Origin of the sequence: Salinilacihabitans rarus (genome assembly GCF_024296665.1) — an archaeon.
Lineage (GTDB): Archaea > Halobacteriota > Halobacteria > Halobacteriales > Natrialbaceae > Salinilacihabitans > Salinilacihabitans rarus.
Genome location: NZ_CP100762.1, coordinates 3,035,972 through 3,088,479 on the forward strand (window position 1 = coordinate 3,035,972; position 52,508 = coordinate 3,088,479).

Here is a 52,508-nt window from a genome sequence, read left to right on the forward strand (position 1 = left end):
GTCTCGTAATGACCGCGAGCCGCGCCGTAGTACTCGTCGCGCTGATCGTCGTCGGGCTCGCACTGGCGCCCGCCGGCGCGGCGCTCGACGGGGCGACCGACGACGGAGGGGACGAAGGGACGAACGAGACGTCGATGGGCGCCGAGGTGAACACGTTCATGCACTCGAACACCGCCGGCGTCGACGACGCCGTCGAAGCGGGGATGTTCGACGCCTCCTACGAGCGCGCCGCTCCCGACGAGCGTGCGGCCGTCGTCTCCGACCGCACGCGCACCCTCGAGGCGAAACTCGACGCCCTCGAAGCCGAGCGCGCCGCCCTCGAGGAACGCGAGGGCGACCTGCCACAGCCAGCCTACGACGCCCGGATGACGCGGCTGGCCGTCGAGATATCGGCGCTCGAACGGGCGCTGAACGACACCGAGACCCGGGCGGTCGAGTCGGGGGCCGATCCCACCGAGATCCGGACGCTCCGGGGGAACGTCGCCGAACTCTCCGGCCCGGAGGTCGCCGCGGTCGCGAAGGGCATCGCCGGGGTCGAGCCCCCGCGGGGCCCGCCCGATGACACGCCCGGAGCCGGCGCGGGCACTCCCGACGGCCCGCAGAAAGACGACGCGAACGGTGACGGCGACGCGCCGAACGACGACGACTGACGGCTCGGCGCGAGCAGACACGCTTTTCAGCGCCCGTCGCTAATCTCCGGTCGATGGACTCCGCCGCGTTGCTGGACCTGCTCGGGAACGAGAACCGGAGACGGATCCTCCGGCTGCTGGCCCGGAAACCCTGTTACGTGACGGAGATCTCGGAGTACCTCGGCGTGAGTCCCAAGGCGGTGATCGAGCACCTGCGGAAACTGGAGGAGGCGGGACTCGTCGAGAGCCACGTCGACGACCAGCGCCGGAAGTACTTCCACATCGCACGGAACGTCCGCCTCGAGGTGAACGTCTCGCCGTACGGCTTCGCGAGCAAGAGCGCCTACCCCGCGAGCAACGGCTTCGACATCACCACCTGCCGGCACGTCTCGCTCGACGTCTCCTGGGACGATGCCGACGACCTCGACGATCTGCTGGCGGCCCTCGAGGACCTGGAACAGGTCGAGAACGAACTCTCGCTGGCCCAGCGGTGGGTCCAGGGACAGCTGTACGACGTCCTCAATACGATCTCCTCGGAGATCGGTGCCGGCCCCGAGAGCCGGATCTACGCCGACCTGCTCGCGAGCATCCGCACGGAGCCAAAGAGCGTCGCCGACCTCAGCCACGACATCGGCGTCCCCCGCGAGGTCACCGCCGACCTGCTCGAGGTGATGGCCGACGAGGGGATCGTCCGGCGCACCGAGCGCGGCTGGGAACTCGCGACCGAGGCCTAGACGTCCCGGGTGAGCCCGTCGCGCAGGTCCCGCCCGAAGTAGTAGCCGAGCAGGCAGGCGAGCGCGCCGGCGCCCGCGCCCGCCGCCACCAGCGTCCGGGTCGACCCGCCGAGCAGCGCGACCGTCACGAAATCGAGGGTCGCGGCGACGCCGCCGACCGAGGCGCCCGCGACCGCGGTCTCGAGGTAGCGCCGCCGGGAGCCGACGAGGCCGACGAGGAACGCGGCGACGCCGAGGCCGAGGAAGCGCCCGACGCCGGCGAACGGGAACGCCGTCCCGCCGACGAGCAGGCCCGCCCCGAGGACGAGCACGACCGCGAGGAACCCCTTCGGCGAGAAGAGCCCCGAGAGCGCGAGTCGCGAGTCCCGCTCCGTCGCGTCGGCCTCGCCCTCTGGCGCCCGCGAGGCGGTCGCGCCCGCGACGTCCCCGCCGCGTGCGTCCGTCTCGTCGGCCGGCGCGCGAGCGGTCCCGGCGTCAGAGAGCAGCCGGTCGGTCTCGTCGAGGAGGTCGTCCGTCGAGCGCGGGCCGTCCGGCTCCCGGTTCCGCGTCGCCTCGTCCGAGCGCTCGCTCATGCCCCAGTGGACGGTCGCCGTCGCCAAGGCCTTTCCCCTCGGTTCGTCCCTCGCGCTGCCCTCCGGCCGGTCGCTTTTGCCGTCGCCGGTCGTATCCCCGCGTCATGAACGCCGTCCTCGTCGTCGCCGGGCTGGCGGCCGTCGCCGCGGGGGTCGGGGCGCTCTACGCCGCGAAGCGGCTCCTGCCGGGGCTGACGATCTCCGAGGAGGTCCGGGCGTCGCTGCGACTGCTGGTGGCGCTGTTCGCCGGCGGGCTGATCACGGCCGGGGCGTTCGTCGTCCTGCTTGGCCTGCTCGGCTGACCCCGGCAAAAGGGTGGCTTCAAGTCCGCGGACGCGCAAGCGCCACCCATGAATCCCGGAGACCGCGTCCGCGTCGAGCGCGGCGCGCGGACCTACGAGGGCGTGTTGCTCCCCTCGAGCACCGACGACAACCTCGTCGTCAAACTCGAAGGCGGCTACAACGTCGGCGTCGACCGCGCCGCGGCCGACGTCGAGGTGCTCGAACCGGACGTCTACGACGTCGGGAACGGCGACGAGGACGAGGCGAGTTCCGAAGTCGAGTTCGACGACGACCTGCCGACGATCGCCCTGATCTCGACCGGCGGGACCATCGCCTCGACGGTCGACTACCGCACCGGCGCCGTCACCGCCCAGTTCGACGCCGAGGACGTCCTGCGTGCCGTCCCGGACCTCGCGGGCCGGGCGAACTACCGCGGCCGGGTCGTCGCGAACATCCTGTCGGAGAACATGGAGCCGTCCATCTGGCGGGACCTCGCCGAGGCCGTCCACGAGGAGATCGCGGCCGGCGCCGACGGCGTCGTCGTCATGCACGGCACCGACACGATGCAGTACTCCGCGGCGGCGCTGGCGTTCGCGCTGGAGACGCCCGTTCCGATCGTCTTCACGGGCAGCCAGCGGTCGGCCGACCGCCCGTCCTCGGACAACGTGATGAACGCGGTCTGTGCGGTCGAGGCGGCCAAGAGCGACTGCGCGGAGGTGCTCGTCTGCATGCACGCAAGCGAGAGCGACGACGTCTGCGCGCTCCACCGCGGCACCCGCGTCCGGAAGAACCACACCTCCCGCCGGGACGCGTTCGAGACGGTCGGCGCGAAGCCGCTGGGCGAGGTCGACTACGAGACCGGCGAGGTGACGTTCCGGCGCGACCACCGCGAGCGCGGCGAGAGCGACCTCGCGATCGCCCCCGACCTCGAAGACGAGGTCGAACTCCTCAAGTTCACGCCCGGGATGGACCCCGCACTCCTCGACGTCGTCGAGGGCAAGGCGGGACTGGTCCTCGAAGGGACGGGGCTGGGCCACGTCCACACCGACCTGATCCCGCGGATCGAGGCGTTGGTCGACGACGGGACGACGGTCGTCATGACCAGCCAGTGTCTCGAAGGGCGGGTCTGTGACCGCGTCTACGACACCGGTCGCGACCTGCTCGACGCGGGCGTGATCGAGGCTGGCGACACCCTCCCCGGGACGGCGACGGTGAAGCTGATGTGGGCGCTCGCCAACGCCGACGACGGCGCTGAACGGAGCGCTGCTGGCGGTCGAAACGCCGGGCGTTTCGACGACGTCGAGGAGGCGATGGGCACGTCGCTCGCGGGCGAACTGCAGGAGCGGTCGGTCCCCTGGGAGTGATCGCCGTGCCGGTCGGCATCGAAATTCGGCGCGCGAGACACGACGACTACGAGGGCGTGAAGGCGTTCACCGAGACCCTCTGGGAGGACCGCGGCGGCGACTACATCCCCCGGATCTACCACGACTGGCTCGAAGACGAGGACGAGACCCACAAGAAGACGTTCCTCGCCGACGCGGGCGACGACGTCGCCGGCATCGTCCAGGCCGTGATGCTCTCCGAGGACGAGGCCTGGTTCCAGGGCATGCGCGTGAACCCGGCCTACCAGCGTCAGGGGCTGAGCGGTCGGCTCAACGAGGCCTGCTTCGAGTGGGCCCGCGGGAAGGGCGCCACCGTCGGCCGGATCATGATCTTCTCGTGGAACGCCGCCTCCCTCGGCGCGGCCCGGTCGGCCGGCTTCGAGCCGACGACGGAGTTTCGTTTCGCCCACCCCGAACCCGACCCCGACGCGACGGGGCCGGACCCGGTCGCGACCGATCCCGCGGCGGCGTGGCGCTACTGGACCCACAGCGACGCCCGCCGCCACCTGCGCGGGCTGGCGTTCGCCCCCGAGGAGACGTGGGCGATGCGCGAACTCACCCGCGGGGACTTCGAGCTGTTCGACGAGGGGACGGAGACGGCCGTTTTCGCGGTCGAACGCGACGGAACCGTCGGGGCGGCCTACCGCGTCCGCAGTTACGACCGCGAGGGCGACGACGGCGGGACCGAGACCTGGGCCGAGTACGGCGTCGCCGCCTGGGACGACGTCGACGCGGCGCGCTCGCTGTTCGCCGCGGTCGCCCGCGACGCGGCCGAACTCGGCGCCGACCGCACGCGGGTGCTGATCCCCGAGACGCCGACGGCCGTCAGCGACGCCTCCTACGCCGGCGCCGACATCTCCGAGGAACCGGACTTCGTGCTCGGGGCCGACCTCGCCGGGCGGTACTAACCGCCGCTGACCGGCGGGAACAGCGCCAGTTCGTCGCCGTCCTCGAGTTCCGTTTCGAGGCCGCCGTCGGCGCGGACGTCGCCGCCGTTCCGGAGGACGTTGATCTCCGAGCGCAGGTCGCCGTCCTCGTCGAGCACCCGCTCGCGCAGCGCGGGCCGGTCGGCCAGCAGCGCCTCGAGGGCGTCGCCGACGGTCTCGCCCGGGCCGGCGTCGACCGACACCCGGCGGTCGCCCGCGCGCTCGGCGAGGTCGGCGAACAGCTTCCACTCCATAGGCGGCGGTATCCGCGCCGGACTCAAGTAGCTACCGCCCCGCCGCCCGCTCGCCCGCTTCCTCCTCGCGCGCCGGCGGGCGGTCGGCCGACGTCTCGCCCGCCCGCCGCAGTGCCTCCGGCCGCCCGAGGACGTAGCAGACGTCGCCGGCCGCGAGGCGCTCGTCGGCGTCGGGCAGCGAGACCACGGTCCCGTCGCGCTCGACGGCGAGAACGAACACGGGGAGCGAGCCGACGGGCGCTCCGGCGAGCGGGTCGTCCGCGCCGACGCGGAGCGTCGCGATCGTCTCGTCGGCCGCCCGGAGCAGGGAGACGAACTCCCGGCCGGCGTCGGGCGATCCCGGCAGGGTGACCAGCCGGTACTCGCGTTCGGGGTCGAGCGCCGGCGCGGTGCCGGCGTCGACCGCGAGGGTGACGACGTCGCCCGCGGTCGCGCGCAGTTCGGCGCTCGCGACCCGCCTCGCGGCGCCCTCGACGGCCCACACGTCGACGGCGTCGCCCGGACTGGCGTCCGGCGCCGGGTCGCCCCGGACGGCGACCGCGACGGTGCCGGGCGCGAGCGTCGGCCCGAGCCCCGACTGGCGGCTCCCGACCGCGAGGTACTCGACGGTCCCGTCGGCCGCGAGGTCGACGTCGACGTGGCCGACCCCGTAGTCGCGTTCGAGGCGGGCGACCAGCCGCTCGCGAAGCGCCTCGGTCGAGAGCCGTCGCGGGAACAGCAGCGTCTCGCCGGCGAGTTCGGCTTTCGTCGCCGGGTCGACGGGATCGTAGCCGTCGGCGTCCCTGACGGTCTTCGGGAGGTCGACGGCGACGACCCGGCCGGCCGAGCGCAGTAGCTGGCTGACGTCGTCGATCCGGGTCGGCGTCGCGACGGTGACGTCCCGGCCCATCCGGTCGCCGAGGCGGCGGCCGGCGTCGGCGGCGATCGCGCTGACGGCGAACGCGAGGACGGTGTAGACGGCGACGGCGGGGTCGAGCAGGTCCGACTCGCCGAGGATCGCCTCCTGGAGCGTCGTCTGCGTGTTCAGCCAGATCGCGACGGCCGAGACGCCCACCAGGACGGCGACGCCGTCGGGGAGTTCCTCGTCGCCGTACCACCGGTAGAGCAGCGCCACGCCGGCGGCGACGCCGCCCGAGAGCAGGCTGAACCCGAGGATGCGGACCGCGGCCGCGAGGACCGTCTCGGCGGCCGGGACCCCCTCGGCGGCCGTCGCGACCGCGACGGGGGCGCTCATCGCGCGGCCTCCGTGAACGCTTCGAGGGCGTCCTCGCTCCCCGCGACGAACGCCTCGTCGCCGGGTTCGAGCGGACGCTCGATCCCCGGGACGAACACCCAGCCGCGCCGGCGGCCGCCAGTTTCGCTCCCCCCGCGCCGGACCGCCAGGACCTGCACGCCGTCCGTCGGCGCCGCCGTCGACCCGACGGCGACCCGCCGGATCGCGTCGCCGGCCCGCCGCAGCAGCGAGAGCGCCTCGAACTCCCGGCTGGTCCCCCGCGAGCGGACGATCACGGCCGGACGGTCGGCCCCGAGCACCGTGCGCGCCTCCCGGCGGGCGACGGCGACGGTCACCCGGCCGGGGCCGCCCGCGGTGGCCGTCCCGGGCGCGCGGTCCGGCCGGACCGGCCCCTCACCCGCTTCGCCCGTCTCGTCGGGGGCGACGGGCGCGGTCGCGGCGTCGGGGCCGGCCGCGGCCCGCTCGTCGGCCTCGCCGCGGGCGCTCAGCACGGTCCCCCGGACCGTCGCGCCGTCGACGCGGAGGTCGACCTCGTCGCCGCGGGCGAGCCCCGTCGGGACGGGCGTCGCCAGCGAGACGGCCCGCTGGCCCTCGGGGACGCGCTTCGAGAGCGCGCTGGTCGGCGGCGCGGCGGCGATCGTCGCCCGACCGCGCTCGTCGAGCGAGACCGCGACGTCCGCGAGGTCGTGGTCGGTCCGCAGGCGCTCTTCGAGGCGGGTTTCGAGTTCCGCCAGCGGGAGGTCCGCGGGCAGCCGCCAGGTGCCGGCCGCGAGCGTCGCCCGGAGGTCGGGCGACAGCGGCGGGTACCCCTCCACGTCCGCGATTCCGCCGTGGGGACGTACCGTCACGTGGCCGATCCCGCCGACCATCTCGACGACGTCCGCCGAGAGGGTCCGCTTGCGAAGCTGGGTGAGCGAGACGTGCCGCGGGAGTTCGGCGCCGAGTCTGTCCCCCTGATTGTGGGCGTACAGCGCGAGCATGAGGACGACGAGGACGGCGACGAACAGCCGCGGGGACCGGGCGATCGTCGGCTCGACCAGTCCGAGCAGCCCGCCCTGAACGCTCGCGATCGAGAGCGCGAGGACGACGACGCCGAACGAGGGGAGGGTGACGCCGGTGACGTACCGGACGAGGAACCCGAGCGTGCCGGAGACGAACGCGGGGACGATTCCCGTCAGGAGTCCGAGGTAGATCCCGAGCAAGACCTCTACGGGGAGTGCCATGGCCGGGCCGTCGCGGGCGACGCGTAAAGGCGTGCCGACCCCGGCAGCCGAACCGGCGGCCGAGACGGGGACGTTTATGCCACCCCGTCCCGGACGCGTGAGTATGAGCGACGGGGCGGGGAGACGGCCGGACGACTGGCACCGGATTCTGTCGACGCGGGCTGCCGTCTGGCTCGCGTTGCTCGTCGCCGGGCTGTCGGTCGTCACCGGCATCGTCAACATCGAACAGCAGGCCGCCGACTTCGGCCCGCTGGCCCCGCACGTGCCGCCGATGATCCAGCAAGCGGTCGGCTTCACCGGCGCGCTGACCGGGTTCCTGATGGTCGCGGCGGCGCTCGCGTTGCGCCGCGGGCTGCGCGCAGGCTGGTACGCGACGGTGATCCTCCTGCCGGTGACGGCGATTCAGGGCGCCCTCCAGGCCAGCCGCTACTCGCTGCCGCTGATCGGTTTCTCGCTCGTCGCGCTGCCCGTCCTCCTGGTCACGCGCTCGCGGTTCGACCGGCAGGTCTCGCTGTCGACCACCCAGATCGCCGCCGGCGGCGCGCTCGTGGGCGTACTCGCCTACGGGACCGCCGGCTCGTACGCCCTCCGCGAACAGTTCGACGGGATGGAGACCGCCCTCGACGCGTTCTACTACACCCTCGTCACCGCGAGCACCGTCGGCTACGGCGACATCACCCCCACCAGCCCGGCCGCCAAACTGTTCTCGCTGTCCGTCCTCGTCCTCGGGGTCGCCAGTTTCGGTATCGCCATCGGGGTGCTCGTCGGCCCGGCCATTCAGGCGAGACTCTCGAAAGCACTCGGAAAGATGACAGACTCAGAGCTCGAACTCCTCGAAAACCACGTCCTCGTGCTCGGCTACGGGGAACTGACCGAACCGATCGTCGACGAACTCGCCGACGGCGACGCGGCGTTCGTCGTCGTCACCGCGAACCGGGACGTCGTCCCCGACCTCGCCGATCGGGGGATTCCGGTCGTCACGGGCAACCCCAGCGACGAGGACCCGCTCCGGCGGGCCAACGTCGACCGGGCGCGGGCGGTCGTCGTCGCGACGAACCACGACGCCGAGGACGCGCTCGCGATCCTCACCGCCCGCCAGTTGCGCCCGGACGTCCGCATCGTCTCCGCGGCCACCGACCGCGAGAACATCCGCAAACTCGAACGCGCCGGCGCCGACGCCGTCATCAGCCCCGCCGTCCTCGGCGGCCACCTGCTCGTGCGCTCGGCGCTCGGCGCCGACGAGTCGGCCACCGTCGACCGCATCCTCGACGAGTAGTCAGTGTCGCCCCCGGTGGACGATGGCGACGTCGGCCTCTACGTCCCGCAGACGCTCGAACGTCGGCGGCGAGACGAACCGCGAGGCGCCGGAGCGATCCGTGCTCGACCCGACGAACAGCACGTCGTACCGCGGCGAGATGCGTTCGAGGTGGTCCTCGACCGGCGCGTTCGCGACCTGCGTCTCGAAGCGGCCGTCGAACGCCTCGACGAGGTCCGACAGCGTCGACTCCGCGTCGCGCCGGCGCGACTCCCGGTCGATGCAGGTGCAGACGCCCACGAGGCCGGCCGGGGCGGTCGCCCGCAGCGCGAAGTCGATCATCCCGTGGGCGGCGTCGGTCGCCCCTCGGACCGCGACGAGGGCCCGCCGCCAGCGCTCCGTCCCGTCCGACGGGCGGAACGCCACGGCGTCGATCTCGCCGTCGAACACTCCCTTGACGAACGAGGAGAGGCCGCCGCGGGGGTGCTCCTCGTAGGGGGTGACGATCAGGTCGCAGTTGTTCCGTCGCGCGGCATGGAGGGCGGCCCCCGAGGTGACGTGGCCGTCGACCGCGACGACCACCTCGCAGGGGACGTCGTACTCGTCGGTCAGCCGGGAGGCGACCGCGTCGAGGCGACGCCCGGCCGCCTCGGCGCGCGCTTCGGGGTCGTCCTCGTCGTCCCCCTCGTCGACGACGTCGAACAGCACCACCTTCCCCGCGTCGTGGGCGCTCGCGAGCGTCGCCGCGAACCGGGCGGCGGTCTCCCCGCCGTCGCGCATCGGGACGAGGACGTGGTCGTCGCCTTTCGTCGTCCGGTAGAGGTACCGCGCCCGCTTCTGGTAGAACCGGTCGCGCCAGAGGACGAACGCCGCCGCGACGAACGCGCTGGAGACGGCGATCCCGAGGACGTACGCGAGTTGGGCGTTGCCGGTGACGAACACGAGCAGCGCGGTCGAGAACGCGGTCGGTTCCTCGAGGTCGAGCGCCCACGTGACCGCGCCGGTCAGAAAGATGCCGAGCGCCGCGCCGGCGGGGCTGACGGCGCCGCCGCCGAGCGACAGGGCGTCGGCGACCGCGAGCGCCAGCCAGCCACAGAGCGCGCCGGCGGTCATCCCGCCGACGAACGTCCCCGGCGTCGAGTACGGCCCCTCGGGGTCGGCAAAGAGGGTGTACGTCCCGGAGGCAAGCGGCGGGAACACGAGGAACGAGACGACCGCGGTCGCGTTCGACAGCCACGTCACCACCGCGATCGACAGCGGGACGAACACGAGCACCGAGAGGTGCAACAGGTTGCCCGTGTGCTCGATCCAGCGCAGGAACGCGTCGAGTCCGCGCCGCTCGACGCGCCGCAGTCGCCGACCGACCGCCCGACACCGCGCCGCGACTCCCCGGAGCATCGTCGATGGCGTCCGTTTAACGGGGAGCGGGGAAAGCCTTCGGCTCCGCGGTCGGCCCACCCGTGTCCGGATCGTCCGGCGGGACGGCCGAACCGTCAGCGCTCCGGCGCGCCGTCGAGGATCGCGACGCCGCTGGAGGCGCCGATCCGCTCCGCGCCCGCCTCGACCATCGCCACCGCCTCCTCGTAGCTGCCGATCCCGCCGCTGGCCTTGACGGGGAGGTACTCGCTCATCAGTTCGACGTCGGCGACGGTCGCACCGCCCTCGGCGAAGCCGGTCGACGTCTTGACCATCGCGGCGTCGGCGTCGACGGCCGCCTCGCAGGCGCGGTGTTTCTCCGCCTCGGAGAGCAACGCGGTCTCGACGATCACCTTCACGGGGATCGGGACGGCCGCGACGAGTTCTTCGAGTTCGGCGGCGACGGCGTCGTCCTCGCCCGCTTTCAGCCGGCCGACGTTGATCACGACGTCGAGTTCGTCGGCGCCGGCCTTCCACGCGTTGACGCCCTCGCGGCGCTTGACCTCGCGGGCGTTCTGGCCGTGGGGGAAGCCGATCACGGTCGCGAGCGTGACGTCGGGGTACTCCGCGGCGGCCTCGCCGACGTAACACGGCGGGACGCAGGCGTTCATTCCGTACTCGTCGGCGTCCGCGAGGACGGCGCGGACGTCCGCGGGCGTCGTCTCCGGGCCGAGGACGGTGTGGTCGATCAGCGCCGCGAGGTCGCGTCGGTTCATGCGGAGGTCGACTCGCCGGACGGGTAAAAATCCGCCCGGTCGCTTTTTGCCCGCGGCGACCAACGGACGCGCATGAGCGACCAGCAGCCCGCAGTCGATCCGGCCGTGACGGCCGTCGCCGACGACATCGCCGAGATGGATATCCGGGGCGCCGCGACCATCGCGGACGCCGCGGCCGGGGCGCTCGCGACGCAGGCCGAGCGCTCGGAGGCGGCCGACCCGGCGGCGTTTCGCGCCCAGCTCCGGGCCGCGGCGCGGGAGCTGTACGAGACGCGCCCGACGGCGGTCAGCCTGCCGAACGCCCTCCGGTTCGTCCTCCGGGGGATGGAGGGCGAGACGGTCGCCGACCTGCGTGCGTCGACGATCGACCGCGCCGAGCGGTTCCGCGCGGACCTCTCGCAGGCCCAGGAGAAACTCGGGCGCATCGGCGCCAACCGCCTGCGCGACGGCGACGTCGTGATGACCCACTGCCACTCGACGGACGCCCTCTCCTGTGTCGAGGCGGCCGTCGAGGACGGCAAGCACGTCGAGGCCATCGTCAAGGAGACCCGGCCGCGAAAGCAGGGCCACATCACGGCCCGGCAACTGCGCGAGTGGGACGTGCCGGTGACGCTCGTCGTCGACAACGCCACGCGGCGTTACCTCGACGACGCGGACCACGTGCTGGTCGGCGCCGACAGCATCGCCGCCGACGGCAGCGTCATCAACAAGATCGGCACCAGCGGGCTGGCGGTCAACGCCCGCGAGCGGGGCGTCCCGGTGATGGTCGCCGCCCAGACGATCAAGCTCCACCCGGACACGATGACCGGCCACACCGTCGAGATCGAGATGCGCGACGAGCGGGAGGTGCTCCCCGAACCGGAGCGCGCCGAGATCACCGGCGGCGACCCCGACGACGAGGGATTCGTCGTCGAGAACCCGGCGTTCGACGTCACCCCGCCGCGACACGTCGACGCCATCGTCACCGAGCACGGCCAGTACCCACCCGAGAGCATCGTCACGCTCATGCGCGAACTGTTCGGCGCGACGACCGACGACCCGTGGAGCGTCTGAGCCGGGCGGCTCGCGGCCCGGAACTTCGATCCACCCGCTCGGCGTTCAACTAACGCCGATGCTAACCGGAAACTGTTAGTTACTGCCCTCTCCCTGTGTCCGTATGGTGTTTCCGGAGGGGTTCGTGATGCCGCCGTGGTACGTGCTCGTACCGTTGCTCCTGCTGCTCGCAGGGGTCGTCGCGCTGCTGTGGGTGATCGACCCGCCGGTGACCGACAGGACCGTCGTCGCGTTCGCGCCGTGGATGATGCTCGGCTCGACGCTGTACGTCCTCTACCAGATCGAGGCGTACCCGCCGGCGGCCAAGGTGCTGTTCAGCGCACCGACGGTCTATCTGACGACGGCGACCGTCGCGGGGTCCGTCTGGATCCTCGGCAGCGTCCTCTACGCGGCGGGCCTCCAGCGGTCGATCGAGCGCTTCGTGGGCGTCGTCGGCGCCTTCTCCTTCGCGGCCTTCGCCGGCTTCACGTTGCTGATCCGCTGGGAACTCGAGACGTTCGACCCGTTCTGGCCCGTGATCGCCGTCGTCGTCACGGGCGTCGTCGCGGCGCTCGCCTGGATCGCGCTCAGCCTGTGGTTCACCGAGGTCGCGGCGGTCACCGGCGTCACCGGCGCGCTCGTCGTCTTCTCGCACGCTCTGGACGGCGTCTCGACGGCCGTCGGCTACGACGTCCTCGGCGCGGTCGAGGACGTGCCGGCCTCGCAGGTCATCCTCGAAGCGGGCGAGGCGCTGCCCACCTACGAGTACATCGGCGCCGGCTGGCTGTTCGTCCTCGTCAAGGTCGCGCTCGCGCTGGTCATCGTCGGCCTGTTCACCGACTTCGTCCGCGAGGAGCCCCGCCGCGCCCGGGTCCTCCTCGGGCTGATCGCGGCGGTCGGCCTCGGCCCCGGCGTCCACAACGTGCTCCTGTTCGCCGTCGCCTAGACGGCAACGTTTTCCCGCAGGAGGTAGTTCTCTCGACTCTCTCGGTATGGTCACCGTGCTCACCGCGGGTCACGTCAACTGGGACGTGACCCTCCGCGTCGATCAGTTGCCCGAACCGGACGGGGAAGCGGCGATCCGCTCACAGCGCCAGTCCGGCGGCGGGAGCGCCGCCAACGTCGCCGCCGCGCTGGCCGGCCTCGACTGCGAGAGCGAACTGATCGGCAGCGTCGGCGACGACGACAACGGCCTGCTCGCGCGGCGCGAACTGGAGGCGACGGGCGTCTCGCTCGACGGCCTCCGGATCGTCGAGGACGCCGAGACGGCCGTGAAGTACCTGCTCGTCGACGACGAGGGCGAGGTCGCGGTCCTCGGCAACGACGGCGTCAACGAGGCGGTCGAACCCGGCGACGTCGACCCGGCGCGGGTCCGCGCGGCCTCGCACGTTCACCTCACGAGCCAGCGGCCCGACACCGCCGCCCGCATCGCCCGGATCGCCGACGAGGCGGGGATTCCCGTCAGCTTCGACCCCGGCCGGCGCCTCGCCGAGCGCGACTACTCGGCGGCGCTCGAACGCGCGGACGTGATCTTCGCCACCGACCGCGAGGTCGAGGCGATGCTCGCCGACGAGTTCCCCGACTCCGACCTCGCCGACCGCACGGTGGTCGTCAAACGCGGCGAGGACGGCGCCGAGGTCCACGCGCCCGGCGGGACGTACGTCCACCCCGGCTTCGAGGTCGCGGTCGTCGACACGACCGGCGCGGGCGACGCCTTCGCCGCCGGCTACATCGCGACGAGCATCGAGACCGACGACGTCGAGCGCGCCCTGGAGTTCGCCAACGCCTGCGGCGCGCTCGCCGCGAGCGAGGAGGGCGCGCGCAGCGCCCCGACGGCGGCGGCGGTCGACGACTTTCTCGCGACGCGATACGGACCCGAAGGTGTTTACGGACAAACGGAGTAGCTGGGGGTCCCAGCGCCCGCTGAAGTTCTCAGGGGCTGGCGTCTGACGGTAGCTATATGTCAGTCGACGTTGCCTTTCGGAGTAGAGCGTCACGGCGACGTGAGAGAGACATGAGTGAACGCACGACTGGTGGGCTTGTACCCGGAAGTGGGGGGTACGGCCGACGCGTCCGATACGACCGGAGCGAGGACGAACCACCGAGCATTGCCGTCGTGGCGGCGCTCGCGGAATTCTACGGCGAAGACGTCACCGAGATGACGACGCGGCTGTACGACTACGTCGACCCGGAGGCCCTCGACGCGCTCTTCGCGGACCGCTACACTGCCGGCCCGCGGCCGAACGGCCGGGTGCGATTCGACGTCGACGACGCGACCGTCGTCGTCCGTCCCGGGAGCGTCCGCGTCTACGCGGACGGCTGACCGGAGACGGACCCTTTTTGCCGTCCCCGCCGGAACCGGAGCGTATGGCAACCCAGCCCCACCTGTTGGTCGACGACGGCGACGTGACCGACCTCGCGTTGATCCCCGGCGACCCCGGTCGCGTCGACCGCATCGCCGACCACTGCGACGAGGCCGAGACGGTCGCGCGAAACCGCGAGTACAAGGTCGTCGACGCGACCTACGGCGACCGCGACCTGACGATCTGTTCGACGGGGATCGGCTGTCCGTCGGCCGCCATCGCCGTCGAGGAACTGTCGAACGTCGGCGTCGAGACGTTCGTCCGCGTCGGCACCACCGGGGCGTTGCAGTCGGACATCGAGATCGGCGACATGGTCGTCGCGACCGGCGCGGCGAAGAACGAGGGCACCTCGAAGCGCTACGAGGCCGTCGAGTACCCCGCGGTGCCGGACTACGAGGTGCTGTCGGCGCTGGTCGACGCCGCGAGCGAGGACGAGATCGTTCACGTCGGCCCGATCGTCAGCGACGACGCCTACTACGCCGAGTCCGACGACGCCGTCGAGGACTGGGAGGCCGCCGGCCTGCTCGCTGTCGAGATGGAGGCCGCCGCGGTCTTCTCGCTCGCGCGTCGCAAGGGGCTGGGCGCCGGCGCGATCTGTACCGTCGACGGCAACCTCGTCGAGGGCACCCAGAAGGGGACCGACACCGAGGACGACGAACTCCCCGAGAAGGCGAAGAACAACGTCGGCCGCGCCATCGACATCGCGCTCGAGGCCGCGACCCGGCTCTAGTCCCCGACGAGCGCCTCCGCCAGCGCGGTCGTCCGTGCGGTGAGGTCCTCGGTCGTCTCCGTGCTCTCCCGGAGCGCGTCGTTTACCGCCGCGAACAGCCGATCGAACGCTATCGTCCCGTCTTCGGCCAGCCACGCGTCCGCGTCGGGACGGGCGGCGTCGCAGGCGGGACACCGGGTGGCGCCGCCGTCGAGGGGCTCGAAGCAGGCGTGACACCGGCCGAGGCCGTCGGCGGCCGTCTCGGCCAGCGCGACGAGGTCGCGCAGTTGCGCCTGCAGTCGCTCGGCGGTCGACGAGAACGCCTCGAACGCCGCCGCCACGTCCGGGCCGAGCGCCGCGGCGTCGACCGCCTCCAACCGACGGAGGTCCGCGTCGACGACGGCGATCGCTACGAGGAGTTCGCGCCGGGCGCCGGGGTAGTCCGGTTCCGGTTCGTCGTCCGCCGCGAGCGCCCCGGGCAGCGACGTCGCGAGCGAGGCGAACGCGGCCGCGTCCGAAACCGCCTCCCCTTGCGTCCGCGTCGCCGCCCGGAGCGCCTCGAAGAGGTCGCCCCCGGTCTCGATCCCGTCCGCCCGCCCGCGGAGGCGGTCGGCGCAGTCCGCACAGACCGTGGCGAGGGCACTCTCGTGGCAGCCGTCGGCCGGCCCGTCGCCGACCGGGTACGTCCGGAGGGCGTCGCCGTCGGCCCCGCAGTGCAGACAGGCGGAGCCGTCTCGGTCGCGAACTGCGCCACGGTCGTCGCGGGACTCGGGGGAGGTCACGGGACGGCGAAGGGAGCGAGCCGACAAAAACGCTCCGGCTCCCGGGGTCGCGGGCACCACCGCTTAACCCGCTCCTCGACTTACGGTGGCGCATGGCAGAGACGCCGTTCGAACTCGAACGAACCGCCGACCGCGACGAACTCGCGGCCGTCTTCGCGGAGGTCGCGGCGGCGCTCGAAGAGGGCCGCCCCGCGCGGATCGCCGCCGACGACGAAACCGTCTCGCTCGCGTTCCCGTCGCGACTCTCGCTCGAACTGGCGGTCGAGCGCGAGGGGGACCCGCCGACCGCGGGGATCGACCTCGGACTGGAGTGGGAGGAGGACTCTGCGGCGCCGACCGTCCGCGCGGGGGCGGGGGCCGAGGGGCACCCGCCGGCGGACGCGGACACGGACGCCGACGAGCCGTCCGCGACGGGTCCCGACGACGCGGATCCGGCCGCCGCGGTGATCCCGGCCGAGGGGGTGGTCTCCGACTCCGGGGACGAGGCCGGCGGCGCGGGCGGACGCCGGAGCCGGTTCGAAATCTACCGCGACCGCGCGGGCGAGTGGCGCTGGCGGCTCGTCCACTGGAACGGGAACATCGTCGCCGACAGCGGCGAGGGCTACACCTCGCGCTCGAACGCCGAGCGGGCGGCCCGCGGCGTGATGCGGATCGCGCCGGCGGCGCGGATCGACCGCCTCGAAGACTAGACGACCCCCACGGTGGGTCCGGAACGGGACCGCGGCTTGCCATCGCGGGCGGGTACCATACGTCGCTGCGGGCCGAATCGTATCCGTGCCAGTCGAGTCCCTCGACGGCCGAACGAGCGAGTGTCCGCTCTGTCGCGACGCCTTCGAGCGCGAGCGCGACCTGCGGTCGCACCTCCGCGCGGACCACGACGGGGCCGAATTCGGGGCGTTGCTGCTCGCGTACGTCGACGAACTCGACGACGTCGACCCGCCGCCGCGGCCCTAGCCCCGGAAGTCGCCGACGTCGACCGACCAGTCGTACTCGTCGTACTCGAGGGAGGGGGTCGCCCCCTCGGGGACCGCGTCGTACTCCCGGAGGAACTCGACGACGCCCCGCCTGCCGCCGAAGTCCCCGCGGTACCACAGGAACAGCCGGGGGACGGTCGCCACCTCGTCCGCCGGGTCGTAGGTCACGTTCTCCTCCAGGTACCACTCGGTGGCGATGTCGAGTTCCTCGTCGACGTCGACGGGCGAGTAGACCGCGATCGGCGGACAGCTTTCGGCGCCGCGGCTCAGCGCGAAGTGGATCCGGGGGTCGACCTCCTCGAGGCGGAACGTCTGCTCGAACGACGACGGGAACGGCCGCGGCAGGTAGCCCATCCCCCACGGGTGCTTCGAACTCCGGAGCATCCCGTGTTCGATGTCGTTGAGGCTCAGCCAGACGCCGCCGACGGGCACCCGGTCTCTGACGACGAACTTCCAGCGGCCGAGGACGCTCCCCGAAAGCGGCGACGGATCGGCCTCCAGAAGCACCTGTGCGTAGGCGTTGTAGCAGTTGAGCCAGAACGCGAGGCGCTGCTCGCGGCCCGAGAGCGCCCGCGACAGCCGCCCTCGATCGAGCCTCGCGAGTTCGTCGCGCAACTCGTCCGGATCCCCGTCGGTTTTCACCGCGTAGAGGAGATCCGCCGAGATGGAAAGCGGGTCGAGTTGCGTCGACATTCGTGGCCCTCCTACGGCCACCAGCGACTTGAAGGCGTGTGGGAGGGTGATCCGACTGTCAGCAGGTCGGACAGGTCCGTCACCGTTCCCACCCCGCCGTCGCCCGCCACGACCCGGCGGCGAACGGTGACGGATTTATACAACCGTACATCTAATTGACACACGTGAACCTCAGCAAAGGGTACCTCCTCGCCCTCGTCGCCGTGCTCGCCGTCCTCTCGGTACTGCTGGTGTTGCCGTTCCTCCAGTACGTCCTCGCGGCGGTGCTCGTCGCGTACGTGCTCTACCCCCTCCAGCGACGCCTCGAATCGGAGGTGTCGCCGACGGTGGCGGCGTTTCTCCTCCTCCTGCTCGCGATCGCCGGCATCCTCGCGCCCACCTTCCTGCTCTCGGCGGTCGTCGTCCAGGAGGCGCTGCGGGTCCTCCGGGGGTTCGACCCCGAGGCGTTTCAGCTCACGGAGATCGAAGTGCGGATCGAGGAGCGGACCGGGCTGGAAGTCGACGTCGTCGGGCAGCTCTCGGACGCCAGCCGCGAGATCGGGATGGTGGCGTTCGAGCGGACGACCGAACTGTTCTCGACGCTCACGCACGTCCTGATCGGGACCGGGGTGGCGCTCTTTCTCGTCTACTACCTGCTGAAAGACGGCGACTCGCTGCTCGCGTGGATCCACGAGCGGACGCCGCTGCCCGCGGACGTCCAGAACGACCTCTACGCCGAACTCGACGAGGTCATGCGGGCGGTGTTGCTCGGGCACGTCCTCATCGCGATCGTTCAGGGGGTCATCGCCGGCCTCGGGCTGTTCGCGACGGGGATCCCCAACGCCGCCTTCTGGACGACCGCGATGATCGTCCTCGCGCTGATCCCGCTGGTCGGGGCGTTCCTCGTCTGGGGGCCCGCCGTCGTCTACCTCGCGCTGACCGGCGAGCCCCTCCTCGCCGTCGCGCTGTTCGTCTACAGCGCGATCGTCGTCAGCATCTCCGACGACTACCTCCGGCCGATCATCGTCGACCGCTACGCCGAACTCAGCCCCGCGGTGATCATTCTCGGCGTCCTCGGGGGGATCTACGCCTTCGGCATCATGGGCCTGTTCTACGGTCCGGTCGTCCTCGGAGCGCTCAAGGCGGTCCTCGCCGTCGTCGACGACCACTACGACCGCCTCGGCGACGGCCGGGCCGGCACCTGAGCCTCGTCGCCGCCTCGACGGGGGACGATCCGTCGCCCTTTTGCCCGGCCGGGCCCGACGAGGACACGAATGGCCCGGTACCACATCGAGACGTACGGCTGTACCTCCAACCGGGGTGAGAGCCGGCAGATCGAGTCTGCGCTCCGCGACGCCGGCCACTACCGCGTCGACGGGCCGGAGGGGGCCGACGTCGCCATCATGAACACCTGTACCGTCGTCGAGAAGACGGAGCGCAACATGCTCCGCCGGGCCAAAGAACTCGAACGCGAGACCGCCGACCTCATCGTCACCGGCTGTATGGCGCTCGCACAGGGCGAGGAGTTCCGGAAGGAGGACGTCGACGCCCGGATCCTCCACTGGGACGACGTCCCCGCCGCCGTCACGAACGGCGAGTGCCCGACCCCCGGCCCGGACGTCGAACCCGTACTCGACGGCGTCGTCGGCATCCTCCCGATCGCCCGGGGCTGTATGTCGGACTGTTCCTACTGCATCACCAAGCACGCGACGGGCAAGATCGACTCCCCGCCCGTCGAGGAGAACGTCGAGAAGGCCCGCGCGCTCGTCCACGCCGGCGCGAAGGAGATCCGGATCACCGGTCAGGACACGGGCGTCTACGGCTGGGATACGGGCGAGCGAAAGCTCCACGAACTGCTCGAGCGCATCTGTGAGATCGACGGCGAGTTCCGCGTGCGCGTCGGGATGGCCAACCCGAAGGGCGTCCACGGCATCCGCGAGGAACTCGCCGCGGTCTTCGCCGACAACGAGAAACTCTACGACTTCCTGCACGCGCCCGTCCAGTCGGGCAGCGACGACGTGCTCGGGGACATGCGCCGCCAGCACCAGGTCCGGGAGTTCCGCGAGGTCGTCGCGGCGTTCGACGCCCGCCTCGACTACTGGACGCTCTCGACGGACTTCATCGTCGGCTTCCCCACCGAGACCGGGGCCGACCACGAGCGGTCGCTGGCGCTCCTCCGGGAGGTCCGCCCCGAGAAGATCAACGTCACCCGCTTCTCGAAGCGGCCGGGGACCGACGCCGCCGAGATGAAGGGCCTCGGCGGGACGGTCAAGAAGGAGCGGTCGAGCGAGATGACCGACCTGAAGATGGACGTCGTCGGCGAGGCCTACGAGGCGATGGTCGGCGACGTCCGCGAGGACGTCCTCGTCGTCGAGGAGGGCACCGGCGACTCCGTGAAGTGTCGCGACTCGGCGTACCGCCAACTCGTCGTGCAGAACGCGAGCGAGCACGGCCTCGAACCCGGCGACTTCGTCGACCTCGAAGTGACGGGGCACAACACGGTGTACGCGTTCGCGGAGCCGGTCTGACCGCTTCTCGCGCTGCCTCCGAGAACGAGAGCCGTGGTATTCGAGTCCGCCGGCGTCGCGGAACGTGGGACGGCTACTCGAAGACGACGGCGCTTCGCTCGCCGGGTACCGTCGCCCCCTCCTGGGCGGCGAACGCCTCGTGGAGGCGCTCGTAGGTGTCCGCCAGCGCCTCGACGATCACCTTCGTCTCCGAGAGCACCGGCATGAAGTTCGTGTCGCCGCGCCAGCGCGGGACGACGTGGGTGTGGAGGTGGTCGGCGACGGAGCCGCCGGCCCCTTCGCCGAGGTTCAAGCCGGCGTTGAAGCCGTCCGGCTCCATCGCGACCTCCAGCGCGTCGACGGTCCGGCGTTTCAAGCGGGCGTGGTCGAGCAGTTGATCGTCGTCGAGGTCGCGGTAGTCGCCAGTGTGTACGCGGGGGATCACCATCACGTGTCCCGGGTTGTACGGGTAGTTGTTGAGGAGGACGAACGAGCGCTCGCTCCGGGCGACGAGCAGGTTCTCCCGGTCGTCGCCGCGTTTCGGGAGTTCGCAGAAGACACACTCCTCGACGTCGGGATTTTTCTCCTCGCGTTCGATCCACTCGATGCGCCACGGCGCGAACACCTGTTCCATACCCGCGTAGAGTCGAGCCCGCCACTAAACACTTCACTCCGCGATCCGGGGCCGGCCGTACCGTCTTCTGGCCGTGGTTTCCACCGGACAAGATCATGTTGAGTGGCTTCAAACACGTATTGTATTCGACGTGATATTCGAGGAGAGAGACCGATAAACGATATCGCTCACTGAGAGTTGTTCGATCCACAACTGGTATTTAATACTGCCGCTTTCGCGGCCGAATCGCTCGAATTGAATTAGGGGTTTAAGACCCCTCTACCGCGAAGATGAATCAATGGCAACGACAGATAACTCGTTCAACGGGATGACTGAACACTGCGAGGCGTGCGGGCTCGAGACCCTACACGAGGTAACCGTCCAGATCCGGACGGAGAGTCTCAAAGAGGAGAACGCGCAGTTCTCGCGCGAGCCATACCGCGTCACCGAGTGCCAGCGCTGTGGGTACCGCGAGAGCCAGCGGATGAACAACGCCTGACCCGCTTCTGTTCTTCCGGCGGTCCGGTTCTCGCCGTCTCTACGCCGTCGTCACTTCACAGCCGTCCTCGGTGATGATGACGGTGTGTTCTTTCTGGCTGACGAGGTAGCCGTCGTCCTCCTTGAGCACCGGGTAGCCGTGGACGATGTCGTTTCGCTTCAACCGGCGCAGCGCCATCTCGGGGCGGTCGGTCTCCAGCCACCGCGTCGCGAACGGCAGGGTGCGAAACTCCTCGGTGATCTGCTCTAGGGCCTCGCGGGCCTGCCGGTTTCGCACCGCGCGCTCGGTCTGGAGCGAGAAGATCTCCTCCGCGTTCCCCTCGGTGACCTTCCCGCCGCCGTCGGTCGCGAACGGTTCGATGGCGACCACGTCGCCGACTTCGAGGGTCGTCCCCTGCGAGACCGCGCGGTTCGGGATGTTCGGGCTGGTGTGTTGTTCCCAGTGGCCGAGGCCGTGGCCGGTGAGGTTGACGACGGGGTTGAAGCCGTAGCCGTCGATCACCGACTCGATCTCGGCGCCGATGTCGCCGGTGTCGACGCCGGGTTCGACGACCTCGATGGCCGCCTCGAGCGCCTCGGCGGAGGCCTCGGCGAGTTCGTCGTGGCCCGAGAGATCGACCGTGATCGCGGTGTCGGCGAGCCAGCCGTCGACGTGGACGCCGATGTCGAGGTTGATCATCTCCTCGCCGAACGTCGCGTCGTCGTCGATCGACGGCGTCGCGTGGGCGGCCTCCTCGTCGATGGAGATGTTGACGGGAAACGCCGGCTTCCCGCCGAGTTCGCGGATGCGCTCCTCGGCGAACTCGGCGAGTTCGAGGTGGCTGGCGCCGACCTCGACGCGGTCGGCGGTCTCCTCGCGGACCTGCGAGAGGATGCGTCCGGCCTCGCGGTGTTTCTCGTACTTCGCTGCGTCGAGGTCGACCTCGGTTTCGGCCATGTAACCGGGTTGTATCGGTCCGCCAAAAGAGGTTGCGTCTCGCGAGGCCGGCGCGGCGCCGGTTCTCGTCGTTCGACCGGAGACGCCCGCGCTCACCGCTCGGCGCGGGCGGTCTGCATCGCGGCGCTGTTGTACGCCGAGCCGACGGTCCCCCGGGCGTCGACCGCGATCACGCCGGCGGTCGACCCGGTCAGTTCCGCGAACTCCTCCATCGCGAGGTCGGCCGCCGCCTGGGCGTCGAGGCCTCGCTCGACGTGGCGGGCGACCCGCCGCGAGAGGGTGACCCGCGCGATGTCCTCGCCGGCGCCCGTCGCGCTCACGCCGGCCGACGGACAGCAGTAAAAGCCCGACCCGACCTGCGGGACGTCGCCGACCCGGCCGGCGAGCGCGAGCCAGCGCCCGCCCGTCGAGGTCGCCGCCGCGAGCGAGTCGCCGTCGACGGCGACCGCGCCGACGGTGTCGTGGTCGTCCGGGTCGCGCTCCCGACCGCCGGGGTCGGTGCGGCCGTACTCCCCGCGGAGCCACTCGAGTTCCGCGCGGACGTCGCGCTCCCCGCCGGCGGTCGGCGCGTCGTGCTCGGCCCACTTCTCGCGGGTGCGCTCGGTCCGGAGGTCGACGCCCGTCGGGACGCCGTAGGCGTCGGCCAGCGCGACGGCGTGCTCGCCGGAGACGAAGCCGTGGGGGGTCTCCTCCATGACGACGCGGGCGACGCTCACGGCGCGCTCGACGCCGGGCATCGAGCAGGCCGCGCCGACCGAGCGGTCGTCGGTCATGACCCCCGCGTCCGTCCGGACCCGGCCGTCGCTCTGGACGGCGCCGCCGACGCCCGCGTTGAACCGGGGCGAGGCTTCGAGGACGTTCACCGCCGCCTCGACGGCGTCGACCGGCGTCTCCGCCGCCGCGCCGGTCGTTGCGGCCTCGTCCAGCACGTCGCGTCGCCGCTCGGGGTCGTCGGGCGCGCCGCCCGCGCCGCCGTGGACGATCACCTGCATACGACACGCGTTCGGCCGTCCCCCGATAACGTTCCCGGTTCGCGTCGAGGCCGGCGTCGTCGGTCGAAATCCACTACACTTACCACGGGCGGTCGTGTACCGATTCCGACGATGACCCCGGTCGTTTTCCTCGCCGTCTTCTGTGCGACGATGGCGGCGATCGCCGCGATCCGACTCGCCCTCGCCGAGGAACGTGACCCCGCCGACGCGGGGACCGCGCTGCTGACGGTCGCCATCGCGGCGTTTGCCACCCTCTGGCCGGCAGTCGAGGAGTCGTGGCTCTCCACGGGCGGCCTGCTCGTGCTCTCGGTCGCCGGAGCCCTCTCGGCCGCCGGCGGAATCGCCCTCCTCGCCTACGAGTAACCCGCCGCGCCGTCGCAATCCGTGCCGCCGTCGAGTCAAATGGTAGGTCTTTTACCCCCATCGGGGCACCGTCTAGACGAGATGAGTTACGACTACGACAAGGTGGAGGTGCCCGAGGGCGGCTCGAAGATCGAGCCCGCCGAGGGATCCGAGACGGAACTCGAGGTCCCGGACGACCCGATCATCCCGATCATCTACGGCGACGGCGTCGGGAGCGACGTCGGTCCCGCCGCCCAGAAGGTCCTCGACGCCGCCGCCGAGGCGACCGGCCGAGAGATCAACTGGATGCGCGTCTACGCCGGCGAGTCCGCCCGCGAGAAGTACGACGAGAACCTCCCCGAGGAGACCGTCGAGGCGATCAAGGAACACCGCGTCGCGATCAAGGGCCCGCTGACGACGCCGGTCGGCGCCGGCTTCCGCTCGCTGAACGTCGCGCTCCGGAAGATGCTCGACCTCTACGCGAACGTCCGGCCGACCTACCACCTCGACGGCGTCCCGTCGCCGGTCTCCGAGCCCGGGAAGATGGACATGGTCACCTTCCGTGAGAACACGGAGGACGTCTACGCCGGCATCGAGTGGGAGGCCGGCACCGACGAGGTCCAGCAGGTCAAGGAGTTCGTCGAGGACGAGATGGGCTTCGACAGCACCATCCACGACGGCCCCGTCGGCATCGGCGTCAAGCCGATCACGGAGTTCGGCACCAAGCGACTCGTCCGCCGCGCCATCGACTACGCCCTCGAACACGACCGCGACTCCGTCACGCTGGTCCACAAGGGCAACATCATGAAGTTCACCGAGGGCGCCTTCCGCGACTGGGGCTACGAGGTCGCCGAGGAGGAGTACGGCGACGAGGTCATCACCGAGGACACCCTCTGGGAGGAGCGCGACGGCGAGGCCCCCGAGGACGCCGTGGTCGTCAACGACCGCATCGCCGACAACATGCTCCAGCAGCTTTTGACCCGCACCGAGAACTACGACATCATCGCGACGATGAACCTGAACGGGGACTACCTCTCGGACGCCGCGGGCGCCCAGATCGGCGGTCTCGGCATCGCGCCCGGCGCCAACTTCGGCGACGGCCGCTGTCTCGCCGAACCCGTCCACGGCTCCGCGCCCAAGTACGAGGGCCAGGACAAGGTCAACCCCACCGCGATGATCCTCTCGGGTCGCATCATGCTCGAGTACCTCGGCTGGGACGACGCCGCCGACCTCGTCCGCGACGCCGTCGAGGAGACGATTTCGTCGGGCAAGGTCACCTACGACCTCGAACGCCAGCTCGACGACGCCGAGAAGCTCGCCACAAGCGAGTTCGCCGAGGAAGTCGTCGGCAACATCGAGAAGCTCGCGTAAGCTCGCGTTCGGACGGTCGGGCCGCCTCGCGGTCCGACGCTTTCGACCCGCTCGATCGGCTCTTCTTTCGCTCCGGACGACCGGCGACGCCCCGCATCTCCGCCGCGAGAAACTCGTAACGCTCTCGTCGCCGGCGTTCGTACCCCCTCGCGATGGACCAGGAACCGGACGATGCCGCGACCGGGGTAGAGGTGTGCGTCGTCGCCGACGACCGCGAACTCGAGGACGCGTTCGCGGTTCGCCACGAGGTGTTCGTCGAGGAGCAAGACGTCGACGAGGAACTCGAGTACGACGAGTACGACGACGACGCGGTTCACTTCGTCGCCTACGACGGCGACGAACCGATCGGGGTCGCCAGACTTCGCACCCTCGAGGACGACCGCGTCGCCAAGGTCGAACGGGTCGCGGTTCTGAAGCCGCGACGCGGCGAGGGGCTCGGGCGCGAACTGATGGCCGCCGTCGAGCGCGAGACCGACCGGCTGGGAATCGCCGAACTCACGATGCACGCACAGACCCACGCCGAGGGCTTCTACGCCGACCTCGGCTACGAGCGCCGGGGGTCGACGTTCGAGGAGGCCGGCATCCCCCACGTCGAGATGTGGAAGCGCCTCGACTGAGGGTCAGTCGAGGCGGGGCAACTCCCCCGTCCGCTCCTTGCGCATCAGGTCCCGGACGAACAGCCGGACCTGCCGTTCGAGGTCGTCGACGTCCTCGTAGGCGTAGATTCGGGCCTCCCAGCGGTCGCGGACGGCCGCGATCATCGCGCTCCGGACGCCCGACTCGTGGACGAACAGGACGCGCTCGCGCCGGTGGTCGGGTTCGTCCTCGGCGTACAGCGCCTCCAGCACCGAGCCGACCTCGATGCCGACGCCGAGGTTGTCGCCCATCGCGGGGACGACGTAGACGACGGCGTTGCTCGCGCGGGCGAACGCGATGCTCTGGGTCGCCGCGTCCATCTCTTCGAGGGGGACGTCGACGTCGATCGCGAGGAAGGCGTTGACGCCCGCGGCCGTCCGCAGGCGGTCGCGGACCTCGAGCATGAGGTCGAGCGCGGCCTCCTCGCGTTCGAGGTCGCCCTCGGTGCCGACCAGCGCCCCGAAGTCGACCGACTCGGGGATCGCGTCGGGCGCGGCGGTCTCGATGGCGCGCTCGACGTCGAACGCCTTGTACGGACCCATCAGGTAGACGAGAAAGCGGGTGTGGGTGAGCTCGCCCAGTTCGTCGATCAGACGGTCGCGCATGGGGAGGTGTGCTCGTCGATACTATATAAACTGGGGTGCTTTCAGCGATCACTGACTCAGCGAACGCTTATGCGGCTGGGGCCACGACCTAGCGACATGGCCGAGTCCGAACGGGCGGCACGGCGGTTCGGGGAGGACCTGTTGCCAGAGCACAGCGTCCTCTCGCTGGAGGAGTACCTCGACATGCAGCGGGCGATCGGCAACGAGACGCGCTTTCGCGTCCTGAACGCGCTCGTCGAGGACGGGCCACAGAGCGCGAGCGAACTCCGGGACGCGCTGGACGTCCGCTCGAACGCCTTGCACTACCACCTCGACGAACTCGTCGACGTCGGCCTCGTCGAGAACCGGAAACGCAAGGAACCGGACGCCGACGGCCTCTACTCGTACTACCGGGCGACGTCGCTCGGCGAGGGGCTGCTCACCGAGGGCGTCCGCGAACTGATGCGCCGCGAGTGGGACGCCCTGGAGGAGTACGGCGACTCCTGAACCGGCCGTCGACCCTCGCGGGCGCGTCGCCCGCGCCGATCACCCGAAGAAGTCCCGGAGCACCGTCCCGAAGCCGACGGCGCCGACGACGAACGAGACGAGTCCCCCGATACCGGTCAGCGCGAGTCCCCCGTTTATCGCCGCGGCGACGAGGAGCGGTTTCGTCCACCCGTCCTCGCGGCCCACCAGCCGATACCCGATGGCCAGAAAGGCGACGGTCGCCCCGACGGCCCACCCCAGATAGGCGATCAGGGCGAGGGGGACGGCCACCAGGAGTCCGACGACGGTGACGGCGAGCAGGACGACCACCAGCCCCAGCAGCGCCAGCCCGAGGAATCCGTAGAGGAAGGACGGAACCGGGTCCTCGAAGACCGCGTCCGTCGTCCGCGCGGTGTACTCGGGGACCACCGCGAGCAAGATCGCGCCGACGACCGCGGTCGTCAGGAACGCGCCGACCGCGCCGCCGGCCAGTCGGGACGGCCCGTCGACGTCGACCCCGGCGCCGTTTTGCAACAGGACGTCCACACCGGACAGAACGCCGTCTATCATACCGTACTTCGGCCGGACGAGAGCATAGCTCTACCGTCGCCGTGAGCGGGTCCGGGCGTGGACGGCCGGCGGTCGCGCGACTCGAAGGCCTAGTCGCTCTCGCCGTCGTCCTGCCAGCCGGGGTTCTCCCGCGGCGGGCTGAAGACGTCCACGCCCCGGACGGCCTCCTCGCCGCGGTTCTCGGCGGCGTGGGGCTGGCCGCCCGGAATCGCGTACGAGTCGCCGGGGCCGCAGACGACCTCCTCCCCGGCGACGAGGAACGTGAGTTCGCCCTCGTAGACGAACCCCGTCTGCTCGTGGGGGTGGCTGTGCTCCTCGACGACCGCGCCGGGTTCGATCTCGAAGTGCTGGACGTTCGTCGACTCGGCGCCCGCCAGCAACGCGAGGTGGACGCCCTCGACGGCCTCGGTGGGGTCCCGGTCCGCGAGCGAGATCCGTTCCATACGCGGGACTCGCCGCGAGGGGACCTAACGGTTCGCCCGTCGATTGGCCGACGACCGCGCGAACGCGGCGAGGCCGCCTACGCTCCCGGCGTCCCCAGCCGCCGGTCGAGGAAGTCGTCGAGGATCCGGAACAGCCTGATCTTCTGGTCGACGTCCGAGGAGGCGTGGCCCTCCTCGCCGAGTTCGACGTACTCGAAGTCGCCGTCCTCGCCGCGCTCGTAGCCGAGGTCCGCGAGGCGGTCGCGGAACAGCCGGGCCTGCGAGACCGGCACGCGGCGGTCGTTGACGCCGTGGACCACGAGCAGCGGGGCGTCGAGGTTCTCGGCGTGGGTGATCGGACTGCGTTGCTCGTAGCGGTCGGGGTTCTCCTCGGGGGAGCCGAGGTACTTCTCCATCAGTTCGGTCCGGAAGTGAGGCATCGTCGTCTCGTACATCTCCACGAGGTCGGTGAGGCCGATCCACGCGATGCCCGCGTCGTAGCGGTCGGGGTACTGGACCAGTTGCCAGTACGCCGAGTAGCCGCCGTAGGAACCGCCGAAGACGACGACGCGGTCCTCGTCGATCCAGTCGCGGGTCGCGAGGACGTGCTCGACGCCCCGGGCGACGTCGGCCTGCTCGGCCCCGCCCCAGTCGCCGTACAGTTCCTCGAGGAACGCGCGGCCGCGGCCGGTCGAACCGCGGTAGTTCACCTCCAGGACGCTGTAGCCGCGGGTGAGCAGGAACTGCGTGTAGAGGTCGAACGACCGCTGGTCGGCCCCCCGCGGCCCGCCGTGGGGCTTGACGAGCAGCGGCGAGGGCCGCTCCCCGGAGTCGTACAGCAGCGCCTCGATTTCGAGGTCGGTCGCGGGATCGAGGTCGACCGCCGCCGCCTCGGTCGCCGCGACGCCGTCGGACTCGAAGCGGAAGTACTCGGCGTCGACGAACCGGTCGGGGTCGAGGTCGCCGTACTCGGCCTCGATCAGGACGTCGTACTCGCTCTCGCTCTCGCTCTCGCTCTCGCTCTCGCGGGTCGCCGTGTCCCCCGCTCGACGTTCCGGGGCCGTCTCGGCCTCGCTCCCGAGGTCGGCGGCGAGCAGTTCGGGCCGACGGTCGGGGGTGGTGTGGCTGACGAGCACCCGGTCGTCAGCGAGGGCGGCCTCCCCGACGCGGGGGAACGAGGCGACTCCCTCGGGCAGGTCGAGTTCGCGCGAGGCGCCCGTCTCGACGTCGTAGACGACCGGCATCACCGCGGCGCGACGAGTCCGCAACGCGAGGAACCGGTCGCCGCCGGGGAGGAACTGGACGGGTTCCTCCTCGGCGTCGAGGTCGCCGAACCACGTCACCTCGTCGCGGTCGAGGTCGTAGACGCCGGCGCGGCCGAGGTCCTCGGTGTTGTCCGCGACGAGCAGGCGGTCGCCGTCGGGGCCCCAGTCGGCGACGTTCGCCTCGGCGCCGGTCTCGCCGAGTTCGAGGTTGCGCGGGTTCGAGCCGTCGGCGTCCGCGACGTAGACGTCGACGTTCTCGTAGTCGTCCGTCTCGTTCGTCGCGTAGGCGATCCGCTCGCCGTCCGGTGAGACGGTCCCGCTCATGACGGCGCGCTCGTAGTCGGTGGCCTTCGTGGTCTCGCCGGTCGCGAGGTCGTGCCGGTAGAGGTTCATCTGGCCCCCGGCGCTCGACCCGACCAGCAGGAACTCCTCGTGGACGTCGAAGAGGATCGTCTGGCCGTCCATCTCGACGACCGGTTCGACGGCGCCGTCGCGGTCGATGGCGTAGACGTCGTTTTGCTCGTCGCCGCCGTCGTCGAGGTGGAAGTACACCCGGTCGCCGCCGGCGTCCCACCGCAGGAACCACCGGGCGTTTCGCGGCACCTCGCCGTCGCTCACCTGCCGCATCTCGCCGGTCTCGGCGTCGACGAGGCACAACTCGTTGCGTCCGGAGCCGTCGTAGTAGACGGCCACCTCCGAGCCGTCGGGGGAGGCGGTCGGGTGGTGAAACGTCGGAAGGCTCGCCAGTTCGGAGAGGACGTCGTCCGAATCCGTCATGGTGGCAGGGTTTCGAGTCGGCACCCATAGTCTTCTAGGTGGGCGAACACGTCGCCGCGAACGCCGGGCCTTTGGTCCCCGGTCGCGACGCTCCGCGGGATGCCGTCGAACGCGCGCGACGAGCGGACGGGACTCCTCCACCACGTCGAACTGTACGCCTCGGACCTCGAAGCCTCGGTCGAGTTCTGGGGGTGGCTGCTCGGCGAACTCGGCTACGAGGAGCACCAGCGCTGGGCGGACGGGCGATCGTGGAAGCGCGGGCCGACGTACCTCGTGCTCGCGCGGGCCGACGAGCGGTTCCGGGCGGAAGGCTACCACCGGCGACACCCGGGGCTGAACCACCTCGCGTTCCACGCGGCCTCGCGCGAGCACGTCGACGACCTGACGGCCGGCCTCCGGGAGCGGGGCGCGACCGTCCGCTACGAGGACGAGCACCCGTACGCGGGCGGCCCGGACCACTACGCCGTCTACGCCGAGGACCCCGAGCGGATCAAAGTCGAGGTCGTCGCGCCGCCGGAGTCGTGATCACTTCCGGCCCGCTCCCCGAAGGTTGAACTACGGGAGCGACCGACTCGGTACCATGTACGCGGTCGTCGGCTGTAGCGAGTGCTCGCACCTCTGGCTCATCGAGGGGCGCTCGGAGACGACGCAGTGTCCCCGCTGTGGCTCCCGCAAGAAGTACGAGAAGCGAAAGAAGTTCGTCGAGACCGACGACGCCGACCACGCACGCGAGGTGCGCGCCTCGATGCTCGCGAACCGGCAGGGCGCGGGCGAGGCGTTCGCCGAACTCGACTCCTTTGCCGACCTCGAATCGCAGGTCGAGGGCGGCGTCGTCGACGAGACGGAGTACCTCGAGGCGTCGGGCCTCGACGCCGGGGAGATCCGCGACGCGGGCGAGCGGGACCCGCGCGGGCCGGCCCGCGCCGGGAGCAAGAAGGACGTCGTCGAGCGCGCGCTGGAGGACCTCGACCGGCCGACCGAGGAGGAGGTGGTCGCCTACGCCGGCGACCACGGCGTCCCCGCGGACTACGTCGAGACGGCCCTCGAGAAACTCGTCCGCCGCGGCGAGGTCAGCGAGAGTCGCGGCCGGTACCGGAAGCTCTGACCGCCCTCAGAGGGCGCCGGCGGCTTCCGCCAGCGAGACCGCGAGCGTGGCGATCCGCAGGAACAGTTCGACCAGCAACAGGAGCCGGTACGAGCGACGCGTCTCGGGGGCGTCGGGGCAGTCACAGCGCATGGTGGAGCGCCCGCCGGTGCTCGCCGGTCGGACGCGTCTTCGACTACCGGACGGACGGAAAAATACCATCGCCAACACCGCACGGTGAAAGTGAAAGTCGTCGCCGGAGAGAGAATCGCGGGACGCCGGGGTGCGTGCGCGAACAGAGCCCGAAAAGTCGTCTCGACGCCCGCGGCGAAACTGGTTATCGGCCGAGTTCGTCGTGGGCGCTCGCGAGGTGGTTCGAGGCGAGCGCGGCCAGCAGCGAGAGTTCGCCGGCCAGCGCGCCGACGGCGATCACTTCGGCCAGCGCGTCGGCGTTCGCGCCGGCGGGGTCGCCCCCGCCGCGGAGGCCGAGCACGTCGAGCGCCTCCGACTGGGTCGGGAGCTTCGTTCCGCCGCCGACGGTGCCGACTTCGAGGGAGGCCAGCGAGACGGCGGCGTAGAGGTCGGTTTCCCCGTCCTCGCGTTCGCGGGCGTCCATCGTCGTGATGGCGTTCGCGCCCTCGACGACCTGCGCCTCGTCCTGGCCGGTCGCGAGGAACGCCGCGGCGACGACGTTCGCGGCGTGGGCGTTGAACCCGAGGCTGCCGGCCTTCGCGCTGCCGACGAGGTTCTTGCGCGTGTTCGCCTCGACGACGGCGTCCGCGGTGGTGTGCAGGCGCTCCTCGACGACCTCGCCGGGGATCACGACGTCCGCCGTCACGGAGCGGCCCCGGCCCTCGACGGCGTTGATCGCCGCCGGCTTCTTGTCCGAACAGAGGTTGCCGGAGAGCGCGACGAGCGACGCCGGCGTCTCGGCCTCGACGACCTCGCAGGCGGCCTCGGTGGCGATGGTGGCCATGTTCATCCCCATCGCGTCCTTGGCGTCGTAGGCGAACCGGAGGTAGACGGAGTCGCCGACGACGTACGGTTCGACGCCCAGCAACTCGCCGTGGTTCGTCGTCGACTCGGCGGCCTCGCGCAGCGCGTCGAGGTTCCCCTCGACCCACTCGACGGTCTCGGCGGCCTCGGCGACGCCCGCGACGCGGAACACCGGCGCGCGGGTCATCCCGTTCTTCGTGACCCGGGCGGTCGCCCCGCCGGCGCTCCGGATCACCGAGAGCCCGCGGTTGACCGACGCGAGCAGCGCGCCCTCGGTGGTCGCGAGCGGCAGGTAGAACTCGCCGTCGGCCGCGCTGCCGTCGACCTCGGCCGGCCCGACGACGCCCATCGGCACCTGCGCCGCGCCGATCATGTTCTCGATGGCCGTCTCCGCGGTCTCGGCGGGGAACGAGTAGTCGCCGACGGTCCCGAGGTCGGCGCCGGTCTCGGCCTCGATCAGGAGACGGCGGGCCTCGGCGGCCGCGTCGGGGTCCGTGTGCTCCTCGAGTTCGTGCAGTCGGAGGTCGCCCTCGCGGACTCGCTCGGCGAGTGTCTCGGGGTCGCTCATGTGCTGGGGGTGGCGGCCGGGGGTGCTAAGGGTTGCCGATTCGCCGCGCCCGCTTCCCGAACGACTTTGCCGCTCGCGCGCGCGCACTCGGCCATGACCGACGCCGCCGACCGCCTGCTGGTAAACGCCGAGGTGCACACGCTCGCCGACCCGGACGAGGTCCACGAGGCCGTCGCGATCCGCGACGGCGAGGTCGTCCGCGTCGGGACGCGCTACGAGGCCGAGTTCCTCGAAGGCGTCGAGACCGACGTGATCGACTGCGGGGGCCGGGTCGTCGTCCCCGGCTTCGTCGACGCCCACACCCACGTGGAGAACCTCGGCCAGTACCTCGTCCACGCCGACCTCTCCGCCGTCGCGGGACCGGCCGACGCCGTCGACGCCCTCCGCGAGGGGGCCGACCCCGACCGCGAGTGGGTCCTCGGGTTCGGCTACGACGAGAGCGAGTGGGCCGAGGACCGCTACCTCACCCGCGAGGACCTGGACCGGGTGAGCGAGGAGCGGCCCGTCGTCGCGATGCGCGTCGACATGCACACCGCGTCGCTGAACTCGGTCGCGCTCGACCGACTGGTCGAGGCGATGCCCGAGGCGGACGTCGAGACCGAGGGCGGCGAGCCCACGGGGGTCGTCGTCGAGGCGGCGACCGAGGCCGTCTGGGAGGCGATCGAACCCGACTACGCCGAGACGCGCGAACTGGTGACCGCGGCGATCGAACGCGCGGTCTCGCTGGGGGTCACCTGCGTCCACGACAAGGTCCGGGACTCACACGCCCCGCGGGTCTACCGCGACCTCGACCTCGCGGGCGACCTCGACTGCCGGGTGCGGATCGACTACTGGAGCGACCACCTCGAAAGCCTGCTCGACGCCGGGCTGGCGACGAACGCGGGCAGCGAGTTCGTCCGGGTCGGCGGGGTCAAGTCGTACACCGACGGGAGCTTCGGCGGCCGGACGGCGAAGCTGTTCGAGCCCTACGCGGACGCCCCCGCGGGCGACGACGAAGGCGACGACGCCCGCGGCCAGTGGGTCGTCGACCCGGACGAACTCGCCGAACTCGTCGAGCGCGCCGACGGCAACGGCTACCAGATGACCGTCCACGCCATCGGCGACGAGGCGGTCGCGGAGACGGTGGCGGCGCTCGCGGCGACCGACCGCCCCGAGGCGCGCCACCGCGTCGAGCACGCCGAACTCGCGACCGACGAGGCCATCGAGCGGATGGCCGACGCGGGACTCGTCGCCTCCGTCCAGCCGAACTTCCTCCGGTGGGCCGGCGAGGGCGGCCTCTACGACCGCCGCCTCGGCGAGGAGCGCCGGAAGCGGTCGAACCGCTTCCGGACGATGCTCGACGCGGGCGTCCCGCTCGCGTTCGGGTCGGACTGTATGCCCCTCGACCCCCTCCTCGGCGTCCACCACGCGGTAAACGCCCCCGCCGAGGCCCAGCGGCTCTCGGTGACCGAGGCCCTGCGGGCGTACACGCTCGGCGGCGCCTACGCCGGCTTCGACGAGGATCGGCTGGGAACGATCGAGGTCGGCAAGAAGGCGGACCTCGTGGTGCTCGCGGACTCCCCGTGGGAGCGCCCCGACCGGATCGACGGCATCGACGTCGCGGCGACGCTCGTCGACGGCGAGGTCGTCTACGACGCGATGGCGTGAGCCGACCCGCGGGGGACCGTGGCCCTCGGGACCGCGCGCCGGTGACGTGGCCGTCACGTGGTGTCCCGACCGTCGCTGCCGAGTATTTGTGCGTCGAGTCGTAACTGTCGTCCGCACATGACCGAAACGGACTCTGCCGACGTGATCGTGGTCGGCGGCGGCCCCGCCGGCCTGAGCGCGGCGCTTTTCACCGCGAAGAACGGCCTCGAAACGACCGTCTTCGACACGGACGAGACGTGGCTGCACAAGGCCCACCTGTTCAACTACCCCGGCATCGGCTCCGTCGGCGGCAGCGAGTTCGTCGCGACGACCCGCCAGCAGGTCGACGCCTTCGGCGTCGAGCGCCGCCAGGGCGAGGCGGTCACCGGCGTCGCGTCGGTCGAGGGCGGTTTCGCCGTCGAGACCGACGCGGGAACGTACGACGCGCGGTACGTGATCCTCGCGACGGGCGCCGACCGGGAACTCGCGGTCGACCTCGGCTGCGAGACGACCGACGAGGGCGTCGTCGACGTCGACCTCGACATGGAGACGAGCGTCGAGGGCGCCTACGCGACCGGCGCGATGGTCCGCCCCGAGAAGTGGGAGGCGGCCATCTCGGTCGGCGACGGCGCCGCGGCCGCCCTCGACGTGCTGAGCGAGGAGAGAGGCGAACGCTACCACGACTTCGACGTCCCCGCGGACGCCGAGCGCGCGCTCGGTGCGGTGGCCGACGAGTAGCGTTCGAACGATTCGTACGCCGACCGCACGACAGTCGTCTGAATCGGCACGGTCGGTCGAGGTGACGCTCGAATTTATTTTCACGAATACAAATATGTATCTCACACCAACACTTTTGTTACAGTTATACGATACGTGGGCCCGTGAAACGTACTACCGAGCCACACGACGGGGACCGGACCGTTCGATCGCTGTATCGGCGACGGGTTCTCCGGATCGCCGCCTCCGGAACCGCGATTGCAGGGTTGGGAGCGACTCCGGTGAGCGCGGACGAGGGGTTCGTCGAGATCGTCGGGACCGATCCGAGCACCTATCCGGAGATCGACGTGAACGTGCGCGTCGATTCGGACGCAGGACGTGACGGGGAACTCACGGCAGACGATTTCGAGGTGTACGAAGACGGCGAACGGGTGGAGATCATCGACTTCGAGTACTCCGCGTCGTCGCTCGACCTCGTCTTCGTCTTCGACGACTCGGGTAGCATGGGTAACGAGATTTCGTCGATGAAACGGAAGGTCAAGGGGTTGACCGAGGACATCGACGAGGCGGGAATCGACGCGCGGTACGGACTCGTCTCGTTTCGTGACGACGTCGACACCGACCTGACGTTCACCGACGACGCCGATGCGTTGAAAGACGCGGTCGATTCGCTGGAGGCGTACGGCGGCGGTGACTTCCCCGAGGACAACTTCGACGCAATCGTGACGGCACTCGAGGACGACTACCGCGACGACGCGCAGAAAATCGTCGTCGACATCACCGACGCGACGTCTCACTACGACGGGGACGACAGCGGATTCTCGGAATACACGCTCTCGGACGTCGCCACGGCCCTGAACGAACGGGGGGCGAGTTTTGTCGCCGTCTCGCCCGGGTACGACGACCCCGACGCCAGCCTGAAGGTCCTCGCCGAGGAGACCGGCGGCCTGTGGATCGACATCGGCGACGCCGACTTCGATCGGATTCTCGATCGGATCTCCGATCTCGTCGTCGAACTGTACGTTCTCCGATACGAGTCGGACACCGAACCGGGCGGGGTCGGCGAGGTCGGCGTCGAAGTCGAGGATCCGGATCTCGGCACCGACTCGGCCTCCGGGACGGTCTCCGTTCCGGAGGATACAGAGCCGACGGTGCCGTCGCGCTTCACCGAACTCGCGTCCGAGAAGTCGGCTCTCGCCGAGCAGGTCGACGAGAACAGCCTCGGCATCCTCGACGATACCGGACTGGTGTCGCCGGTGATCGACGCGCTGCGGTCCGCCGTGGAGTCGGGCGACGTGGCGGGCGAGACGGCGACAGCCTCTCTCGAGCGGCTTCGGGCCGGCGAGCAGGTGACGGACGCAGTACTGGCCGGCGCGGGCCCGGGTTCGTCCGAGTACAACACGGCCGACACGAACCTCGCGAAGGCGACCGCGAGGTCTGCGGTCAATCCGATGATCGAACTCCTTTTCGCGGGAATCTCCGTCGTGCGCGCCGCGCGCCATCTCCCCTTCGTCGGAGGCGCGGCGAAGCGCGCCGCACGGTACATCGCGGACCTCGTCGCCGACGCGGCCGGGAAGATTAGTTCTCGTCTCGAACGCATCATCCGCGCCCAGGGCGAGGACGCCGGCTTTGCGCTCCTCGGCGAGGTCGAGAGCCGATCCAAGAGCGCCGGGAAGCCGATCGCGGAGGACGAGTTTCGGGAGGCCCGGTCGGAACAGTCCGACGTTCTCGTCGAGGACAACGTCGACGTCCTGTTCGAGGATTACCTGTTCAACGAGGAATACGACTGGTTCGGGAACCCGACCGAACCCCTCGACGAGTCGCTGTACACGCTCGTAGAGGGCGTAGACCCCGACACCGACTCCCCGTCACCGACGGGCGACGACGAGGCCGCGCTCTCCGCGGCCGAAACCGCCCTCGAAGACGTCAACGACATCCAACGGACCACCGTCGAGGAAGTGTCGCAGACCGAGAGCATACTGAAGGCGGTCGGAGTGCTCTCGGGGGTCCTCGCGGCCGCGGCCCTGGTGGCGGGCGTTACGGGGATCGGGTCGCCGGTCGGAGTGGTGCTTGGAGCCGCCTCCGCTCTCCTCGGAATCGGCGTCTCCGTGCCCCTGACGATGGCCAACTGGGGGCTCGGCGTCAACGGAATGCTCGGAACCCGGTACAGACACCAGACCGCCGTCGACGAGATCCTTCATCCCGAGGGGGGTACCTGAAATGTCGGCGAACGTCGTGGCGGTGCTCGACAGCATGGCGGGCGCGCTCGAATCGGAGGAGTACACCCGGTTCCGAGAGGAGCTTTCGGAACTGCTGGCCTCGTACGACGAGGGCCGGCCCGCCGAACGCGCCTTCGCCGAGCGAGCCAAAGCCATCTCGCAGGACAGGGCCGCAGACAGGTTCGCCGCCGACCCCGACGACCTCGACTCCGTCGACCGCTACCTCTTGGAACTGGAGACGACGAACGTCAACCGCGCTGGGGCACTGATCGGTCTCGGCGCGGGCGTGGCATCCGCCGAGACCGTCGACGACGTCGCGGAGTTCGTAACCGAACTGAAAGCCCAGGAGGAGAACCTCGCGGCAGCGCGACGTACCGCGACCTCGACGGTCGAGGCAGCTACGCTCCCCGCGCTGCCGCTCGTATACGGTATCACCGTGGACGATGACGACGATCCGCTCCCGGTCGGTGCCACGACGACGCTCTCGATCACGGTCGGTAACGCGGGTGACGACGCAGCCACCGACGTCTCGGTGGCCATCGAGACCGGTGACGACGTTACGGTCGCCGACTCGGAAAGAACGGTGTCGCTCGATCCCGGCGTGACCGAGCAGGTCTCCGCCGCGATGAGCGTCGAGGAGGCGGGAGACGTCCGTATTCGGGCGGTGCTGAGCTACGACGGGGATGAGTTCGTCGAAACGGAGTCCCTCGAGGTCCTCTCCGTCGAGGGATTCCTCGAACGCGCCGGCCGACGACTGGAGACCCTCACCGAGCGCATTGAGGGGGCGGACGCTTCGCGGGGCGCACAGCGCCGACTCCTGTCGTCCTTGGCTGCTGCGGGTGCCAGTCTCGAGCGGGCGCTGGAGGCGTGGAGTGCGGGCGATCGGCGGCGCACCGACGACCACCTCGCGACGGCGACGAAGCAACTCGGCGCGTTCCTCAACAAACTCGCCGCAGCCGAGGCTGGCCGGGGAACCGGGAACGGACCCGGCGGTGGGGCGACGGTCGAGTTCTCCGCGTGGCACCGGACGAGCTTCGAGGTCGTCGCCACGGAGGTCATCGACCACCTGTCGCGCGTCCGTTCGGCCCGGCTGTAGGACTACTTTTATTATCTGCAACTAACATCCTAACTTATGGTCGTGTCGACGGTATCTCTGGTTGGGTTGGTGTTCACCGTCCTCGTGACCGCGACCGTGTACCTCCTGGGCGTTAGACTGGGCGAGACCCCCGGAACCGCACGACCGGCCCGCGCGTTTCGTCTGGGCTTTCCCCTCGCTGGCGGCCTGATCGTTGTCGCGCTCACGGCCGTGGTCTACGCCGCCGAACACCGCTTTCCGCCGACGGCGGGCGAGACCCCGCTCGACCCGGGCTTGCTACTCGACCTCGGCCTCGCGGGGACGGTGCTCGGCTTCCTCGTGGCGGTCGCGCTGCTCGCGTGGCTCGCTCTGGCGTCGTCCCGCGACCACGAACGCGCGACCGGGGAGGGCCGATGACCGGGGCCGTACCGTCGGTCCTCGATCGGGTGCTCGGACTCCTCGCGCTCGCGTGCCTGGGCGTCGGCGTTGTCGGGCTGGTACTGCTGCCGACGGCGCACGTCAGCCCGGACCACTCCCTGCTCGGCGTGCTCGGCTACAGCGGGTCGGTGTGGCGACTCCGCGAACTGACGGCCGCCGGCTGGCTGGTGGGACTCGGCCTCCTGGCCCTGCTCCGCGGGCTGGATCGGCGCCCGTAGTCGCGGGTGGAGACGGTCGACGAGTAGCTACAGACGCACCCGCTCGCCGGCCTCGGCGGCGTCGTAGGCCCTCTCGATCACGTCGAGGTCCACCACGCCGTCCTCGCCGTCGGGTTCGGGGTCGGTCCCCGTCAGGACGCAGTAGCCGAAGTAGTCGAACTCCTCGCGGACCTCGTCGACCGGCGGCCCGGTGTACTCCGTGCGGACGTCGCCGCTCTCGGCGACGATCTCGTGGGGGACGATGCCGCCGAACGGCGAGGCGATCCGGATCTTCCCCTCGGTGCCCACCAGTTCGAGTTGGCTGGCCGCGTGCGCGTCGAAACTCGCCGTACACGAGGCCGTCGCGCCCGTCGGGAAGGCGAGCTGGAAGGCGACGTGTTCGTCGACCGCGTCGAACGGCTCGCCGCTGGAGTGGGTGTCGGCGTAGACGGCGACGGGATCGCAGTCGAGGACGTAGCGGGCCGTGTTCAGCGGGTAGATGCCGAGGTCGATCAGCGCGCCGCCGCCGGCGAGGCCGGGGTCGAGCCGCCACGTGTCCGGGCCCGCGTACTCCAGCAGCGGGTGCGAGAAGCTGCCGTGGAGCTGGACGACCTCGCCGATCGCCCCGCCGTCGACGAGGTCGTGGGTGCGACGGACCGCCGGCTCGACCTGTAGCCGGTAGGCGGTCATCAGCGTCACGCCCGCGTCGTCGCAGGCGTCGACGATCCGCCGGGCGCGCTCGGCGGTCGTCTCGAGGGGCTTCTCGCAGATGACGTCTTTCCCCCGCTCGGCGGCGGCGATCGCGTACTCGCCGTGGAGGGCGTTCGGCGTCGCGACGTAGACCGCGTCGTAGGCGTCGGCGGCCTCGCCGTCGAGGAAGGCGTCGTAGCCGAGTACGTGCTCGATCCCGAACTCGTCGGCGGTCGCCCGCGCCCGTTCGGTCGAACTGCTGACGAGGACCGTCGTCTCGCAGTACGTTCCGTCGGCGATGCCGGGCAGCGCCCGCTGGCGGGCGAACCCCCCGACGCCGACCACGGCGAGGCGGACGGTGCCGTCGACCGACTCCCACTCCCAGTCGCGGCGCGTGTAGCGGGCGAAGGCGTCCTCGATCTCCATACGGTCGCTACGGGTCGCGGCGAAAAGGCTCCTGTTCAGCGACGCCTGACCGTCACGCGCCCCGACGGTTCTTACCCCTTCCAGTCGATATCTTCGCCGCGGCCGGACTCCCGGAGGATGAACGGGCCGATGGCGAGGGTCCGTTTCGCCACCGTCGCGATCCGCAGGACGAACGAGATCAACAGCAGGAACGGCACGACGGTGACCGTCGTCGCCAGCGCGACGATCCAGATCAGGGCGTCGATCCCGAGGAACGACCCGGTCGCCGTCCCCGCGTCGAAGAAGAGCGTCATCGACGTCGCCACCACCAGCGCCGGCACCGAGACGTACATCATCGCCCGCGAGAGGTTGATCAGCTCCCACTGGAAGTACAGCGTCTTGAAGTGCTCGCGTGCGAGGCCGAACAGTTCGAGCGTCCTGAGCAGGTCGTCGTAGGCCGCCCGCGCCTCGTCGGAGAACGAGTCGGCGTGGACGTTCTCGATCCGGCGCGCGCGGAAAATCTTCCAGGAGTAGTTGTAGTCGAGCGCGGACTCGATGACGTCGTACGTGCCGAACTGGGCGTCTTCGAGGTCCCCGCGGATCGTCTCCGCGTGGGCGGTGAGGTTGTCGACGAAGTCGTCGACGCGCTCGCGCAGGTCCTCGTCGCGGCTCCCCGAGACGGCCTCGCGGAACGCCTCGGCGTGCTCGCCCGAGGCGGCGACGAGCGCCCGGAGGAACGAGGCGGGTTCGGGCGGGCCGATCGGCGCGTCGATCGCCTCCTCGACGTCCTCGCGGAACTCCATCGAGCCGCTGAACCGCTCGCGCTGGTCGGAGACGGCGCCGAGTTCCTGCGAGAGCACCAGCTGATTGATCGTCACGACGAGCGTGACGCCGGTGATGAGCGCGGTCGTCAGCGACTGGAACAGGTAGCGGGTGGGCTGGTCGGTCGCCACGAGTTGACGGAAGGAGACGGGGCTGAACTCGCCGAGGAGGACGAGGGCGACGAAGACGAACGCGACGAGCGCGGCGGTGACGACCCAGCGGCTGGCGTTCAACAGGAGCCACAGCTTCCAGGCGGGGTCCTCGCTGCGCTCGATCATCGTGTCGTCCGGTTCGGACCCGTCGGCGCCCATCGGTCGACGGGGCTACCACGACCCCACGGAAATAGCTACGGCAGGGGGTCGGGGCCTCACCCGTCTTCGAGTACCGCGTCGGGGTCGACGGCCGGTTCGTAGAACGGCCGGCCCTTCCCGACCGGCGACCGCGACTCGGGGGGAATCTCCGTCACGAGGTCCCGCGATTCGAGGCGGTACAGCGAGCGCAGCACGTCGGCCTCCGAGACGGTCCCGACGGCGTCGCGCTCCTCGGCGCGCTCCTTGCAGGCGCGGCGCACCTCGTGGGTCTGGGCCGGCGTCCGCTCTCGCCGGGCCAGTTCCGCGAGCCGTTCGAGGACGAACCGCTCGACGGCCGGGAGGGAATCGAGTTCTCGGTCGTCCGTCACGTGACGACGTTCGACGAGCGTCGTAGTAACCGTTGCCCCCGGTTCGGAGAATCGAGAACGGGTCGTTCAGCTCTCGTCTTCCTGTAGCTCTGCGAGTTCGGCGTCGACGTCCTCGTCGGCGACCTCCGACTCGAGGTCCTCGAGGTCGGCCGCCTCGCCCTCCTCGGGTTCGGTCTCCTCGCCCATCTCGGCTTTCAGCGTCTCGAGTTCGGCCTCGACGCCGCTGTCGGCCGACATCGCCTCGAGTTCGCGGTCGATGCTGTCCTTGTCGGAGATGACGTCCTCGAAAGCGCCGCTCTCGTGGAGTTCGTCGAGGGCGGCCGCGCGCGCCTCCATGTCCTCGGTCTTCTCCTCGGCGCGCTCGATGGCGCGGCCGACGTCCTCGAACTCCTCGCCCGTCGCCGTCATGGCCTCCGAGACGGTCGAACTCGCTTCGGCGGCCTCGTAGCGCGCTTTCATCGTCTCCTTTTTCGTGCGGAACTCCTCGATGCGCGTCTGGAGTTCGTCTTTCTGCTCGATGAGCCGGTTCTGCTGGCTCTGTAGCTCGCCGATCTGGCGCTCTAGGTCCTCGATCTGGTTCATCTTCGTCTTCTTCTTCTCGAGGGCCCGGCGCGCGAGGTCCTCGCGGCCCTGCTGGACCGCCGTGCGCGCCTGCTCGTTGTGCTTGTCGACGTTCTCCTCGAGGCGCCGTTTCTGCATCTCGAGGCGTTTCTTCTGGGTCGTGAGATCCGCGATGCCGCGTTTGACCTGCTGGAGCTGGTCGCGCATCTGCTCGTAGGAGTAGTCCAGCGTCTCGGTCGGGTCCTCTGCCCTGTTGAGAATCGAGTTGATCTTCGACCGGATGACGTACGAGGTCCGAGAGAGGATGCCCATATACCATACGTGTGGCCGGCGGCTCTTAAAAACTTCACTCGGACAACAGTCCGGCCCGCGTCGGGGTGGCGACGGAATCGTGCACGTTCAAGCCGTCGCGGTGCGAACCGCCGCCCGTGACGGACGTACTCGTCCCCGGCGCCCGAGACGTCAGGGGAACGCTCGATGAACCGGACGGCGTCGACGCCGACGCGATCGTGGTTGCCTGCCCGCCCCACCCCCAGCACGGCGGCCACCGCGGCGACCCCCGCCTCGTGGCCGTCGGCGACGCGCTGGGAGAGCGGGGAATCGCCTGTCTGCGGTTCGACTACGGCCCGTGGGACGAGGGCTACGGCGAGCGCGAGGACGTCCGGAACGCGATCCGGTGGGCGCACGACCGGTACGACCGCGTCGGCGTCTTCGGCTTCAGCTTCGGCGCCTCGCTGGCGTTGCTGGCGAGCGCGGACGAGAAACCGGCGGCCGTCTCCGCGCTCGCGCCGACCGCCCGCCTCGCCGCCGATCTGGAGGTCGTGCCCGCGCTCGACTCGCTCTCGATTCCGGTGCAGGTGCTCTACGGGAGCCGCGACGCGACCGTCGACTGGGAACCCGTGGTCGAACGCGCGCGCGAACGCGGCGACGACGTCGTCGAGTGCTCCGCCGACCACTTCTTCGTCGGCCAGTACGAGAAGGTCGCGACGGCGGTTGCGGAGTTTCTCGCGCCGCGACTCGGCTGAACGGGACGAGGGAGCTGTCACGTCCCAGACTGACACCCTCTGTCGCGGTCGCACGCTCCCGAAATCGTTTTCAACCGCTCCCGCGGACACTCGGTATGCCGACGGAACCGGACACCCATTACGACCCCTCGCTGGGGAACAAGTTCATTTTCGTCACCGGCGGGGTGATGTCGGGGCTCGGCAAGGGGATCACGGCCGCGAGCACCGGCCGTCTCCTCAAGAACGCCGGCTTCGACGTGACGGCGGTGAAGATCGACCCCTACCTGAACGTCGACGCGGGGACGATGAACCCCTACCAGCACGGCGAGGTCTACGTGCTGAAAGACGGAGGCGAGGTCGACCTCGACCTGGGGAACTACGAGCGGTTCCTCGACGAGGACATGACCTCGGACCACAACATCACCACGGGGAAGACCTACCAGCACGTCATCGAGAAGGAGCGCGCGGGCGACTACCTCGGGAAGACGGTCCAGATCATCCCGCACGTCACGGACGACATCAAACGGCGCGTCCGGGAGGCCGCCGCGGGGACCGACGTCTGCATCGTCGAGGTCGGCGGCACGGTCGGCGACATCGAGGGGATGCCCTACCTCGAAGCGCTGCGCCAGTTCGCCCACGAGGAACCCGAGGAGAACGTGCTGTTCGTCCACGTCACGCTGGTGCCGTACTCGAAGAACGGCGAGCAGAAGACCAAGCCGACCCAGCACTCGGTCAAGGAGGTGCGCTCGATCGGCCTCCAGCCCGACGTGATCGTCGGCCGCTGTGACGACCCGCTCGAACGGACGACCAAGGAGAAGATCGCCCTGTTCTGTGACATTCCCACGGAGGCGGTGTTCTCGAACCCCGACGTCGAGGACGTCTACCACGTCCCGCTTGTCGTCGAGGACGAGGGCCTCGACCAGTACGTGCTCGAACACTTCGGGCTCGACGGGGAGGCCCTGCCGGAGGGCGAGCGCGCCAACGACTGGCGCCGCATCGTCACCACCGAGAAAGAAGGCGAGGTCGAGGTCGCGCTCGTGGGCAAGTACGATCTGGAGGACGCCTACATGTCGATCCACGAGTCGCTCAAACACGCCGGCTTCGAACTCGGCGTCGACGTGAACGTCCACTGGGTCGACGCGGACGAGATGGCCGACTACCACGCCGAGCGCCTGCGCGGATCGGACGGCGTGATCGTCCCCGGCGGCTTCGGGATGCGCGGCACCGAGGGCAAACTCGAGGCCGTCCGCTACGCCCGCGAGAACGGCATCCCCTTCCTCGGGCTCTGTCTGGGCTTCCAGATGGCCGTCGTCGAGTACGCCCGGAACGTACTCGGTCTGGAGGGCGCTCACTCCGCGGAGATGGACCCCGAGACGCCCCACCCGGTCATCGACATCCTCCCCGAGCAGTACGAGGTCGAGGACATGGGTGGGACGATGCGCCTTGGCGCCCACGAGACCGAGATCGAACCCGACACGCTCGCCCACGAACTCTACGGCGACACCTCCTGTACCGAGCGCCACCGCCACCGCTACGAGGTCAACCCCGAGTACTTCGACGCGTTCGCGGACGAACCGCTCGTCTTCTCCGGCACCGCGGGCAACCGGATGGAGGTTCTCGAACTCGAGGGCCACCCGTACTTCCTCGGGACGCAGTTCCACCCCGAGTACAAGTCCCGGCCCGGCCGGCCGAGTCCGCCGTTCGTGGGGCTGCTGGAGGCGATCATCGACCGCACGGACGCCGACGCGGGCGACCGCGCCGAGACGGAGGTGACCCACTGATGGTCGACGTCGAGACGTTCGTCCCCGAGGCGATCGCCGAGATCGAAGCCGAGGTCGGCGACGCCGACGCCGTCATCGCCCTCTCGGGGGGTGTCGACTCCTCGGTCGCCGCCGCGCTGGCCTACGAGGCCATCGGCGACCGCCTGACGCCGGTCTACGTCGACACCGGGTTGATGCGGAAAGGCGAGACCGAGCAGATCCGCGAGACCTTCTCCTACATGGAGAGCCTGCGGATCGTCGACGCCGAAGACCGGTTCCTCGACGCCCTCGAAGGCGTCACCGACCCCGAGGAGAAGCGGGCGGTGATCGGCGAGCAGTTCATCCGCGAGTTCGAGCGGGAGGCCACGGACGCGGACGCCGACTACCTCGTCCAGGGGACGATCTACCCCGACCGGATCGAGAGCGAGGGGGGCATCAAGTCCCACCACAACGTCGGCGGCCTCCCCGAGGTCGTCGACTTCGACGGCATCGTCGAACCCGTCCGGGACCTCTACAAGGACGAAGTGCGGGAGGTCGCCCGCCACCTCGGCCTCGACGAACTCGTCGCCGAGCGGATGCCGTTCCCCGGCCCCGGCCTCGCCGTGCGCGTGATCGGCGAGGTCACCGAGGAGAAACTCGAAGTGGCCCGCGAGGCCTGCCACGTCGTCGAGGAGGAACTCGAGGAGTACGACCCGTGGCAGGCACTCGCCGCGGTGATCGGCAAGGCCACGGGCGTCAAGGGCGACAACCGCGTCCACGGCTGGGTCGTCGCCGTCCGCTCGGTCGACTCCCGGGACGGCATGACCGCCCGCGCACAGGAGATCGACTGGGAGACGCTCCAGCGCATCCAGTCCCGCATCACGGGCCAGAACGAGAACGTCGCTCGCGTCGTCTACGACGTGACGCACAAACCCCCCGCGACCATCGAGTACGAGTGATGAGAGCGATCGTCGCCGGACCGGACGAGGACGGCATCGCCGACGCGCTCGCCGACGAGGGCGTCGACGTCACCCGAATCGAAGGCGTCGCCTCCCGGCCCGTCCTCGAGGAGGCGGGCGTGCTCGAGGCCGACCTGTACGTGCTGACGGACGTCTCGCAGGCGACCTCGATCCCCATCGCGATCGACCTCAACGACGACCTGCGGACGGTCGTCTACGACCGGGACACAATCCCGGAGTTCGTCCGCGGCCAACTCGACCTCTCGGTCGACCCGCGGCTGGTCGACGCGTCGGTCGTCGCCGAGGAACTGACCGACTGACCGCCACACCCGCGCCGTTCACCGTCCGATCGCCGGAATTATCGGAAAAACGGATAGTAAACTTTCTCGAACCCGATTTCGAGGGATTAAATTCGAGCAAAACTCGGCGGAACTCGGGCTAAGAACGGCTTACGGTCGCCACCCTTCAAGTGGTACCTCCCGGAAGAAGCGGGTGGAGGTCGACGGGCGCACCACAGGTGCAGGCACTTCGTGCCTCGTCGATCCCGTGACTTCCAGCAACCCCACCACAGCACCCTTCCCCACCACCGCTGCAACCGTCGTCGACGCGGGCCACCCAACCCACACCCACACCCACCCTACCGGCCCGCGTCGAACCCTGCAGCTTTCGTGAATACCTCGCCTCGCAGCGACGGCGACGCGCCGTCTCCGTCACCCGTCGGCCGAGCGGAGCGTCCGCAAGACCGGAATCTCGGCGAGTCGCTTCTCGCCCAGCAGGTCCCAGTCGATCCCGTCGGGTTTCGACTGCTCGCCTCCGGCCTCGATCGTCCGCTCGGACGTGACGACCAGGTCCATCGGGACGTCGTGGGCGCCGGTCTCGACGGGGTCGTCGATCACCTGTCGCTCGTGGACCGTCGTCGCGACGGGCGTCGCGTCGTCGACGAGCCCCAGTTCGCGCAGGACGGCGAACTCGAGGTCGCTGTAGCCCTCTCCTTTCCCGATCCGGGCGCCGTCCTCGGTGACCGCGACGCTCCCGGAGACGATCAGGTCGATTCCCTCGACCTCGTCGGGGCCGACCCGAACGCCGTGGTCGGCCGACCCCGAGACGGTCGTCGCGGCGTCGTAGTCGTCGAGTTCGGCCGGGTCGAGTTTCAGGAAGCACTGCTCGTCCGCGAGCCGCGGTACCGCCATGTAGACCGTCTTGCCGTCCCGCAGCGCCCGCCGTCGGACGGGCAACTGCGGCGCGTCGGGGTTTGCCTTGATCGCCCCCGCGGCCGTCCACTCGGGCCGGTCGGCCAGTCGCTCGGCGGCCGCCGCCGCGCCCGCGACGTTCGGAATCCGGCCGTGGGGCGGGAACGGGAACCGGGCGACGCCGCTCTCTTCGAGGTCGTCCCAGACGCGCTCGCGAATCGCCTGTTTCTCCATCGTCACCCGCCCGCTTCGGCCGGGGGACGGTTAGGCGTTCGTCCTCGCGAGCGCGGGTCGGCGATCGACCCGGTGCGGGGTCAGGCGCTCTCGTCGTCCCCGTCCTCGTCGCCGTCGCCGTCGCCGTCCCCGTTCGCCAGCGTCGCCAGCCGCGGTGCCTCCGGGACGACGATCTCCTCGCAGGCGAGCCGCGCGGTCTCGGCGTCGTACGGGAGACAGAAGACCGCGACGCCGTCGGCGACGCCGCCGAGCGCGCGGCGTGTGACGACGCCGGTGCCGATCTCCTCGTAGGAGAGCCAGTGGAACAGGCCGACGAAGGCGGGGAGGTCCTTGTCGAGCAGCGGCCGGACGGCTTCGAGGGTCACGTCCGTGGGTTCGACGCCGGTCCCGCCGACCGTGACGACGACGTCGACGTCGCGGCGGTCGACCAGCCGCGACACCTTCGACTGGACGTTGTCGTGGTCCTTCGCGATGAGTTCGCGCGTCGACACCGCGTGGCCGCCGTCCTCGAACGCCGCGACGACGTCGTCGCCCGCGGGGTCCTCGTCGAGTGAGCCGTTGGCGGTGATCGTGACGACCGCCGCCCGGACCGTCTCGGGCGGTCGGTCCTCCCGGTCCTCGTCTCCGTCCTCGTCCCCGTTTACGCCCCCTTCCGTCGACCGATCGGCCATGCCGGCCCTTGGTCGGCGGGGCCGAAAAGGTGTCGGCCTTCGATTGTGACGGGGTGACACGGCGCCCGAGGATTGATCCTGCGCGGCCGGGACGGACGACCATGAGCGACGATCCGTTCGCGGCGCTCGACCCGCGACGGTACTACGACGAGTACGGCCGCGAGGAGTGGGAGCGCCTCGAAGCGACCCTCGGCGGCCGCCTCGAGTTCTCGGGTACCGCCGACTACCTCCGGCGGTACCTCCCCGACGCGGGCCGCGTTCTCGACGCCGGCGGGGGCGCCGGGCGGTACGCGGTCCACCTCGCCGAGCGGGGCTACGACGTGACGCTGGTCGACCTGAGCGCGCGCCAGTGCGATATCGCCCGCGAGAAGGTGGCGGAGCGCGACCTCGAGGCGCGGGTCTCGGTCGGGCGCGGCGACCTCCGCGCGCTGCCCGTCGAAACGGACGCGTTCGACGCGGTCTGCTGTACGGGCGGTCCGCTCTCGCACGTGGTCGACCCCGACGAGCGCGAGGCCGCCCTCGCGGAACTCCGGCGCGCGGCGCGGCCGGAGGCCCCCGTCTTCGTCTCGGTGATGGGACGGCTCGCGGTCCTGCAGAACCTCGTGCGGAACCCGGAGTACGCCGCCGGGATGGCCGAACTCGCCGCGACCGGCGCGTACACCCCGGAGTTCGCCCGCGAGCACGCCGACGAGCCCGGATTCACGGCCTGTCACTTCTTCCGCGCCGCGGAACTGGAGGCGGCGCTCGAACGGGCCGGCTTCGCCGTCGAGGCGCTCGTCGGCCTCGAAGGGGTCGCCGCCAACGTCGGCGAGCGGCTGTCGACGGACGGCCTCGACCCGGAGACGGTCCGCGAGGTCGAACGCGCCGTCGGGAGGCTGCGGACCGACCCCGCGGTCGTCGACTGGTCGAACCACATCCTCGCGGTTGCCCGGGCCTGAGCGTCACGGTCTTCCAGCATCGTTTTGTGCCGTCTCGTCGTGGCCCCGCGTATGCAGGCCGTCAAGATCACCGGACACGGCGACACGGACGTCATCGAGTACGGCGAGTACCCCGACCCCGAGGTCGGCCCCGACGAGGTGCTCGTGGACGTGAAAGCCGGCGCGCTCAACCACCTCGACGTCTGGGTCCGCCGGGGGCTGCCGGGCGTCGACCTCGAGATGCCCCACGTGCCCGGCAGCGACGCGGCGGGCGTCGTCCGCGAGGTCGGCGCGGACGTCGACCGCTTCGAGGCGGGCGACCGCGTGGCCGTCGCCGCCGGCGTCTACTGCGGGGAGTGCGAGTTCTGTCGCGACGGCGACTACCCGCTGTGTGTCAACTACCACATCATCGGCGAGCACGTCCCGGGCGTCCACGCCGAGTACGCCGCGGTCCCCGCGGAGAACCTGATCCCCGTTCCGGAGGGCGTCGACTGGGTGACCGCCGGGTCGAGCACGCTCGTCTTCCAGACGGCGTGGCGGATGCTGATCGACCGCGCGGACCTCGAAGCGGGCGAGTCCGTGCTCGTCCTCGGGGCCAGCGGCGGCGTCGGGCACGCGGCGCTGCAGATCGCCGACTACGCCGGCGCGGAGGTGTTCGCCACCGGCAGCAGCGAGGAGAAACTCCGCTACGCCGAGGACCACGGCGCCGACCACGTCGTCAACTACGAGGCGGAGAACTTCGCCGACTGGGTGCGCGCGGAGACCGGCAAGCGCGGCGTCGACGTCGTCGTCGACTACGTCGGCGCCGGCACGTGGCGCGACTCGATCAAGAGCCTCGCGAAGGGCGGTCGGCTGGTCACCTGCGGGGGCACCGCGGGCGGCAGCCCCGAGACGGACATCCCGCGGATCTTCTGGAATCAGCTGTCGATCCTCGGTTCGACGATGGCGACGCCCGGCCAGATCGACGACGTGATGGAACTGGTCTGGGACGGCACCTTCGAGCCCGCGATCCGCGAGGTGCTGCCGATGAGCGAGACGGCCCGCGCCCACGACCTGATCGAGAACCGGGAGGGCTTCGGCAAGGTGGTCGTCCGGCCCGACGGCGAACTCGACTGATCGCTCCGGGCGAACCGTGAGCGCTTTGACGGCCGAGTCCCAACTCTCGAAAGTGACTTCGAGCGACGACGGCGGTTACGTTCACGACCCGTCGAGTTTCGACGCGGACGGCCGGCGTTCGCCGGAGGAAGCGGACGCCGACGAGGGGAGCGTCGAGGGGACCCACCCCGACGCGGTCGACCGCGAGTTCGACTGGCGCGGCTGGACGCTGGTCGGCGTCATCGTCTTCACGTTCGTCGTCAGCCCGCTCGCGATCCTGCTGTGGCCGCCGAACCTCCACTACTTCGTCGCGCTGTTGATCCTGCCGTTGCTCCCGGCGGTGCTGCTCGCGGTGACCGCCGTGTGGGCGACGACTCGCCCCTAGTCGAGAACCGCCTCCAGTCGGTCGGCGACCGCCGTCGCGTGGGCGGCGTCGCGCTCCGGAATCCCCTCGCGGTCGGCGTAGGTAGTTACGGCTTCGTGGAGGTCGCGGGCGCGTCGGATCGTGAACGTCTCCTCGCCGGCCTCGATCGTCTCGAAGAGGTCGACGACCCACTCGGGGGGCGTCTCGCCGTTCTCGATCTCCTCGTCCGCTCGCGTCGTCAGGACGTGGTGGGTGACCCACCGCTCCTCGCGCGAGAGTTCGACGTCGCACGTCTCGGTTTCCGGTGGCGGGGAACTCATTTCGTCACACTGGGCCGGGGTTTTTCGTCGGCCCTCGGGGGACACTACGGAGAGGCCCCTAATAAACATTGTCGCTTGTTAGCACACGTTATTCGAGTGACGTGACCGTCCGCGCGGGCGACCGGTCGGCCCGCGACCGCGCCCGTCAGCGCACGTCCCGACGCACCGCGATCTCGAACCACGGACAGAGCCGTAGCTGTCGGTACCACTCGGGGTTGCGGTGGAGGCGCTCGTAGGGGACCCACATCAGTCCCGCCACCTCCTCCTCGTTCGGGTCGAGCGTCGCGTCGTTCAGCGTCAGCTTCAACACGGCACAGACCTCGTGTTCGACGCCCGCGTTCTCGAAGTAGCGTTTGTACTCGAAGCGGTCGGTCAGGCGGAGGTCGTCGTACTGGTCGGGCGCGATCCCGAGTTCCTCCTCGAGGCGCTGTCGGGTCGCCTCCTCCTGGCTCTGGCCGACGGCGGGGTGGGAGGCGACGGTGCCGTCCCAGTAGGTCCCCCAGAGGCGCTTGCGCGGCGACCGCTGGGCGAGCAGGACGTTACCGTCGTGGTCGAAGACCAGCGCGGTGAACGCCCGGTGGCGGATGCCGTCGCCGGTGTGGGCTTCGAGGCGGTTGACGGCTTCGAGTTCCTCGTCGTCGGCGTCGACCGCGATCACCTCCTGTTCGGCGTTCTCGTGTGCGGAGTCGTCCCGGGGTGCGGACATGTTCCCACCAACGGAGAGGTCCGTGAAACCAGTGTCGCCTACCCACGTCAGCCGTCGGCCGCGTCCGGGTCGGGGTCGTACCCCTCGCCGACGGCGACGGTCAGCGCCCCCGGCCGGGTCGCCATCGACAGCCGCGGGGCCGCGAGCATCTCGCCGTCGAGGCTGTACTCGACCGCCCCGTCCCCGCGGTGCTCGACGGTCACCGACGGCGCGCGCCGGCGGACGATGTTCTCCGCCTGCCGGCCGACGGTCGCCTCCAGCGCCGCCTCGCCGACGAGGTCGATCGCGTTCGCCCGCTCGACGATCGTCACCTCGAACAGTCCATCCTCGACGTTCGCCTGCGCCGCCCGCGCGGTCGTAAACCGGCGGCAGTTGCCCACGAGGACGAAGACCGCCTCCCCCTCCCACGGGTCGGCGCCGTCGCCGCGGGTCTCGACGCGCAGCGGGATCGAGTCGAACTCCGAGACGCGTTCGAGGGTCGCCTTGACGTACGCGAGGACGCCGAACTGGCTCTTGCTCTCCGGCGAGGTGGCGCCGCTGGCTTCGGCGGTGACCCCGCCGACACAGGAGTTGACGAACGCCCGCTCGTTGGTGACCCCGAGGTCGACGTCGCGGCGCTCGCCGCCCTCGATCACCTCGAACGCGTGGTCGACGCCCTCGATGCCGACGTTCGTCGCGAAGTTGTTCCCCGTCCCCGCCGGGATCACCCCGAGGGCCGTCCGGTCGAGGGCGTCGGCCGCGAGCAGGCCGTTGACCACCTCGTTGACCGTGCCGTCGCCGCCGGCGGCCGCGACGAGGTCCGCACCCGCGGCGGCCGCCTCGCGGGCCAACTCCGCCGCGTGGCCCTCGCGCTCGCTCCGTCGCACGTCGAAGCCGCGCTCGCGGCCGAGCATCGTGACCCGGGCTACGTGGTCCTCGCCCCCGCTCTTGGGGTTCACCACGATGGTCCGGCCCTCGTCGCCCGCCGGGGCGCCGGTCGTCGGCGCCCGCTCGGTGCCGTCGGTTGGAGCCATACCCCTCGTACCGTGGGCAAGAGCAAAAGGCCCGGGCGTGGTGGTGCAACGCGTGTTCGCCGTCGATCTCCACGCCCACACGCGCTTCTTCCACGGCCGCCGCGCCCTGGGGGACCTGTACGACCCCGTCGGCTTCCGGCTGCTGGCGGCCGCCGCCGGGAGCCGCGGTCTCGACGCCGTCGCCACCACCAACCACGACTACTACACGCCGTTTCCCGAACCGCGGGCGCTCGCGGCGCTGCCGGGCGTCGACCGCGTGACGCCCATCCCGGGCATCGAGATCACCACCACGCGCGGACACGTGCTCGTCGTCGGGCCGGACCCGCCCCGCGAGACGCGACCGGAGGCGCTGACCCCCGCCGAGGCGGTGGCGCTCGCCCACGACCGCGACTGCGCGGCCATCGTCGCCCACCCGTATCGCAACAGCACCGTCCGCGAGGTCGAGGACGTCCCCTTCGACGCCATCGAGGTCAACGGCAAGCACCCGCGGACCCGCGAGGTCGTCGAACGACTCGCCGCGGCGCGTGATCTGCCGCTTGTCGGCGGCAGCGACGCCCACTACCCGATCGAGGTCGGCCGGGCGTACACGCTGGTCGACGCCGACGAGCTAACCCCCGAGGCGGTCGTCGACGCCATCCGCGACGGCGCCGTCGAGGCCCGGATCGACCGGCGCTGGTACCACGAGGGCGCCCAGCGACTCTACCGGACGATCCACGGCCGGAAGGGCTGGCTGGACGAGGTCCCCGCGCCGACGCCCGGCGTCGGCAAACCGCCCGGCGAGGGCGGCGCCTGAGGCCGGTCAGCCGAGTTGCTCGTCGAGGATCAGGCGGGTCTTCGTGCTCACGACCTCGTCTTGCTCGCGCGCCTGCGTGATGAGGCCGTTTACCCCCCGGGTGTCGGCGGCGTCGACGACGAGCACGATGTCCTGTTCGCCCGAGACCTGCCAGACGAAGTCGACCTCCTCCCACTCGGCCATCCGCTGGGAGACCTCGTGGGTGTCGACGTCGACGGCGACGCTGATCTCGATCATCGCCTTCACGTTGCCGGTGCGGGTCGTCACGGTG

General features: G+C 70.6%; 63 protein-coding genes (1 of these 63 cut by a window edge). 36 read left to right on the plus strand and 27 right to left on the minus strand.

Going from position 1 to position 52,508, the window contains the following annotated elements; translation table 11 throughout:
• The first annotated feature begins 8 nt into the window (after positions 1–8).
• Together NKG98_RS15955 and NKG98_RS15960 are read left to right on the plus strand one after the other, a co-directional pair.
• Positions 9–650, plus strand: coding sequence for an ABC transporter C-terminal domain-containing protein (locus tag NKG98_RS15955; RefSeq protein WP_254767090.1), 642 nt, complete (start codon positions 9–11; stop codon positions 648–650).
• Positions 651–703: 53 nt separating this feature from the next.
• Positions 704–1,363: a metalloregulator ArsR/SmtB family transcription factor gene (locus NKG98_RS15960; RefSeq protein WP_254767092.1), complete on the plus strand. Its 660-nt coding sequence runs from the start codon at positions 704–706 to the stop codon at positions 1,361–1,363.
• Here NKG98_RS15960 and NKG98_RS15965 read toward each other — a convergent pair.
• Positions 1,360–1,935 carry a DUF456 domain-containing protein gene (locus tag NKG98_RS15965; RefSeq protein ID WP_254767094.1) on the minus strand — a complete coding sequence of 192 codons (576 nt, stop codon included), beginning with the start codon at positions 1,933–1,935 and terminating at the stop codon, positions 1,360–1,362. The two genes, NKG98_RS15960 and NKG98_RS15965, sit on opposite strands and share 4 nt — an antisense overlap.
• Before the next feature lie 104 nt (positions 1,936–2,039).
• Here NKG98_RS15965 and NKG98_RS15970 point away from each other — a divergent pair, with 104 nt between their 5' ends.
• The 3 genes from NKG98_RS15970 to NKG98_RS15980 are packed head-to-tail and all read left to right on the plus strand — an operon-like array spanning position 2,040 to position 4,507.
• Positions 2,040–2,237: a hypothetical protein gene (locus tag NKG98_RS15970; protein WP_254767096.1), complete on the plus strand. Its 198-nt coding sequence runs from the start codon at positions 2,040–2,042 to the stop codon at positions 2,235–2,237.
• Between the two features lie 48 nt (positions 2,238–2,285).
• The gene (gatD, locus tag NKG98_RS15975; RefSeq protein ID WP_254767097.1) at positions 2,286–3,581 is read left to right on the plus strand and encodes a Glu-tRNA(Gln) amidotransferase subunit GatD; all 1,296 of its coding nucleotides are present in this window, start codon (positions 2,286–2,288) and stop codon (positions 3,579–3,581) included.
• 5 nt (positions 3,582–3,586) lie between these two features.
• On the plus strand, positions 3,587–4,507 hold the full coding sequence (locus NKG98_RS15980; protein ID WP_254769484.1) for a GNAT family N-acetyltransferase: 921 nt from the start codon (positions 3,587–3,589) through the stop codon (positions 4,505–4,507).
• On the opposite strand, the gene NKG98_RS15985 is transcribed toward NKG98_RS15980, so the two are convergent.
• From NKG98_RS15985 to NKG98_RS15995, 3 genes are read right to left on the minus strand one after another with little or no spacing between them, the layout of a single operon-like run.
• Positions 4,504–4,779: a ubiquitin-like small modifier protein 1 gene (locus tag NKG98_RS15985; protein ID WP_254767098.1), complete on the minus strand. Its 276-nt coding sequence runs from the start codon at positions 4,777–4,779 to the stop codon at positions 4,504–4,506. The two genes, NKG98_RS15980 and NKG98_RS15985, sit on opposite strands and share 4 nt — an antisense overlap.
• Positions 4,780–4,810: 31 nt before the next feature.
• Positions 4,811–6,013 (minus strand): TrkA C-terminal domain-containing protein, encoded by a 1,203-nt coding sequence (locus tag NKG98_RS15990; protein WP_254767099.1) that lies wholly within the window; start codon positions 6,011–6,013, stop codon positions 4,811–4,813.
• Positions 6,010–7,236 carry a TrkA C-terminal domain-containing protein gene (locus NKG98_RS15995; RefSeq protein ID WP_254767100.1) on the minus strand — a complete coding sequence of 409 codons (1,227 nt, stop codon included), beginning with the start codon at positions 7,234–7,236 and terminating at the stop codon, positions 6,010–6,012. Before NKG98_RS15995 ends, NKG98_RS15990 begins: the two co-directional genes overlap by 4 nt.
• Before the next feature lie 103 nt (positions 7,237–7,339).
• Between NKG98_RS15995 and NKG98_RS16000 the strand changes: the two genes are divergently transcribed.
• Positions 7,340–8,512 carry an NAD-binding protein gene (locus NKG98_RS16000; protein WP_254767101.1) on the plus strand — a complete coding sequence of 391 codons (1,173 nt, stop codon included), beginning with the start codon at positions 7,340–7,342 and terminating at the stop codon, positions 8,510–8,512.
• Here the strand turns inward: NKG98_RS16000 and NKG98_RS16005 are convergent, their stop codons facing one another.
• A complete protein-coding gene (locus tag NKG98_RS16005) occupies positions 8,513–9,889 on the minus strand; it encodes an HPP family protein (protein ID WP_254767102.1) in 1,377 nt (458 codons plus the stop codon). It lies immediately after the preceding gene.
• Between the two features lie 95 nt (positions 9,890–9,984).
• Positions 9,985–10,623: a deoxyribose-phosphate aldolase gene (gene deoC / locus NKG98_RS16010; RefSeq protein ID WP_254767103.1), complete on the minus strand. Its 639-nt coding sequence runs from the start codon at positions 10,621–10,623 to the stop codon at positions 9,985–9,987.
• A 72-nt stretch (positions 10,624–10,695) separates the two neighbouring features.
• Between deoC and NKG98_RS16015 the strand changes: the two genes are divergently transcribed.
• The 5 genes from NKG98_RS16015 (at position 10,696) to NKG98_RS16035 (ending at position 14,748) form a co-directional block, all read left to right on the plus strand.
• Positions 10,696–11,676, plus strand: coding sequence for a ribose 1,5-bisphosphate isomerase (locus NKG98_RS16015; protein WP_254767105.1), 981 nt, complete (start codon positions 10,696–10,698; stop codon positions 11,674–11,676).
• A 103-nt stretch (positions 11,677–11,779) separates the two neighbouring features.
• On the plus strand, positions 11,780–12,601 hold the full coding sequence (locus NKG98_RS16020; RefSeq protein WP_254767106.1) for a DUF63 family protein: 822 nt from the start codon (positions 11,780–11,782) through the stop codon (positions 12,599–12,601).
• A 46-nt stretch (positions 12,602–12,647) separates the two neighbouring features.
• The gene (locus NKG98_RS16025; protein WP_254767107.1) at positions 12,648–13,559 is read left to right on the plus strand and encodes an ATP-dependent ribose-1-phosphate kinase; all 912 of its coding nucleotides are present in this window, start codon (positions 12,648–12,650) and stop codon (positions 13,557–13,559) included.
• Between the two features lie 110 nt (positions 13,560–13,669).
• Positions 13,670–13,978, plus strand: a complete 309-nt coding sequence (locus NKG98_RS16030; RefSeq protein ID WP_254767109.1) for a HalOD1 output domain-containing protein — start codon at positions 13,670–13,672, stop codon at positions 13,976–13,978.
• Positions 13,979–14,022: 44 nt separating this feature from the next.
• Positions 14,023–14,748 carry a guanosine phosphorylase gene (locus NKG98_RS16035; protein ID WP_254767111.1) on the plus strand — a complete coding sequence of 242 codons (726 nt, stop codon included), beginning with the start codon at positions 14,023–14,025 and terminating at the stop codon, positions 14,746–14,748.
• On the opposite strand, the gene NKG98_RS16040 is transcribed toward NKG98_RS16035, so the two are convergent.
• Positions 14,745–15,509 carry an HNH endonuclease gene (locus NKG98_RS16040; protein WP_254767113.1) on the minus strand — a complete coding sequence of 255 codons (765 nt, stop codon included), beginning with the start codon at positions 15,507–15,509 and terminating at the stop codon, positions 14,745–14,747. The two genes, NKG98_RS16035 and NKG98_RS16040, sit on opposite strands and share 4 nt — an antisense overlap.
• 92 nt (positions 15,510–15,601) lie before the next feature.
• Here NKG98_RS16040 and NKG98_RS16045 point away from each other — a divergent pair, with 92 nt between their 5' ends.
• A complete protein-coding gene (locus NKG98_RS16045) occupies positions 15,602–16,198 on the plus strand; it encodes an amphi-Trp domain-containing protein (protein WP_254767114.1) in 597 nt (198 codons plus the stop codon).
• 85 nt (positions 16,199–16,283) lie between these two features.
• Positions 16,284–16,463 carry a C2H2-type zinc finger protein gene (locus NKG98_RS16050; protein WP_254767116.1) on the plus strand — a complete coding sequence of 60 codons (180 nt, stop codon included), beginning with the start codon at positions 16,284–16,286 and terminating at the stop codon, positions 16,461–16,463.
• Here the strand turns inward: NKG98_RS16050 and NKG98_RS16055 are convergent.
• Positions 16,460–17,176 carry a DUF547 domain-containing protein gene (locus tag NKG98_RS16055; protein WP_254767118.1) on the minus strand — a complete coding sequence of 239 codons (717 nt, stop codon included), beginning with the start codon at positions 17,174–17,176 and terminating at the stop codon, positions 16,460–16,462. The two genes, NKG98_RS16050 and NKG98_RS16055, sit on opposite strands and share 4 nt — an antisense overlap.
• A gap of 164 nt (positions 17,177–17,340) precedes the next feature.
• Between NKG98_RS16055 and NKG98_RS16060 the strand changes: the two genes are divergently transcribed.
• Together NKG98_RS16060 and NKG98_RS16065 are read left to right on the plus strand one after the other, a co-directional pair.
• On the plus strand, positions 17,341–18,360 hold the full coding sequence (locus tag NKG98_RS16060) for an AI-2E family transporter (protein ID WP_254767120.1): 1,020 nt from the start codon (positions 17,341–17,343) through the stop codon (positions 18,358–18,360).
• A 69-nt stretch (positions 18,361–18,429) separates the two neighbouring features.
• Positions 18,430–19,683, plus strand: coding sequence for a tRNA (N(6)-L-threonylcarbamoyladenosine(37)-C(2))-methylthiotransferase (locus tag NKG98_RS16065; RefSeq protein WP_254767121.1), 1,254 nt, complete (start codon positions 18,430–18,432; stop codon positions 19,681–19,683).
• Positions 19,684–19,756: 73 nt separating this feature from the next.
• On the opposite strand, the gene NKG98_RS16070 is transcribed toward NKG98_RS16065, so the two are convergent.
• Entirely contained in the window at positions 19,757–20,296 is a 540-nt protein-coding gene (locus tag NKG98_RS16070) for an HIT family protein (protein ID WP_254767122.1), read from the minus strand.
• Positions 20,297–20,573: 277 nt separating this feature from the next.
• On the opposite strand from NKG98_RS16070, the gene NKG98_RS16075 reads away from it, so the two are divergent.
• Entirely contained in the window at positions 20,574–20,774 is a 201-nt protein-coding gene (locus NKG98_RS16075) for a DUF7835 family putative zinc beta-ribbon protein (RefSeq protein WP_254767123.1), read from the plus strand.
• A 39-nt stretch (positions 20,775–20,813) separates the two neighbouring features.
• Here the strand turns inward: NKG98_RS16075 and map are convergent, their stop codons facing one another.
• A complete protein-coding gene (gene map / locus NKG98_RS16080; protein WP_254767124.1) occupies positions 20,814–21,710 on the minus strand; it encodes a type II methionyl aminopeptidase in 897 nt (298 codons plus the stop codon).
• Between the two features lie 92 nt (positions 21,711–21,802).
• Positions 21,803–22,702, minus strand: a complete 900-nt coding sequence (locus tag NKG98_RS16085; RefSeq protein ID WP_254767125.1) for an isoaspartyl peptidase/L-asparaginase — start codon at positions 22,700–22,702, stop codon at positions 21,803–21,805.
• A 111-nt stretch (positions 22,703–22,813) separates the two neighbouring features.
• Between NKG98_RS16085 and NKG98_RS16090 the strand changes: the two genes are divergently transcribed.
• The 3 genes from NKG98_RS16090 (at position 22,814) to NKG98_RS16100 (ending at position 25,032) form a co-directional block, all read left to right on the plus strand.
• Positions 22,814–23,065: a hypothetical protein gene (locus NKG98_RS16090; protein ID WP_254767126.1), complete on the plus strand. Its 252-nt coding sequence runs from the start codon at positions 22,814–22,816 to the stop codon at positions 23,063–23,065.
• An 81-nt stretch (positions 23,066–23,146) separates the two neighbouring features.
• On the plus strand, positions 23,147–24,415 hold the full coding sequence (gene icd / locus NKG98_RS16095) for an isocitrate dehydrogenase (NADP(+)) (RefSeq protein WP_254767128.1): 1,269 nt from the start codon (positions 23,147–23,149) through the stop codon (positions 24,413–24,415).
• 152 nt (positions 24,416–24,567) lie between these two features.
• A complete protein-coding gene (locus NKG98_RS16100; protein WP_254767130.1) occupies positions 24,568–25,032 on the plus strand; it encodes a GNAT family N-acetyltransferase in 465 nt (154 codons plus the stop codon).
• Positions 25,033–25,035: 3 nt separating this feature from the next.
• Here the strand turns inward: NKG98_RS16100 and NKG98_RS16105 are convergent, their stop codons facing one another.
• Positions 25,036–25,656 (minus strand): DUF7509 family protein, encoded by a 621-nt coding sequence (locus tag NKG98_RS16105; RefSeq protein ID WP_254767132.1) that lies wholly within the window; start codon positions 25,654–25,656, stop codon positions 25,036–25,038.
• Positions 25,657–25,752: 96 nt separating this feature from the next.
• Here NKG98_RS16105 and NKG98_RS16110 point away from each other — a divergent pair, with 96 nt between their 5' ends.
• Entirely contained in the window at positions 25,753–26,142 is a 390-nt protein-coding gene (locus NKG98_RS16110; protein WP_254767133.1) for an ArsR/SmtB family transcription factor, read from the plus strand.
• A 39-nt stretch (positions 26,143–26,181) separates the two neighbouring features.
• On the opposite strand, the gene NKG98_RS16115 is transcribed toward NKG98_RS16110, so the two are convergent.
• The 3 genes from NKG98_RS16115 to NKG98_RS16125 all read right to left on the minus strand — a co-directional run bounded on the left by NKG98_RS16115 (position 26,182) and on the right by NKG98_RS16125 (position 29,155).
• Positions 26,182–26,691: a DUF8173 domain-containing protein gene (locus NKG98_RS16115; RefSeq protein ID WP_254767135.1), complete on the minus strand. Its 510-nt coding sequence runs from the start codon at positions 26,689–26,691 to the stop codon at positions 26,182–26,184.
• A gap of 89 nt (positions 26,692–26,780) precedes the next feature.
• Positions 26,781–27,134: a cupin domain-containing protein gene (locus NKG98_RS16120; protein WP_254767137.1), complete on the minus strand. Its 354-nt coding sequence runs from the start codon at positions 27,132–27,134 to the stop codon at positions 26,781–26,783.
• 77 nt (positions 27,135–27,211) lie between these two features.
• A complete protein-coding gene (locus NKG98_RS16125; protein ID WP_254767139.1) occupies positions 27,212–29,155 on the minus strand; it encodes a S9 family peptidase in 1,944 nt (647 codons plus the stop codon).
• 99 nt (positions 29,156–29,254) lie between these two features.
• Between NKG98_RS16125 and NKG98_RS16130 the strand changes: the two genes are divergently transcribed.
• Both NKG98_RS16130 and NKG98_RS16135 read left to right on the plus strand, forming a co-directional pair.
• Positions 29,255–29,680 (plus strand): VOC family protein, encoded by a 426-nt coding sequence (locus NKG98_RS16130; RefSeq protein ID WP_254767141.1) that lies wholly within the window; start codon positions 29,255–29,257, stop codon positions 29,678–29,680.
• 55 nt (positions 29,681–29,735) lie between these two features.
• A complete protein-coding gene (locus NKG98_RS16135; protein ID WP_254767142.1) occupies positions 29,736–30,260 on the plus strand; it encodes a DUF5817 domain-containing protein in 525 nt (174 codons plus the stop codon).
• 6 nt (positions 30,261–30,266) lie between these two features.
• Here NKG98_RS16135 and NKG98_RS19035 read toward each other — a convergent pair whose 3' ends face one another.
• Positions 30,267–30,392 carry a hypothetical protein gene (locus NKG98_RS19035; protein ID WP_256558432.1) on the minus strand — a complete coding sequence of 42 codons (126 nt, stop codon included), beginning with the start codon at positions 30,390–30,392 and terminating at the stop codon, positions 30,267–30,269.
• Positions 30,393–30,576: 184 nt separating this feature from the next.
• Positions 30,577–31,803: a hydroxymethylglutaryl-CoA reductase (NADPH) gene (gene hmgA, locus NKG98_RS16140; RefSeq protein WP_254767144.1), complete on the minus strand. Its 1,227-nt coding sequence runs from the start codon at positions 31,801–31,803 to the stop codon at positions 30,577–30,579.
• 93 nt (positions 31,804–31,896) lie between these two features.
• Here hmgA and NKG98_RS16145 point away from each other — a divergent pair, with 93 nt between their 5' ends.
• The 6 genes from NKG98_RS16145 (at position 31,897) to NKG98_RS16170 (ending at position 38,096) form a co-directional block, all read left to right on the plus strand.
• Positions 31,897–33,450 carry an amidohydrolase gene (locus NKG98_RS16145; RefSeq protein ID WP_254767146.1) on the plus strand — a complete coding sequence of 518 codons (1,554 nt, stop codon included), beginning with the start codon at positions 31,897–31,899 and terminating at the stop codon, positions 33,448–33,450.
• A gap of 117 nt (positions 33,451–33,567) precedes the next feature.
• Entirely contained in the window at positions 33,568–34,167 is a 600-nt protein-coding gene (locus tag NKG98_RS16150) for an NAD(P)/FAD-dependent oxidoreductase (protein WP_254767148.1), read from the plus strand.
• Between the two features lie 260 nt (positions 34,168–34,427).
• Positions 34,428–36,365 carry a vWA domain-containing protein gene (locus NKG98_RS16155; protein ID WP_254767150.1) on the plus strand — a complete coding sequence of 646 codons (1,938 nt, stop codon included), beginning with the start codon at positions 34,428–34,430 and terminating at the stop codon, positions 36,363–36,365.
• A gap of 34 nt (positions 36,366–36,399) precedes the next feature.
• Complete coding sequence (locus NKG98_RS16160) at positions 36,400–37,461, plus strand: CARDB domain-containing protein (protein ID WP_254767152.1); 1,062 nt, start codon at positions 36,400–36,402, stop codon at positions 37,459–37,461.
• Positions 37,462–37,497: 36 nt separating this feature from the next.
• On the plus strand, positions 37,498–37,857 hold the full coding sequence (locus NKG98_RS16165) for a hypothetical protein (RefSeq protein ID WP_254767153.1): 360 nt from the start codon (positions 37,498–37,500) through the stop codon (positions 37,855–37,857).
• Positions 37,854–38,096, plus strand: coding sequence for a hypothetical protein (locus tag NKG98_RS16170; RefSeq protein ID WP_254767155.1), 243 nt, complete (start codon positions 37,854–37,856; stop codon positions 38,094–38,096). Before NKG98_RS16165 ends, NKG98_RS16170 begins: the two co-directional genes overlap by 4 nt.
• A gap of 27 nt (positions 38,097–38,123) precedes the next feature.
• Here NKG98_RS16170 and gfo6 read toward each other — a convergent pair whose 3' ends face one another.
• From gfo6 to NKG98_RS16190, 4 genes are all read right to left on the minus strand, one after another.
• A complete protein-coding gene (gene gfo6 / locus NKG98_RS16175) occupies positions 38,124–39,191 on the minus strand; it encodes a D-xylose 1-dehydrogenase Gfo6 (RefSeq protein WP_254767157.1) in 1,068 nt (355 codons plus the stop codon).
• 71 nt (positions 39,192–39,262) lie between these two features.
• Positions 39,263–40,303 carry a DUF7972 family membrane protein gene (locus NKG98_RS16180; RefSeq protein ID WP_254767158.1) on the minus strand — a complete coding sequence of 347 codons (1,041 nt, stop codon included), beginning with the start codon at positions 40,301–40,303 and terminating at the stop codon, positions 39,263–39,265.
• 56 nt (positions 40,304–40,359) lie between these two features.
• Positions 40,360–40,671 (minus strand): hypothetical protein, encoded by a 312-nt coding sequence (locus tag NKG98_RS16185; protein ID WP_254767159.1) that lies wholly within the window; start codon positions 40,669–40,671, stop codon positions 40,360–40,362.
• 66 nt (positions 40,672–40,737) lie between these two features.
• On the minus strand, positions 40,738–41,544 hold the full coding sequence (locus tag NKG98_RS16190; protein ID WP_254767160.1) for a PspA/IM30 family protein: 807 nt from the start codon (positions 41,542–41,544) through the stop codon (positions 40,738–40,740).
• A 116-nt stretch (positions 41,545–41,660) separates the two neighbouring features.
• On the opposite strand from NKG98_RS16190, the gene NKG98_RS16195 reads away from it, so the two are divergent.
• The 4 genes from NKG98_RS16195 (at position 41,661) to NKG98_RS16210 (ending at position 45,254) form a co-directional block, all read left to right on the plus strand.
• Positions 41,661–42,257, plus strand: a complete 597-nt coding sequence (locus NKG98_RS16195) for an alpha/beta hydrolase (protein ID WP_254767161.1) — start codon at positions 41,661–41,663, stop codon at positions 42,255–42,257.
• Between the two features lie 95 nt (positions 42,258–42,352).
• The gene (gene pyrG / locus NKG98_RS16200; protein ID WP_254767162.1) at positions 42,353–44,017 is read left to right on the plus strand and encodes a CTP synthase; all 1,665 of its coding nucleotides are present in this window, start codon (positions 42,353–42,355) and stop codon (positions 44,015–44,017) included.
• Positions 44,017–44,934, plus strand: coding sequence for a glutamine-hydrolyzing GMP synthase (gene guaA / locus NKG98_RS16205; RefSeq protein ID WP_254767163.1), 918 nt, complete (start codon positions 44,017–44,019; stop codon positions 44,932–44,934). Before pyrG ends, guaA begins: the two co-directional genes overlap by 1 nt.
• Positions 44,934–45,254: a DUF7126 family protein gene (locus NKG98_RS16210; RefSeq protein WP_254767164.1), complete on the plus strand. Its 321-nt coding sequence runs from the start codon at positions 44,934–44,936 to the stop codon at positions 45,252–45,254. Before guaA ends, NKG98_RS16210 begins: the two co-directional genes overlap by 1 nt.
• A gap of 390 nt (positions 45,255–45,644) precedes the next feature.
• Here the strand turns inward: NKG98_RS16210 and NKG98_RS16215 are convergent, their stop codons facing one another.
• Both NKG98_RS16215 and NKG98_RS16220 read right to left on the minus strand, forming a co-directional pair.
• Complete coding sequence (locus tag NKG98_RS16215; protein WP_254767166.1) at positions 45,645–46,358, minus strand: 5-formyltetrahydrofolate cyclo-ligase; 714 nt, start codon at positions 46,356–46,358, stop codon at positions 45,645–45,647.
• A gap of 80 nt (positions 46,359–46,438) precedes the next feature.
• The gene (locus NKG98_RS16220; protein WP_254767168.1) at positions 46,439–47,029 is read right to left on the minus strand and encodes a MogA/MoaB family molybdenum cofactor biosynthesis protein; all 591 of its coding nucleotides are present in this window, start codon (positions 47,027–47,029) and stop codon (positions 46,439–46,441) included.
• 101 nt (positions 47,030–47,130) lie between these two features.
• On the opposite strand from NKG98_RS16220, the gene NKG98_RS16225 reads away from it, so the two are divergent.
• Genes NKG98_RS16225 through NKG98_RS16235 form a run of 3 tightly spaced genes read left to right on the plus strand, consistent with a single transcriptional unit; the run spans position 47,131 to position 49,426 of the window.
• Positions 47,131–47,967 (plus strand): class I SAM-dependent methyltransferase, encoded by an 837-nt coding sequence (locus NKG98_RS16225; RefSeq protein WP_254767169.1) that lies wholly within the window; start codon positions 47,131–47,133, stop codon positions 47,965–47,967.
• A gap of 51 nt (positions 47,968–48,018) precedes the next feature.
• Complete coding sequence (locus NKG98_RS16230; RefSeq protein WP_254767170.1) at positions 48,019–49,062, plus strand: zinc-binding dehydrogenase; 1,044 nt, start codon at positions 48,019–48,021, stop codon at positions 49,060–49,062.
• A gap of 52 nt (positions 49,063–49,114) precedes the next feature.
• Positions 49,115–49,426 (plus strand): DUF7977 family protein, encoded by a 312-nt coding sequence (locus NKG98_RS16235; protein WP_254767171.1) that lies wholly within the window; start codon positions 49,115–49,117, stop codon positions 49,424–49,426.
• Here the strand turns inward: NKG98_RS16235 and NKG98_RS16240 are convergent.
• The 3 genes from NKG98_RS16240 to NKG98_RS16250 form a co-directional block, all read right to left on the minus strand.
• Positions 49,423–49,725, minus strand: a complete 303-nt coding sequence (locus tag NKG98_RS16240) for a DUF7853 family protein (RefSeq protein WP_254767172.1) — start codon at positions 49,723–49,725, stop codon at positions 49,423–49,425. The genes NKG98_RS16235 and NKG98_RS16240 overlap by 4 nt on opposite strands.
• Before the next feature lie 145 nt (positions 49,726–49,870).
• Complete coding sequence (locus tag NKG98_RS16245) at positions 49,871–50,431, minus strand: NUDIX hydrolase (protein WP_254767173.1); 561 nt, start codon at positions 50,429–50,431, stop codon at positions 49,871–49,873.
• Positions 50,432–50,478: 47 nt separating this feature from the next.
• Entirely contained in the window at positions 50,479–51,444 is a 966-nt protein-coding gene (locus NKG98_RS16250; protein WP_254767174.1) for a diacylglycerol/lipid kinase family protein, read from the minus strand.
• 52 nt (positions 51,445–51,496) lie between these two features.
• Between NKG98_RS16250 and NKG98_RS16255 the strand changes: the two genes are divergently transcribed.
• On the plus strand, positions 51,497–52,237 hold the full coding sequence (locus tag NKG98_RS16255) for a CehA/McbA family metallohydrolase (protein ID WP_254767175.1): 741 nt from the start codon (positions 51,497–51,499) through the stop codon (positions 52,235–52,237).
• A 6-nt stretch (positions 52,238–52,243) separates the two neighbouring features.
• On the opposite strand, the gene NKG98_RS16260 is transcribed toward NKG98_RS16255, so the two are convergent.
• A protein-coding gene (locus tag NKG98_RS16260; RefSeq protein WP_254767176.1) for an Lrp/AsnC family transcriptional regulator crosses the window boundary here: on the minus strand, positions 52,244–52,508 show its 3' portion. 149 nt of this gene lie beyond the right edge of the window; 265 of the gene's 414 nt are visible here — the last part of the coding sequence; the start codon falls outside the window, past its right edge; its stop codon occupies positions 52,244–52,246.

What these genes read in the sequence shown, in the direction of transcription:
- NKG98_RS15955 (WP_254767090.1), top strand. Translation starts at nt 9, where the DNA reads ATGACCGCGAGCCGCGCCGTAGTACTCGTCGCGCTGATCGTCGTCGGG.
- NKG98_RS15960 (WP_254767092.1), top strand. Translation starts at nt 704, where the DNA reads ATGGACTCCGCCGCGTTGCTGGACCTGCTCGGGAACGAGAACCGGAGA.
- NKG98_RS15965 (WP_254767094.1), bottom strand. Translation starts at nt 1,935, where the DNA reads ATGAGCGAGCGCTCGGACGAGGCGACGCGGAACCGGGAGCCGGACGGC.
- NKG98_RS15970 (WP_254767096.1), top strand. Translation starts at nt 2,040, where the DNA reads ATGAACGCCGTCCTCGTCGTCGCCGGGCTGGCGGCCGTCGCCGCGGGG.
- gatD (WP_254767097.1), top strand. Translation starts at nt 2,286, where the DNA reads ATGAATCCCGGAGACCGCGTCCGCGTCGAGCGCGGCGCGCGGACCTAC.
- NKG98_RS15985 (WP_254767098.1), bottom strand. Translation starts at nt 4,779, where the DNA reads ATGGAGTGGAAGCTGTTCGCCGACCTCGCCGAGCGCGCGGGCGACCGC.
- NKG98_RS15990 (WP_254767099.1), bottom strand. Translation starts at nt 6,013, where the DNA reads ATGAGCGCCCCCGTCGCGGTCGCGACGGCCGCCGAGGGGGTCCCGGCC.
- NKG98_RS15995 (WP_254767100.1), bottom strand. Translation starts at nt 7,236, where the DNA reads ATGGCACTCCCCGTAGAGGTCTTGCTCGGGATCTACCTCGGACTCCTG.
- NKG98_RS16000 (WP_254767101.1), top strand. Translation starts at nt 7,340, where the DNA reads ATGAGCGACGGGGCGGGGAGACGGCCGGACGACTGGCACCGGATTCTG.
- NKG98_RS16005 (WP_254767102.1), bottom strand. Translation starts at nt 9,889, where the DNA reads ATGCTCCGGGGAGTCGCGGCGCGGTGTCGGGCGGTCGGTCGGCGACTG.
- deoC (WP_254767103.1), bottom strand. Translation starts at nt 10,623, where the DNA reads ATGAACCGACGCGACCTCGCGGCGCTGATCGACCACACCGTCCTCGGC.
- NKG98_RS16015 (WP_254767105.1), top strand. Translation starts at nt 10,696, where the DNA reads ATGAGCGACCAGCAGCCCGCAGTCGATCCGGCCGTGACGGCCGTCGCC.
- NKG98_RS16020 (WP_254767106.1), top strand. Translation starts at nt 11,780, where the DNA reads ATGGTGTTTCCGGAGGGGTTCGTGATGCCGCCGTGGTACGTGCTCGTA.
- NKG98_RS16025 (WP_254767107.1), top strand. Translation starts at nt 12,648, where the DNA reads ATGGTCACCGTGCTCACCGCGGGTCACGTCAACTGGGACGTGACCCTC.
- NKG98_RS16030 (WP_254767109.1), top strand. Translation starts at nt 13,670, where the DNA reads ATGAGTGAACGCACGACTGGTGGGCTTGTACCCGGAAGTGGGGGGTAC.
- NKG98_RS16035 (WP_254767111.1), top strand. Translation starts at nt 14,023, where the DNA reads ATGGCAACCCAGCCCCACCTGTTGGTCGACGACGGCGACGTGACCGAC.
- NKG98_RS16045 (WP_254767114.1), top strand. Translation starts at nt 15,602, where the DNA reads ATGGCAGAGACGCCGTTCGAACTCGAACGAACCGCCGACCGCGACGAA.
- NKG98_RS16055 (WP_254767118.1), bottom strand. Translation starts at nt 17,176, where the DNA reads ATGTCGACGCAACTCGACCCGCTTTCCATCTCGGCGGATCTCCTCTAC.
- NKG98_RS16065 (WP_254767121.1), top strand. Translation starts at nt 18,430, where the DNA reads ATGGCCCGGTACCACATCGAGACGTACGGCTGTACCTCCAACCGGGGT.
- NKG98_RS16070 (WP_254767122.1), bottom strand. Translation starts at nt 20,296, where the DNA reads ATGGAACAGGTGTTCGCGCCGTGGCGCATCGAGTGGATCGAACGCGAG.
- NKG98_RS16075 (WP_254767123.1), top strand. Translation starts at nt 20,574, where the DNA reads ATGGCAACGACAGATAACTCGTTCAACGGGATGACTGAACACTGCGAG.
- map (WP_254767124.1), bottom strand. Translation starts at nt 21,710, where the DNA reads ATGGCCGAAACCGAGGTCGACCTCGACGCAGCGAAGTACGAGAAACAC.
- NKG98_RS16085 (WP_254767125.1), bottom strand. Translation starts at nt 22,702, where the DNA reads ATGCAGGTGATCGTCCACGGCGGCGCGGGCGGCGCGCCCGACGACCCC.
- NKG98_RS16090 (WP_254767126.1), top strand. Translation starts at nt 22,814, where the DNA reads ATGACCCCGGTCGTTTTCCTCGCCGTCTTCTGTGCGACGATGGCGGCG.
- icd (WP_254767128.1), top strand. Translation starts at nt 23,147, where the DNA reads ATGAGTTACGACTACGACAAGGTGGAGGTGCCCGAGGGCGGCTCGAAG.
- NKG98_RS16100 (WP_254767130.1), top strand. Translation starts at nt 24,568, where the DNA reads ATGGACCAGGAACCGGACGATGCCGCGACCGGGGTAGAGGTGTGCGTC.
- NKG98_RS16105 (WP_254767132.1), bottom strand. Translation starts at nt 25,656, where the DNA reads ATGCGCGACCGTCTGATCGACGAACTGGGCGAGCTCACCCACACCCGC.
- NKG98_RS16110 (WP_254767133.1), top strand. Translation starts at nt 25,753, where the DNA reads ATGGCCGAGTCCGAACGGGCGGCACGGCGGTTCGGGGAGGACCTGTTG.
- NKG98_RS16115 (WP_254767135.1), bottom strand. Translation starts at nt 26,691, where the DNA reads ATGATAGACGGCGTTCTGTCCGGTGTGGACGTCCTGTTGCAAAACGGC.
- NKG98_RS16120 (WP_254767137.1), bottom strand. Translation starts at nt 27,134, where the DNA reads ATGGAACGGATCTCGCTCGCGGACCGGGACCCCACCGAGGCCGTCGAG.
- NKG98_RS16125 (WP_254767139.1), bottom strand. Translation starts at nt 29,155, where the DNA reads ATGACGGATTCGGACGACGTCCTCTCCGAACTGGCGAGCCTTCCGACG.
- NKG98_RS16130 (WP_254767141.1), top strand. Translation starts at nt 29,255, where the DNA reads ATGCCGTCGAACGCGCGCGACGAGCGGACGGGACTCCTCCACCACGTC.
- NKG98_RS16135 (WP_254767142.1), top strand. Translation starts at nt 29,736, where the DNA reads ATGTACGCGGTCGTCGGCTGTAGCGAGTGCTCGCACCTCTGGCTCATC.
- NKG98_RS19035 (WP_256558432.1), bottom strand. Translation starts at nt 30,392, where the DNA reads ATGCGCTGTGACTGCCCCGACGCCCCCGAGACGCGTCGCTCGTACCGG.
- hmgA (WP_254767144.1), bottom strand. Translation starts at nt 31,803, where the DNA reads ATGAGCGACCCCGAGACACTCGCCGAGCGAGTCCGCGAGGGCGACCTC.
- NKG98_RS16145 (WP_254767146.1), top strand. Translation starts at nt 31,897, where the DNA reads ATGACCGACGCCGCCGACCGCCTGCTGGTAAACGCCGAGGTGCACACG.
- NKG98_RS16150 (WP_254767148.1), top strand. Translation starts at nt 33,568, where the DNA reads ATGACCGAAACGGACTCTGCCGACGTGATCGTGGTCGGCGGCGGCCCC.
- NKG98_RS16160 (WP_254767152.1), top strand. Translation starts at nt 36,400, where the DNA reads ATGGCGGGCGCGCTCGAATCGGAGGAGTACACCCGGTTCCGAGAGGAG.
- NKG98_RS16165 (WP_254767153.1), top strand. Translation starts at nt 37,498, where the DNA reads ATGGTCGTGTCGACGGTATCTCTGGTTGGGTTGGTGTTCACCGTCCTC.
- NKG98_RS16170 (WP_254767155.1), top strand. Translation starts at nt 37,854, where the DNA reads ATGACCGGGGCCGTACCGTCGGTCCTCGATCGGGTGCTCGGACTCCTC.
- gfo6 (WP_254767157.1), bottom strand. Translation starts at nt 39,191, where the DNA reads ATGGAGATCGAGGACGCCTTCGCCCGCTACACGCGCCGCGACTGGGAG.
- NKG98_RS16180 (WP_254767158.1), bottom strand. Translation starts at nt 40,303, where the DNA reads ATGGGCGCCGACGGGTCCGAACCGGACGACACGATGATCGAGCGCAGC.
- NKG98_RS16190 (WP_254767160.1), bottom strand. Translation starts at nt 41,544, where the DNA reads ATGGGCATCCTCTCTCGGACCTCGTACGTCATCCGGTCGAAGATCAAC.
- pyrG (WP_254767162.1), top strand. Translation starts at nt 42,353, where the DNA reads ATGCCGACGGAACCGGACACCCATTACGACCCCTCGCTGGGGAACAAG.
- guaA (WP_254767163.1), top strand. Translation starts at nt 44,017, where the DNA reads ATGGTCGACGTCGAGACGTTCGTCCCCGAGGCGATCGCCGAGATCGAA.
- NKG98_RS16210 (WP_254767164.1), top strand. Translation starts at nt 44,934, where the DNA reads ATGAGAGCGATCGTCGCCGGACCGGACGAGGACGGCATCGCCGACGCG.
- NKG98_RS16215 (WP_254767166.1), bottom strand. Translation starts at nt 46,358, where the DNA reads ATGGAGAAACAGGCGATTCGCGAGCGCGTCTGGGACGACCTCGAAGAG.
- NKG98_RS16220 (WP_254767168.1), bottom strand. Translation starts at nt 47,029, where the DNA reads ATGGCCGATCGGTCGACGGAAGGGGGCGTAAACGGGGACGAGGACGGA.
- NKG98_RS16225 (WP_254767169.1), top strand. Translation starts at nt 47,131, where the DNA reads ATGAGCGACGATCCGTTCGCGGCGCTCGACCCGCGACGGTACTACGAC.
- NKG98_RS16230 (WP_254767170.1), top strand. Translation starts at nt 48,019, where the DNA reads ATGCAGGCCGTCAAGATCACCGGACACGGCGACACGGACGTCATCGAG.
- NKG98_RS16240 (WP_254767172.1), bottom strand. Translation starts at nt 49,725, where the DNA reads ATGAGTTCCCCGCCACCGGAAACCGAGACGTGCGACGTCGAACTCTCG.
- NKG98_RS16245 (WP_254767173.1), bottom strand. Translation starts at nt 50,431, where the DNA reads ATGTCCGCACCCCGGGACGACTCCGCACACGAGAACGCCGAACAGGAG.
- NKG98_RS16250 (WP_254767174.1), bottom strand. Translation starts at nt 51,444, where the DNA reads ATGGCTCCAACCGACGGCACCGAGCGGGCGCCGACGACCGGCGCCCCG.